General features: G+C 69.3%; 53 protein-coding genes and 6 tRNA genes (1 of these 59 only partly in view). 23 read left to right on the forward strand and 36 right to left on the reverse strand.

Annotated elements, in window-relative coordinates:
- Positions 1-12 precede the first annotated feature (12 nt).
- Both B9C99_RS12895 and B9C99_RS26280 read right to left on the reverse strand, forming a co-directional pair.
- Positions 13-447, reverse strand: a complete 435-nt coding sequence (locus B9C99_RS12895) for a DUF4383 domain-containing protein (RefSeq protein ID WP_016691629.1) — start codon at positions 445-447, stop codon at positions 13-15.
- A 268-nt stretch (positions 448-715) separates the two neighbouring features.
- Positions 716-838, reverse strand: a complete 123-nt coding sequence (locus tag B9C99_RS26280; RefSeq protein ID WP_016691628.1) for a hypothetical protein — start codon at positions 836-838, stop codon at positions 716-718.
- A gap of 429 nt (positions 839-1,267) precedes the next feature.
- Between B9C99_RS26280 and B9C99_RS12900 the strand changes: the two genes are divergently transcribed.
- Both B9C99_RS12900 and B9C99_RS12905 read left to right on the forward strand, forming a co-directional pair.
- Complete coding sequence (locus B9C99_RS12900; protein ID WP_088898151.1) at positions 1,268-2,635, forward strand: hemolysin family protein; 1,368 nt, start codon at positions 1,268-1,270, stop codon at positions 2,633-2,635.
- Positions 2,628-3,641, forward strand: a complete 1,014-nt coding sequence (locus tag B9C99_RS12905; RefSeq protein ID WP_172414943.1) for a hemolysin family protein — start codon at positions 2,628-2,630, stop codon at positions 3,639-3,641. The genes B9C99_RS12900 and B9C99_RS12905 overlap by 8 nt, the downstream gene beginning before the upstream one ends.
- Before the next feature lie 87 nt (positions 3,642-3,728).
- Here the strand turns inward: B9C99_RS12905 and B9C99_RS12910 are convergent, their stop codons facing one another.
- Positions 3,729-4,508: a pirin-like bicupin family protein gene (locus B9C99_RS12910; protein WP_088898153.1), complete on the reverse strand. Its 780-nt coding sequence runs from the start codon at positions 4,506-4,508 to the stop codon at positions 3,729-3,731.
- Entirely contained in the window at positions 4,505-5,530 is a 1,026-nt protein-coding gene (locus B9C99_RS12915; protein ID WP_088898154.1) for a pirin family protein, read from the reverse strand. The genes B9C99_RS12910 and B9C99_RS12915 overlap by 4 nt, the downstream gene beginning before the upstream one ends.
- Before the next feature lie 92 nt (positions 5,531-5,622).
- Between B9C99_RS12915 and B9C99_RS12920 the strand changes: the two genes are divergently transcribed.
- Together B9C99_RS12920 and B9C99_RS12925 are read left to right on the forward strand one after the other, a co-directional pair.
- Positions 5,623-6,087, forward strand: a complete 465-nt coding sequence (locus B9C99_RS12920) for a MarR family transcriptional regulator (protein ID WP_088898155.1) — start codon at positions 5,623-5,625, stop codon at positions 6,085-6,087.
- Between the two features lie 108 nt (positions 6,088-6,195).
- Positions 6,196-6,639, forward strand: coding sequence for a thioesterase family protein (locus B9C99_RS12925; RefSeq protein WP_088898156.1), 444 nt, complete (start codon positions 6,196-6,198; stop codon positions 6,637-6,639).
- A gap of 20 nt (positions 6,640-6,659) precedes the next feature.
- On the opposite strand, the gene B9C99_RS12930 is transcribed toward B9C99_RS12925, so the two are convergent.
- Positions 6,660-7,688, reverse strand: a complete 1,029-nt coding sequence (locus tag B9C99_RS12930; RefSeq protein ID WP_088898157.1) for an Rv2578c family radical SAM protein — start codon at positions 7,686-7,688, stop codon at positions 6,660-6,662.
- A 199-nt stretch (positions 7,689-7,887) separates the two neighbouring features.
- On the opposite strand from B9C99_RS12930, the gene B9C99_RS12935 reads away from it, so the two are divergent.
- Positions 7,888-8,223 (forward strand): type VII secretion target, encoded by a 336-nt coding sequence (locus B9C99_RS12935; protein WP_088898158.1) that lies wholly within the window; start codon positions 7,888-7,890, stop codon positions 8,221-8,223.
- The gene (locus tag B9C99_RS12940; protein WP_088898244.1) at positions 8,223-9,440 is read left to right on the forward strand and encodes a hypothetical protein; all 1,218 of its coding nucleotides are present in this window, start codon (positions 8,223-8,225) and stop codon (positions 9,438-9,440) included. Before B9C99_RS12935 ends, B9C99_RS12940 begins: the two co-directional genes overlap by 1 nt.
- Positions 9,441-9,465: 25 nt before the next feature.
- Here the strand turns inward: B9C99_RS12940 and B9C99_RS12945 are convergent, their stop codons facing one another.
- The 3 genes from B9C99_RS12945 to B9C99_RS12955 all read right to left on the reverse strand — a co-directional run bounded on the left by B9C99_RS12945 (position 9,466) and on the right by B9C99_RS12955 (position 12,160).
- On the reverse strand, positions 9,466-10,110 hold the full coding sequence (locus B9C99_RS12945; RefSeq protein WP_172414944.1) for a hypothetical protein: 645 nt from the start codon (positions 10,108-10,110) through the stop codon (positions 9,466-9,468).
- The gene (gene hisS / locus B9C99_RS12950; RefSeq protein WP_088898160.1) at positions 10,097-11,371 is read right to left on the reverse strand and encodes a histidine--tRNA ligase; all 1,275 of its coding nucleotides are present in this window, start codon (positions 11,369-11,371) and stop codon (positions 10,097-10,099) included. Before hisS ends, B9C99_RS12945 begins: the two co-directional genes overlap by 14 nt.
- Positions 11,372-11,476: 105 nt before the next feature.
- Positions 11,477-12,160, reverse strand: coding sequence for an MBL fold metallo-hydrolase (locus B9C99_RS12955; protein WP_186455154.1), 684 nt, complete (start codon positions 12,158-12,160; stop codon positions 11,477-11,479).
- Positions 12,161-12,309: 149 nt separating this feature from the next.
- Here B9C99_RS12955 and B9C99_RS12960 point away from each other — a divergent pair, with 149 nt between their 5' ends.
- From B9C99_RS12960 to B9C99_RS12970, 3 genes are all read left to right on the forward strand, one after another.
- The gene (locus tag B9C99_RS12960; protein ID WP_088898162.1) at positions 12,310-13,185 is read left to right on the forward strand and encodes a peptidylprolyl isomerase; all 876 of its coding nucleotides are present in this window, start codon (positions 12,310-12,312) and stop codon (positions 13,183-13,185) included.
- Positions 13,185-13,967: a peptidylprolyl isomerase gene (locus tag B9C99_RS12965; protein ID WP_088898163.1), complete on the forward strand. Its 783-nt coding sequence runs from the start codon at positions 13,185-13,187 to the stop codon at positions 13,965-13,967. Before B9C99_RS12960 ends, B9C99_RS12965 begins: the two co-directional genes overlap by 1 nt.
- Positions 13,968-14,179: 212 nt before the next feature.
- Complete coding sequence (locus B9C99_RS12970; RefSeq protein ID WP_088898164.1) at positions 14,180-14,977, forward strand: peptidylprolyl isomerase; 798 nt, start codon at positions 14,180-14,182, stop codon at positions 14,975-14,977.
- 22 nt (positions 14,978-14,999) lie between these two features.
- On the opposite strand, the gene B9C99_RS12975 is transcribed toward B9C99_RS12970, so the two are convergent.
- The 12 genes from B9C99_RS12975 to tesB form a co-directional block, all read right to left on the reverse strand.
- A complete protein-coding gene (locus B9C99_RS12975) occupies positions 15,000-17,312 on the reverse strand; it encodes a bifunctional (p)ppGpp synthetase/guanosine-3',5'-bis(diphosphate) 3'-pyrophosphohydrolase (RefSeq protein ID WP_016694930.1) in 2,313 nt (770 codons plus the stop codon).
- Positions 17,313-17,416: 104 nt separating this feature from the next.
- Positions 17,417-17,974 carry an adenine phosphoribosyltransferase gene (locus B9C99_RS12980; RefSeq protein ID WP_016694929.1) on the reverse strand — a complete coding sequence of 186 codons (558 nt, stop codon included), beginning with the start codon at positions 17,972-17,974 and terminating at the stop codon, positions 17,417-17,419.
- Positions 17,971-19,722 carry an ABC transporter substrate-binding protein gene (locus B9C99_RS12985; protein WP_088898165.1) on the reverse strand — a complete coding sequence of 584 codons (1,752 nt, stop codon included), beginning with the start codon at positions 19,720-19,722 and terminating at the stop codon, positions 17,971-17,973. The genes B9C99_RS12980 and B9C99_RS12985 overlap by 4 nt, the downstream gene beginning before the upstream one ends.
- 1 nt (position 19,723) lies before the next feature.
- Positions 19,724-20,926, reverse strand: a complete 1,203-nt coding sequence (gene secF, locus B9C99_RS12990; RefSeq protein WP_253250068.1) for a protein translocase subunit SecF — start codon at positions 20,924-20,926, stop codon at positions 19,724-19,726.
- A gap of 2 nt (positions 20,927-20,928) precedes the next feature.
- Positions 20,929-22,725, reverse strand: coding sequence for a protein translocase subunit SecD (gene secD / locus B9C99_RS12995; protein WP_088898167.1), 1,797 nt, complete (start codon positions 22,723-22,725; stop codon positions 20,929-20,931).
- A gap of 111 nt (positions 22,726-22,836) precedes the next feature.
- The gene (gene yajC, locus B9C99_RS13000; protein ID WP_088898168.1) at positions 22,837-23,166 is read right to left on the reverse strand and encodes a preprotein translocase subunit YajC; all 330 of its coding nucleotides are present in this window, start codon (positions 23,164-23,166) and stop codon (positions 22,837-22,839) included.
- A gap of 147 nt (positions 23,167-23,313) precedes the next feature.
- A complete protein-coding gene (gene ruvB / locus B9C99_RS13005) occupies positions 23,314-24,483 on the reverse strand; it encodes a Holliday junction branch migration DNA helicase RuvB (RefSeq protein ID WP_088898169.1) in 1,170 nt (389 codons plus the stop codon).
- Positions 24,480-25,076 (reverse strand): Holliday junction branch migration protein RuvA, encoded by a 597-nt coding sequence (gene ruvA, locus B9C99_RS13010; protein ID WP_088898170.1) that lies wholly within the window; start codon positions 25,074-25,076, stop codon positions 24,480-24,482. The genes ruvB and ruvA overlap by 4 nt, the downstream gene beginning before the upstream one ends.
- Positions 25,073-25,651: a crossover junction endodeoxyribonuclease RuvC gene (gene ruvC, locus B9C99_RS13015; RefSeq protein WP_026061730.1), complete on the reverse strand. Its 579-nt coding sequence runs from the start codon at positions 25,649-25,651 to the stop codon at positions 25,073-25,075. Before ruvC ends, ruvA begins: the two co-directional genes overlap by 4 nt.
- A 196-nt stretch (positions 25,652-25,847) precedes the next feature.
- A complete protein-coding gene (locus B9C99_RS13020) occupies positions 25,848-26,600 on the reverse strand; it encodes a YebC/PmpR family DNA-binding transcriptional regulator (protein ID WP_088898171.1) in 753 nt (250 codons plus the stop codon).
- Between the two features lie 138 nt (positions 26,601-26,738).
- Positions 26,739-27,350, reverse strand: coding sequence for a pyridoxal 5'-phosphate synthase glutaminase subunit PdxT (gene pdxT, locus B9C99_RS13025; RefSeq protein ID WP_088898172.1), 612 nt, complete (start codon positions 27,348-27,350; stop codon positions 26,739-26,741).
- A 76-nt stretch (positions 27,351-27,426) separates the two neighbouring features.
- The gene (gene tesB / locus B9C99_RS13030; protein ID WP_088898173.1) at positions 27,427-28,251 is read right to left on the reverse strand and encodes an acyl-CoA thioesterase II; all 825 of its coding nucleotides are present in this window, start codon (positions 28,249-28,251) and stop codon (positions 27,427-27,429) included.
- Between the two features lie 142 nt (positions 28,252-28,393).
- Between tesB and B9C99_RS13035 the strand changes: the two genes are divergently transcribed.
- Entirely contained in the window at positions 28,394-29,215 is an 822-nt protein-coding gene (locus tag B9C99_RS13035) for an alpha/beta hydrolase (RefSeq protein ID WP_088898174.1), read from the forward strand.
- Entirely contained in the window at positions 29,212-30,408 is a 1,197-nt protein-coding gene (locus B9C99_RS13040) for a SpoIIE family protein phosphatase (protein ID WP_088898175.1), read from the forward strand. The genes B9C99_RS13035 and B9C99_RS13040 overlap by 4 nt, the downstream gene beginning before the upstream one ends.
- Before the next feature lie 5 nt (positions 30,409-30,413).
- On the opposite strand, the gene pdxS is transcribed toward B9C99_RS13040, so the two are convergent.
- Positions 30,414-31,316 (reverse strand): pyridoxal 5'-phosphate synthase lyase subunit PdxS, encoded by a 903-nt coding sequence (gene pdxS, locus B9C99_RS13045; protein WP_059381317.1) that lies wholly within the window; start codon positions 31,314-31,316, stop codon positions 30,414-30,416.
- Positions 31,317-31,628: 312 nt separating this feature from the next.
- On the opposite strand from pdxS, the gene B9C99_RS13050 reads away from it, so the two are divergent.
- Together B9C99_RS13050 and B9C99_RS13055 are read left to right on the forward strand one after the other, a co-directional pair.
- Positions 31,629-33,461 carry an ABC transporter ATP-binding protein gene (locus B9C99_RS13050; RefSeq protein WP_160876017.1) on the forward strand — a complete coding sequence of 611 codons (1,833 nt, stop codon included), beginning with the start codon at positions 31,629-31,631 and terminating at the stop codon, positions 33,459-33,461.
- The gene (locus tag B9C99_RS13055; protein ID WP_088898177.1) at positions 33,458-35,290 is read left to right on the forward strand and encodes an ABC transporter ATP-binding protein; all 1,833 of its coding nucleotides are present in this window, start codon (positions 33,458-33,460) and stop codon (positions 35,288-35,290) included. The genes B9C99_RS13050 and B9C99_RS13055 overlap by 4 nt, the downstream gene beginning before the upstream one ends.
- Before the next feature lie 15 nt (positions 35,291-35,305).
- Here B9C99_RS13055 and B9C99_RS13060 read toward each other — a convergent pair whose 3' ends face one another.
- From B9C99_RS13060 to B9C99_RS13095, 8 genes are all read right to left on the reverse strand, one after another.
- Positions 35,306-36,406, reverse strand: a complete 1,101-nt coding sequence (locus tag B9C99_RS13060) for an NUDIX domain-containing protein (protein ID WP_088898178.1) — start codon at positions 36,404-36,406, stop codon at positions 35,306-35,308.
- Positions 36,403-37,530: a glycosyltransferase family 4 protein gene (locus B9C99_RS13065; protein WP_088898179.1), complete on the reverse strand. Its 1,128-nt coding sequence runs from the start codon at positions 37,528-37,530 to the stop codon at positions 36,403-36,405. Before B9C99_RS13065 ends, B9C99_RS13060 begins: the two co-directional genes overlap by 4 nt.
- Entirely contained in the window at positions 37,531-38,433 is a 903-nt protein-coding gene (locus B9C99_RS13070) for a phosphatidylinositol mannoside acyltransferase (RefSeq protein ID WP_088898180.1), read from the reverse strand.
- Positions 38,430-39,101, reverse strand: coding sequence for a phosphatidylinositol phosphate synthase (gene pgsA / locus B9C99_RS13075; RefSeq protein ID WP_026061728.1), 672 nt, complete (start codon positions 39,099-39,101; stop codon positions 38,430-38,432). Before pgsA ends, B9C99_RS13070 begins: the two co-directional genes overlap by 4 nt.
- Positions 39,102-39,252: 151 nt before the next feature.
- Complete coding sequence (locus tag B9C99_RS13080) at positions 39,253-39,774, reverse strand: HIT domain-containing protein (RefSeq protein ID WP_172414948.1); 522 nt, start codon at positions 39,772-39,774, stop codon at positions 39,253-39,255.
- A gap of 59 nt (positions 39,775-39,833) precedes the next feature.
- Positions 39,834-41,912 (reverse strand): threonine--tRNA ligase, encoded by a 2,079-nt coding sequence (gene thrS, locus B9C99_RS13085; RefSeq protein ID WP_088898182.1) that lies wholly within the window; start codon positions 41,910-41,912, stop codon positions 39,834-39,836.
- A gap of 139 nt (positions 41,913-42,051) precedes the next feature.
- Positions 42,052-42,702 carry a DUF742 domain-containing protein gene (locus B9C99_RS13090; RefSeq protein ID WP_088898183.1) on the reverse strand — a complete coding sequence of 217 codons (651 nt, stop codon included), beginning with the start codon at positions 42,700-42,702 and terminating at the stop codon, positions 42,052-42,054.
- A 239-nt stretch (positions 42,703-42,941) separates the two neighbouring features.
- A tRNA-Val gene (locus tag B9C99_RS13095) sits at positions 42,942-43,013 on the reverse strand.
- Positions 43,014-43,399: 386 nt separating this feature from the next.
- Between B9C99_RS13095 and B9C99_RS13100 the strand changes: the two genes are divergently transcribed.
- From B9C99_RS13100 to B9C99_RS13120, 5 genes are all read left to right on the forward strand, one after another.
- Positions 43,400-43,472: transfer RNA gene (locus B9C99_RS13100), tRNA-Gly, on the forward strand.
- Between the two features lie 25 nt (positions 43,473-43,497).
- Positions 43,498-43,568, forward strand: a tRNA-Cys gene (locus B9C99_RS13105).
- Between the two features lies 1 nt (position 43,569).
- A tRNA-Val gene (locus B9C99_RS13110) sits at positions 43,570-43,644 on the forward strand.
- Between the two features lie 50 nt (positions 43,645-43,694).
- Positions 43,695-43,770 (forward strand) — tRNA-Gly (locus tag B9C99_RS13115).
- 20 nt (positions 43,771-43,790) lie between these two features.
- Positions 43,791-43,862: transfer RNA gene (locus tag B9C99_RS13120), tRNA-Val, on the forward strand.
- A 158-nt stretch (positions 43,863-44,020) separates the two neighbouring features.
- On the opposite strand, the gene B9C99_RS13125 is transcribed toward B9C99_RS13120, so the two are convergent.
- Positions 44,021-44,515, reverse strand: coding sequence for a 2-isopropylmalate synthase (locus B9C99_RS13125; RefSeq protein WP_016694439.1), 495 nt, complete (start codon positions 44,513-44,515; stop codon positions 44,021-44,023).
- Positions 44,516-44,914: 399 nt separating this feature from the next.
- Between B9C99_RS13125 and B9C99_RS13130 the strand changes: the two genes are divergently transcribed.
- Positions 44,915-45,466 (forward strand): N-acetyltransferase, encoded by a 552-nt coding sequence (locus B9C99_RS13130; RefSeq protein ID WP_088898184.1) that lies wholly within the window; start codon positions 44,915-44,917, stop codon positions 45,464-45,466.
- 70 nt (positions 45,467-45,536) lie between these two features.
- Here B9C99_RS13130 and zapE read toward each other — a convergent pair whose 3' ends face one another.
- Complete coding sequence (gene zapE / locus B9C99_RS13135; RefSeq protein WP_016694441.1) at positions 45,537-46,550, reverse strand: cell division protein ZapE; 1,014 nt, start codon at positions 46,548-46,550, stop codon at positions 45,537-45,539.
- A gap of 165 nt (positions 46,551-46,715) precedes the next feature.
- Here zapE and B9C99_RS13140 point away from each other — a divergent pair, with 165 nt between their 5' ends.
- The 3 genes from B9C99_RS13140 (at position 46,716) to msrB (ending at position 50,061) form a co-directional block, all read left to right on the forward strand.
- Positions 46,716-48,275: an alpha/beta fold hydrolase gene (locus B9C99_RS13140; RefSeq protein ID WP_253250069.1), complete on the forward strand. Its 1,560-nt coding sequence runs from the start codon at positions 46,716-46,718 to the stop codon at positions 48,273-48,275.
- A 64-nt stretch (positions 48,276-48,339) separates the two neighbouring features.
- Entirely contained in the window at positions 48,340-49,575 is a 1,236-nt protein-coding gene (locus tag B9C99_RS13145) for a glycosyltransferase family 87 protein (protein ID WP_080968165.1), read from the forward strand.
- Positions 49,576-49,632: 57 nt separating this feature from the next.
- The gene (gene msrB / locus B9C99_RS13150) at positions 49,633-50,061 is read left to right on the forward strand and encodes a peptide-methionine (R)-S-oxide reductase MsrB (protein WP_059381498.1); all 429 of its coding nucleotides are present in this window, start codon (positions 49,633-49,635) and stop codon (positions 50,059-50,061) included.
- Here the strand turns inward: msrB and B9C99_RS13155 are convergent.
- Positions 50,024-50,749: an HAD family hydrolase gene (locus B9C99_RS13155; protein WP_016694444.1), complete on the reverse strand. Its 726-nt coding sequence runs from the start codon at positions 50,747-50,749 to the stop codon at positions 50,024-50,026. The two genes, msrB and B9C99_RS13155, sit on opposite strands and share 38 nt — an antisense overlap.
- Positions 50,750-50,925: 176 nt before the next feature.
- On the opposite strand from B9C99_RS13155, the gene B9C99_RS13160 reads away from it, so the two are divergent.
- Positions 50,926-51,894, forward strand: a complete 969-nt coding sequence (locus tag B9C99_RS13160; protein WP_088898185.1) for an L-lactate dehydrogenase — start codon at positions 50,926-50,928, stop codon at positions 51,892-51,894.
- Between the two features lie 4 nt (positions 51,895-51,898).
- On the opposite strand, the gene B9C99_RS13165 is transcribed toward B9C99_RS13160, so the two are convergent.
- The 4 genes in view from B9C99_RS13165 to hemE are tightly spaced (at most 55 nt apart) and all read right to left on the reverse strand, a layout consistent with a single transcriptional unit that may run on beyond the window.
- Positions 51,899-54,184: a molybdopterin-dependent oxidoreductase gene (locus B9C99_RS13165; protein WP_088898246.1), complete on the reverse strand. Its 2,286-nt coding sequence runs from the start codon at positions 54,182-54,184 to the stop codon at positions 51,899-51,901.
- A gap of 55 nt (positions 54,185-54,239) precedes the next feature.
- On the reverse strand, positions 54,240-54,935 hold the full coding sequence (gene hemQ, locus B9C99_RS13170) for a hydrogen peroxide-dependent heme synthase (RefSeq protein ID WP_006551366.1): 696 nt from the start codon (positions 54,933-54,935) through the stop codon (positions 54,240-54,242).
- 5 nt (positions 54,936-54,940) lie between these two features.
- On the reverse strand, positions 54,941-56,299 hold the full coding sequence (locus tag B9C99_RS13175; RefSeq protein WP_088898186.1) for a protoporphyrinogen oxidase: 1,359 nt from the start codon (positions 56,297-56,299) through the stop codon (positions 54,941-54,943).
- Positions 56,296-56,742 carry the 3' portion of a uroporphyrinogen decarboxylase gene (gene hemE, locus B9C99_RS13180; RefSeq protein WP_016694449.1) on the reverse strand. It continues 651 nt past the right edge of the window, so 447 of the gene's 1,098 nt are visible here — the last part of the coding sequence; its start codon lies off the right edge, out of view — the gene reads right to left on this strand; it ends in the stop codon at positions 56,296-56,298. The genes B9C99_RS13175 and hemE overlap by 4 nt, the downstream gene beginning before the upstream one ends.

A 56,742-nucleotide genomic window follows, 5' to 3' on the forward strand; every position in this document is an offset into this window, starting at 1 on the left:
GGCGGGCTCGGGTCAGGGGCGAGCCGTGCCCGGGGCCGTTCGCGTGCGTGTGAGAAGCACGCCGAGAGCGATCATGCCCAGGCCGAGGACGAAGTGCAGCCAGTCGTCCGCGGTGTTCAAGGGCACGAAGTTGGCGCTGCTGTCCTTGTCGATGATCAGACCGTAGATCCACAGCACCAGGTAGATCGCACCGCCGATGATGAGGAAACTGCGGGCCATGGCTGCATCCCGGGCTGCAGCGAGTCCCAGGACACCGAAGAGCAGGTGCACGATGTTGTGGAGGATGGAGACCTGGAAGATCCCCAACAGCAGAGCCTCGGAATGGTGGCCTGCACCCGAGAGCTGGTCGTAGTCCGACGTGACACCCGGGATGAAACCGAGGATGCCCACCAGGAGGAAGACCGCGCCCACCACGAGCGCCGCGGTCTGCACCGGCGTTGCCGTCATCGAGCCGCGGCCGGGGCTTGGTGTTCGAGATGTCATCTTTCGCGTCCTCTCACCGAACGTCCGTTTGGGTTGAGTGGTCCGAATTACACCCACCGGTTAGCCCTGGCGAAACGAACCCAAACGTCGGTTTTCTGTGGTCGGGACGGGATCGAGAACGGGGGTCGGAAACGGTGCGGCACTCCGCTCCCCCTGGCCGGACGGAGACGACCATCTCCGGACACGACGAAGGCCCGCGGGATCAACCCACGGGCCTTCGAGTCTGCGAGGCTCAGGCCTGGCTGCTGCCGAACGCATCGCCGGCCGCATCAGCGGAACCGGTGAAGAAGTTCAGCACGTCGAACAGGTCGGCGAGGTTACCGAAGAGGTCGACAAGGAACTCGAGTGCAGGCACGGGCTTCTCCCATCAATGGAACAACAACGAAGTTGTGACGACGCGCGTCGACACGCGATCCAATTGTTACCTGCATTCCACGTCCGCGCAGCACTTAGATTTGTAATCCGGGCCACAAAATGTCCCTACCAGCACAAACGTCGAAATATTCGAGAAAATCGGTCAGAAATGTCGTAATCGCTCGGAAATACCCGCGTCGGACAATCCGGTCCATTCGGATGATAATCCGGGGATTACAAGATCGCTTTGTGACCATACCTCCACCCGGATGGTGGAACTTCCACCCCCGTCCGTTCGTCCTATCCTGTGAATGCATCCGTCAGCCCGACCCGACCCAGAGGGAGTCATGAAACGCCCCAAGCGAAAACCTCGAAGACCCGTCCCGCCCAGATGTGACGCTCTGCTCGTCACCCGAGCCCGGTCCCCGAAGTGCTGACCGCCCTCGGAATCGCGGCCGGCATTCTTGTCGTTCTCGCCATCACTGCACTGACCGGCTACTTCGTCGCGCAGGAATTCGCGTACATGGCCGTCGACCGCTCCCGCCTGAAGGCCCGCGCCGAAGGCGGTGACTCGGCTGCGGCCCGCGCACTGGCGGTCACCCGCCGCACCTCGTTCATGCTCTCGGGCGCTCAGCTCGGCATCACCGTCACCGGCCTGCTCGTCGGTTACGTCGCGGAACCGCTGATCGGTAGCGGCCTCGGCGAACTGCTGGGCGGTGTGGGCATCCCCACCGCCGTGGGTGTCGCCGTCGGCACCGTGCTGGCCGTGCTCTTCTCGACGGTGGTCCAGATGGTCTTCGGTGAGCTGGTACCGAAGAACCTCGCCATCGCCCGTCCCGAACCGGTCGCACGCCGTCTCGCCCTGTCGACGAGCGCCTATCTCGCCGTCTTCGGATGGCTGATCAAACTGTTCGACGCGTCGTCGAATCTCCTGCTGCGCGCGCTGCGCATCGAGCCGGTGCACGACGTCGAGCACTCCGCGACACCGCGCGACCTCGAACACATCGTGGCCGCGTCCCGCGAGACCGGCGAACTTCCGCCGGAGCTGTCCACCCTCCTCGACCGGATCCTCGAGTTCCCGACCCGGACCGCCGAACACGCGATGATCCCGCGGTCGCGGGTCGACGTCGTCGAGCTGGACGAGCCGGTCGCCACGATTCTCGACAAGATGAGCGAGGGGCACACCCGCTACCCCGTGGTGGGCACCTCGTCCGACGATCTGCGCGGGGTCGTGCACCTGCACGACCTCCTCGGCCTCGACACCCCGACGGGCACGGCCGCGACGGTCTGCCGACCGCCCGTGATCGTGCCGGCCACGCTGGCACTACCGGAAGTTCTCACCGAACTGGCACGGGCCGACGACGAGATGGCACTGGTGATCGACGAGTACGGCGGTTTCGCCGGCGTCGTCACGCTCGAGGACATCGCGGAGGAACTGGTCGGCGAGATCGCCGACGAGCACGATCCCGCGATGGCCGTCGAGGTCATCCGTCCCGAGGGCGACGGCTGGATCGTCCGCGGCGACGCACACATCGACGAGGTGGCCCGCACCCTCGACCACGAACTGCCCGAGGGCGACTACGAGACGCTCGCCGGTCTGGTCATCACCGAGTTCGGCGGCCTGCCCGAGGTGGGCGACACCGTCCGGATCACGCTGGATCCGGAGCCCGCCGAACTGCTGAACGAGGACGGCCCGATCCACAGGACCCTGGTCGCCGAGGTACGCGACATCGACAAGCACGTGCCGTCGTCCGTGCGCGTGACCGTTCTGACGGACGAGGTGACCGGCAATGAGTAACCCTGTGGTCGTCGCGGTGGTGACGATCGGCCTGATCGCCGCCAGCGCGTTCTTCGTCGCGGTCGAGTTCGCGCTCATCGCGGCGCGACGACACCGGCTCGAGGACGCAGCGCCGTCGAGCCGGTCGGCGCGCGCCGCCCTGCGCAGCGCGTCCGAACTGTCGGTGCTGCTCGCAGGATCCCAGCTCGGTATCACGGTGTGCACGCTCGCACTCGGTGCGACGACGAAACCCGCAGTGCACCACTGGCTCACGCCCTTGTTCGAGAACTGGGGCGCGCCGCTGTGGCTCGCGGATGTCGCCGGCTTCGTCCTTGCGCTGATCATCGTGACGTTCCTGCACCTCGTCGTCGGCGAGATGGCACCGAAGTCGTGGGCGATCGCCCACCCGGAGAAGTCCGCCACGATGCTGGCGCTGCCGATGCGGGCGTTCATGTGGGTGACCCGGCCGTTGCTCGTCCGGTTGAACCACATGGCGAACTGGTGCCTGCGGAAGGTCGGCGTGGATCCCGTGGATCAGGTCGCCGAAGGTCAGGATCCCGATGCACTCCGCCATCTGGTCGAGCACTCGGCCACCGTCGGCACGCTCGACGAGCGCTATCACGGGCACCTGAGCAGCGCGCTGGAGCTCGAGACGCTCACGCTCGGCGAGATCGTCACGCCGCAGGCGGAGCCGAGCAGTGTGAAGCCGACCTCGACGGCCGACGAGATCCGTGAGACGGCTCATCGCACGGGGCATCTCCGGTTGCTCGTACGCGCCAACGGGCACGTGGACGGTGTCGTGCACGTGCGTGACAGTCTCCAGGCCGCACCCGGAACCACGGCGGCCGAACTGATGCGCCCCGCGCTGACGATCGACGCCGCGACGCCGGTCTACGAGGCGCTCACGACGATGCGGGAGACCAGGAACCATCTGGTCACCGTCACCGAGAACGGACGGATCGTCGGGTTGATCACCCTGTCGGACGTCCTGGCCCGGTTGCTGCCGATGAGCGGCGCCGCGAACTGACCCACGACGGCGACAGGCCCGTCCCGGATCTCCGGGGCGGGCCTGTCGCCGTTTCCGGTCCGCCGGACCGGTCGGGAGTGGCGGTGTTCAGGAATGTCCGAGTGCGGCGTGCATCTCCCAGACGATGACCTCGGCGCCGGTCGCCGTGGTGAGCGCTCGACCGCCACCTCCGGCGATCCGCACCGCGTCTCCTTCGGCGAGAGGTCCGGCTCCCTCGAGTGCGGCTTCGCCCCGGGCGACGAAGAGGTGCACGAAGGGTGCGTCCGGCAGCGTCACGGGGCGATCCGGACGCATCCGCGCGACGTGCATGGCGGCATATCTGTTGCGGATGCGGATGGCGGAATGGTCGGCGTAGGCGTCGATTCCGGATGCGACCGGCACGAGACCGCCGGAGAGCAGTTCGTCGTCGATCTCGAGTTGTTCGTATCCCGGCTCGATCCCGGCTTCGTCCGGCAGCACCCACATCTGCACGAACCGCACCGGTTCGTCGTGCTCGGCGGCATACGACGCGGTGGCGCCGGGATGACGCCACGAGTCGTTCTTCTCGGAGTGGAGGATGCCGGAGCCCGCGCTCATGCGCTGCGCGAGACCCGGGTAGATCACCCCGGAGTGTCCCGTCGAGTCCTGGTGCACGAGCGATCCGCGGAGCACCCAGGTGACGATTTCCATGTCGCGGTGCGGGTGGGTGTCGAAACCGCTTCCCGGACGGACGATGTCGTCGTTGTTGACCATCAGCATCCCGAAATGCGTGTTGTCGGGATCGTAGTGGTGGCCGAACGAGAAGGAGTGCCTCGAGTCGAGCCAGTCGATCTTCGTGTGGAGGCGGTCGTCCGCGCGGCGGACGTCGAGAATCGGTGCGGTGCTCATGCGGGGTCCTGTGTCGGGCAGTTCGGATCTGCGGTGGGCGGATTGCGGCGGGGGCGGATACGTGCCTGGGGCAGGGGTGGCGCCGGGAGACGCTCGACCCTGCCGGTGTAGCCGGAGACGCTGCCGAACCGATCGGAGCCGCGTTCCCAGGCGTTCCGGTAGGCGACGATCTCGTCGTGGTCGCGCCCGACGAAGTTCCACCACATCACGATCTCCTCGCCGAAGGGTGTTCCACCGAGGAGGACGATACGTGCGGGTTCGTCGGTGGTGTTGGTCAGTTCGAGAGCCGGCACGCCGGTTCCGGTGTAGCCGAGCGCGGCACGGGTGAGCACGGTGCCGAACAGTGCGACCGTACCGGTGTCGACGAGCACCCCGTGTTCGAACGACGGGTCGACGTCGAGGGTGATACTCGCTGCGGGGTCCAGGACGATCTCCGCGCCGAGCAGCGGGGTGTACGTCGTCACGGGCGACTCCTGGCCGGCGAGCGAACCGAGGAAGACCTTGACGTCGGCGCCGGGCACCCGGACGACCGGCGGCACGTGGTGCTGGAAGTCGCGGGGCGCATCGCGATGCGCGTCGGGCAGGGCCACCCACAGCTGGACACCGTGCAGCGTCGTGGTCGCGGCGGTGGAGACCTCGGAGTGGCAGATCCCGTGGCCTCCGGTCATGAGGTTCAACTCCCCCGGCCGGACCATCGCGTGCACGCCGTGACTGTCGCGGTGTTCGATCTCCCCGGTGAACAGCCACGACACCGTCTGGAGCCCGGTGTGGGGGTGCGGTGCGACGTCCATGCCGCCGGTGCGGGAGACGTCGTCGGGACCGTAGTGGTCGACGAAGCACCACGCACCGATCAGCGAACGTTGCCGTTGCGGGAGCGTGCGGCGGACGGGCATGGCCCGGGGGCCGCCGAGCGGGACCTCACGCGAGGTGATGATCTCCACGCGGGGGCGGAGCGGGTCGCGAATCGGGAGGTCCTCCGTCCGGCAGTGGATCTCCTCGGGACGGGTGTCGGTGTTGCTCATGCCGCTCGACTCCTCTCGGTGGTCCGTCGGTCGACGCTTCCAGTGTGTCACATTTGATTGCGCAGTCAACTAACACGGGTACACTGGAGGTCATGGGAGAAGCGAAGTGGCTCGGCGACGACGAACAGCGCCTGTGGCGCGCCTATCTCGATGCGACGCGTCTGCTGTTCCAGAATCTCGACAAGCAGCTGCTGCGGGACTCCGACATCTCCTTCGCCGACTTCGAGATCCTGGTCCTGCTGTCCGAGGCACCCGACCGCCGGATGCGCATGCGCGACCTCGCCGACGCGAGCACCACGACCCGCAGCGGCATCACCCGCGCCGTTTCCCGCATGGAGAATGCGGGGTGGGTGCGGCGCGTGGAGTGCGAATCCGACCGACGTGGCGCGTGGGCCGAATTGACGGACGTCGGCTACGCGAGACTCGCCGAGGCGGGTCCGGGCCACGTCGAGGCGGTCCGCGAGAACATGTTCGACCTGCTCTCACTCGACGACGTCACCTCCATGGCCGAGGCCTTCACCCGCATGCGCGATCGAATGATCGACGGTAGACGGTAGGCCGTCCACCCCGGGACGAACGCCTCCCGCACCTCCGGAGCGGGACGCCGGCCCGGTCACGGATATGTTGACCGGGTCACAGTCACCATCTCGAAGGCGGTACCTCCCATGCGGTACGACCCGCGACGCACCTCGCTCGACCTGTATCCGTTGCAGCGCACGATCACTCCCCTCTTCGGCGACACCGACGCGCTCGGGCACATCAACAACGTCTCGATCGCCCGCTACTTCGAACAGGCACGCGTCCTCGTCATGGAGGCCGTGTCGTCGACCCTGGGCGGCACCCACCCCTTCGAGCGTGCGGTACTCGCGAAGATCGAGATCAACTTCCTGGCCGAGGTGTTCTATCCGCACGACATCGTCATCGCCACCGGTGTCCATCACATCGGGACGTCGTCGGTCGTGATCGGCTCGGCCCTGTTCCAGCACGGCAGGTGCGTCGCGCTCGCCGATTCGGTGGACGTCGGCACCGCCGCCGAAGGCGGCTCACGGCCGGTCCCCGAAGCCTCGCGTGCGGCGTTCGAGAAGTTCCGGCTCGCATACGACGACTGACACGCCGCCCGCGAACCGCCTCAGAACAGGGTGAGCGCCGCCTCCGGTTCGGGGGCGCGTTCGTCGGTGCGCAGCGCCCCCTTCTCCTCGCGCCGAGCGGACGCCCGGGCCCCGAGGCGGTGACGGTCGAGCAGGGGCGCGACCCGCTCGTCCAACCACTGCGAGTACTCGGGAGCGACGTAGGCGCCCCGGCCGTAGAGGCGGCGATAGCGGCGCATGAGGGCAGGATGCTCCTGGGCGAGCCACGACAGGAACCACCCGCGGGTCGATCCGCGCAGGTGCAGCGGTATCACCGTGACCCCCGACGCGCCGGCTGCGGCGAGGGAGTCGAACAGCGTGTCGAGGTGCTGCCGCGAGTCGGTGAGGAAGGGCAGCACCGGAGCGACCATGACATGGCACGACAACCCGGCCTCGACGATCGCCTTCACGAGATCGAGACGGGCCTTCGGTGACGGCGTGCCCGGCTCGATGTGCGCGGCGAGCTCGGGATCGCCGATCGGGAGCGACACCGCGACCGACACGTCGACCTGACCGGCCGCCAGCGACAGCAGCGGGAGATCCCGGCGCAGCAGCGTGCCCTTCGTGAGAATGGAGAAGGGGGTGCCGGATTCGGCGAAGGCCCGGATGACTCCGGGCATCAGCCGGTAGCGCCCCTCCGCACGTTGGTAGGGATCGGTGTTGGTGCCGAGCGCCACGTGTTCCCGGGTCCAGGATCGTCGCGCGAGTTCGCGGCGCAGGACGGCGGCGACGTTGGTCTTGACGACCAGCTGCGAGTCGAAGTCGTGCCCGGCGTCGAGATCGAGGTACTCGTGCGTGGGCCGGGCGAAGCAGTACCGGCACGCGTGTGTGCAGCCGCGGAAGGTGTTGACGGTGTACCGGAACGGCAACCGGGAGGCCTCCGGCGTCCTGTTCAGCGCGCTCTTGCACAGCACCTCGTGGAAGGTGACGCCCTCGAACTCCGGCGTGCGGACACTACGGACGAGGCCGGCCCGTTCGAGACCCGGCAGAGCTCCGTCGTCCGCATCCACAGCCTGACCCGCCCACCGCATGCCCTCCAGTCGAACATGTGTGCTATTCGCTGTCAACAGATCGTTCGACATCGTGTTCGATCGGACGGAGCGCACTCGCTGTGCAACGAATACATCGGCATTCCCGCCGCTTCATCCACAGCCGGCCGAGGGCCCGGTGGCTCGCCCGGTTCGCTCGAGTTACAGTGCTCGCCACACTGATCTTCGATGGGGGGGTTCGATGAGCGGTCTGTTTCCCGGTGCCGGAATCCGGGTGGTGCCCGACGGAATTCGAGCGTTCGGGACCACGAATCTTCGTGCGGCCGAGCAGGTGGCGCAGGCGGGGACGTTCGATCTGCAGGCCAACATCTCCGCGCTGAGCCCGGCCATGGGACTCATCGGCGGAGAGTTCCTCGCAGTGTTCGCGGCGGCCCAGTCCGAGCACAGCCGCGCCGTCGCGCAACTGTCGTGGGCCTACGCGTCCAACGGCATCGCGGCACACGAGGCGGCCACCGGCTACGAAACGACCGACACCGGAACGGCTTCGGCGCTGGCCGATGCTGCGGGAGGACTGTGATGCAGGGATCGGTCGTCGACACCGCAACACCCGCCGCCTCACCGACCGTTCTCGACGCTCTCCGCGCGTCTCCGATCGGACCGGTCCTCGACGCACCGCTTCCGGTACTGCCGGAACCCGTGCTCCCCGAGCCGGGTCTGCCCGTCCTCGAGGCGAATTCGATCGTCGAACTGCTCGAATCGATCCCGGTACCGGTGCTACCCGATCTCGAGACGATCGTGCGGCCGCTCACCGACCTCTGCTCGATGTTCGGGACCGGCATCCTCGACTCACTCGACCCCTCGGCGATCCTGCAGCAGGGGTCGCGTCTGCTCGAGACCGCCACGATGCTCGGCCGCAGTGCGCTGCACGCACTTCCGGAGTCGTGGGAGGGGGTGACGGCCGACGAGGCCGCAGGGCACGGGGTGCGCGCACAACAGTCCGCCCTCGAACTGGCCGACCGCGGCGACCGGATCGGCGACGTCACCCGCGCCGCCACGGCGACCGTCGAACGCGGCAACATCGAATTGACCGGCATCGCACAGTCGTTCGTGGCCACGGCGATGGCGGCCGCGCCCGCTCTCGCGACGCCGCCGGGCCAGGCCGCCCTGTTGGCGTCCGCCGTGCAGCATCTCCAGGCGGCACTGGCCGTCGTCGCGCGCACCCGGGGCGAGCTGACGATCCATACCGCCGCGATGACGGCGCTGACCACACCGATTCCCGTGCCCGCGCCGGTCGCCGTGGCCGGGGTCCACGAGATGCGCACGGTCGCCACTGCCGCAACCGATGTCGCGTCGAGTGTCGCAGCGCCGTTCACGGCCGCCGCGCACGCCCCGACCATTCCCACCGCCCACGCGGCGACCGTGCCCACCGCACACGCGGCGGTTCCGACCGTCGGCGCGGCGGTCGCGGGATCGGCCGGAACGATGTCGGCCGGAGTGGCCGCCGGTCACGGCACCGCAGGGGCCGCGTTCGGAACTGCAGGTGCGCCTGCCGCCGCTCCGATTCCGACCGCGCCCGGTACGGGTGGGGGTTCGCCGACCACGAGCGGCTCGACCGCGATGGGAAGGGCACCCTCGACCGGCGGGATGGTCCCCGCGGGCTCGGCCCGCGGATCCGACGACGAGGAGCACCGCTCCCCCACCCGTCTGCTGAGTGCCGCCGCGGAGGGCACCGAGGTCGTCGGCGAACTGCCGTTGGTCGTTCCCGCGGTAATCGGTTCGTACGACGACCGGTGAGCGTCACTCGCCGATCGACGGGCCGTCAGTCCACGAGCGAGGCGACCTCGTGGTCGGTCAGCGTCGTCTGCGGCACCCGGCCGGCGCCGCGCGCGAGTTCGATCGCCCGGTAGAGCGGGCGTTCGCCGAGCGCGGCGTCGCGGGCCTCGGCCCGCAATTGTTCGACGAGCACCGACGAGATCGCCGCCGCCGGTGCGATCTCGCTGGTGGCGAGCGCATCCGCGAGCTTTCGCAGGGCCAGTACGTCGAGTTCGCGGCCGCCGCCGTTCGCGTACAGGGCGAGCGGGACCGACACGAGGTTGTGCTCGCCGTCGTTGACGCGCACGACGGCCTGCGATACCCCGCCCACCCGAACGATCAGTTCGACCCCGGCGAGTCGCGCGAGATCGACACTGCGCGACCGGAACGCCCCCGACAGGGTGACGACGGTGCCGCGCAGCAGCAGGTGCCGACGCGTGGCCAGGAACGCACCGACGGCCGGCGGCACGGCGAAGACGCCCCCGACGAGCAGCGCTACCCAGCCGGGCGCGACGATCCAGACGAGGAAGCCGAGGACGACGCCGACGGCGAGTGCGAGCAGCGCGATCCTGCGGGCGCGTGGCCGGAGCAGTTTGGACGGGATCAGATCGAGCGGGACGGCGGCACCGTCCCGGTCGTCATGCGCCGGCAACGACCTCACCCACACGGGCGACGACGTCCGTGAGTGCAACGCTGTGCTGCTCGCCGGTGCGCAGATCCTTGACGACGATCTCGCCCGCCTCGAGTTCGCGGTCGCCGAGCACGAGCGCGACGACGGCGCCGGACTTGTCGGCCGCCTTCATGGCGCCCTTGAGGCCGCGCCCACCGTAGGCGAGGTCGACGCGGACACCCGCAGCGCGCAGCCTGTGTGCGATGGGCACGAGCGCGGCCTTGGCGGCATCGCCCATCGGCACCCCGTACACCTCGCACCGCGCGGGGCTACCGGCGGTCTTGCCCTCGGCGGCGAGCGCGAGAACCGTGCGGTCTACGCCGATTCCGAAACCGATGCCCGAGAGGGGCTGGCCGCCGAGCTGTTCCATGAGCCCGTCGTAGCGGCCTCCACCACCGATGCCGGACTGGGCGCCGAGCCCGTCGTGGACGAACTCGAAGGTGGTCTTCGTGTAGTAGTCGAGGCCGCGCACCATGCGCGGATTGACGACGTACGGGACACCGATCGCGTCGAGGTGGGCGAGCACCTCGTCGAAGTGCGCGCGAGCGGTGTCCGAGAGGTGGTCGAGCATCAGCGGTGCGTCGGCGGTCATCTCGCGGACCTCCGGGCGCTTGTCGTCGAGCACCCGAAGCGGGTTGATCTCGGCGCGGCGGCGCGTCTCCTCGTCGAGCGGGAGCGCGAAGAGGAACTGCTGCAGCTTCTCCCGGTACTGCGGGCGGCAGGTCTCGTCGCCGAGGGACGTGATCTCGAGGCGGAAGCCGTCGAGTCCGAGCGACCGGAATCCTGCGTCGGCGACCGCGATGACCTCGGCGTCGAGCGCGGGATCGTCGATGCCGATCGCCTCGACGCCGACCTGCTGCAGCTGACGGTAGCGGCCCGCCTGGGGACGCTCGTAGCGGAAGAACGGTCCGGAATAGGACAGCTTCACGGGGAGCTGACCGCGATCGAGACCGTGCTCGATCACCGCGCGCATCACACCTGCGGTGCCCTCGGGACGCAGCGTGACCGAGCGTTCACCGCGATCCGCGAAGGTGTACATCTCCTTGGTGACGACGTCGGTGGACTCGCCGACGCCGCGAGCGAACAGGCCGGTGTCCTCGAAGATGGGCAGCTCGACGTGCCCGTACCCCGCCAGGCGTGCGGCACGGGTCAGACCGTCCCGTACCGCCACGAACTCCGCCGACTGCGGGGGAACGTAATCGGGCACACCCTTCGGCGCCGAAAACGTGGAGGCCTTGCTCACTGGTACTGCCTTCTCTCGGGATTCTCTCGGTTGGTCACCGGACGGATCGCGGTGTTCGTGCGTCGGTATCGATGCGCCGGCGTTCGTGCGTCGGTGTTCGTGCCGTCAGCGGGATTCTGCCAGGCCGGTGAGGAAGGGGTTCGACACCCGCTCCTGGCCGATCGTGCTCGCCCCACCGTGTCCGGGGAGGATGTTGGTGCCGTCGTCGAGCACGAGCAGCTTGCGCGCGATCGAGTCGAGCAGTTGCGCGTGGTCGCCGCCGGGCAGGTCGGTGCGGCCGATCGATCCCTGGAACAGGGTGTCGCCGGTCAGGGCGACGTTCAGGACGGCCCCGTCGGGCGTGGTGGTGCGGGTGCGCAGGACGACCGAGCCGCGGGTGTGTCCGGGCGTGTGGTCGACGACGAACCCGATTCCGGCGTGTTCGATCTCGTCCCCGTCGGCGAACTCCACGACCTGCTGCGGTTCGACGAACTCGACGCCGTCGAGGAAGGGCGCAAGGCTCGACCCCATGCCCTGCAGCGGATCGGTGAGCATCATCCGGTCGTCCGGGTGGATGTAGACCGGGATCCCGTACCGGTCGGCCACCGGCTGCGCCGACCACATGTGGTCGAGGTGACCGTGCGTGAGCAGCACCGCCCGGGGCGTGAGATCGGATCCGGTGAGGAACTCCACGAGCGGCTCGGCGGCGTCCTGGCCGGGATCGACGACGACGCACTCCTTCGCGTTGTCCTGCGCGAGGATGTAGCAGTTGGTCTGGAACATCCCTGCAGGGAATCCGGTCACGAGCACGAGCATCGCTCCTACGGGTGGAAGCCTTCGAGGTCTCCTACAGACTATGCGTTGCGCCCTGCCCGCGGGTTGCCGGTCCCGGGTGGCAGACTCGGGTCTGCTTCGAAGTCGGTTGGACCACATCGATCGTTCACGGGAGGACTACTGCAGTGCCGAGCAACGCACAACGGCGCCAGGCCGCGAAACGCAAACTCGAACGGCAGCTCGAGCGTCGAGCCGAACGCGAGCGCAAGCGGCGCCGCATGACGATCGCGCTGTCCGCGCTCGCAGTGATCGTGGTCGTCGGTGCGGGTGTTGCTCTGTGGGCGGTCGACCGGGGCGACGACACGGCCACCGAGGCGGCGTCGAACGACACCTCGGGTTCGGAAATGGAGTACGCCGCGCTCCCCGAGGGCCGGTCCGAGCCGTTGCCCGAGACGGTGAACTGCTCCTACCCCGCGGACGGCCGCGAACCGTCGAAGCCGGCGGAGCCGCCGCGCACCGAGGGCATCCGCACCACCGGCGAGGGCAACACGGACATCAGCGTCAGCGTGGAGACGAGCCAGGGGAACATCGGCCTGATCCTGCACAACGACGATTCGCCGTGCACCGTCAACAGCTTCCTGTCGCTCGCCTCGCAGAACTTCTTCGACGAGACGGCCTGCCATCGGCTCACCACCTCGCCGTCCCTGCAGGTCCTGCAGTGCGGCGACCCGTCGGGTAGCGGGTCGGGCGGGCCGGGTTACCAGTTCGCGAACGAGTTCCCGACCGACCAGTTCGCCGCCGACGATCCCGCGGCGCAGGAACCGATGACCTATCCGCGCGGCACGCTCGCGATGGCCAACGCCGGCCCGGACACCAACGGCAGCCAGTTCTTCCTGGTGTACGGCGATTCGGTGCTGCCGCCGCAGTACACCGTCTTCGGCACGATCGACGAGACCGGTCTCACGACCCTCGACAAGATCGCCGCGGCCGGTGTCGCAGGCGGAGCCGCCGACGGTGCCCCCGCGCTGGAGACCACCCTCACGTCGGTCAGGATGGACTGATGATCCGATTGCGCACCACCCTCGCCGCCGGCGCCGGGCTGGCACTCCTGCTCACGGGATGCTCCGACGACACGTCCACCGACAGCGCCGCGACCTCCTCGGCACCCGCGTCCGTCGCCGACCGGGAGTCCCCCGCCTACACGGGCGAACTGCCGGAGCGGCCCGCCGGTGGCGATTCCGTCTCGTGCACCTACAACGCCTCGGGTGACGCCGCGCGCGACGTGACCGCCCCGTCCGCGGACGACGTCTCCGCCTCCGGCACCACCGCCGCGCAGATCACCACCAGCGTCGGAGTGATCGGCGTGGAACTCGACCGGGCCGCGGCACCGTGCACGGTCAACAGTTTCGTGTCCCTCGCGGAGCAGGGCTACTTCGACGACACGCCCTGCCACCGGCTGGTGACCTCGCCGGGTCTGCAGGTGCTGCAGTGCGGCGATCCGACGGGCACCGGCACGGGCGGGCCGGGTTACGGCTTCGACACCGAGTACCCGGAGAACGTGTACGCGCCCGGCGACGCCCAGCTGCGGCAGCCGGTGATCTACCCGCGCGGTACGGTCGCGATGGCCAACACCGGCCGGCCCGGCAGCAACGGCAGCCAGTTCTTCCTGGTCTACGAGGATTCGCAGCTTCCCCCCACCTACACGGTCTTCGGGACGGTCGACGAGGCCGGACTCGCCGTGATCGAGGAGGTCGCGGCAGAGGGCGACGACGGATCGATGGCGGCCGGCGGCGGTGCCCCCAACCGCGCGGTGCAGATCGAGTCGGTGACCGTCGGGTCCTGACACCCGCTCGCACGCACAACGCATGAACGTCCCGCCCCGGATTTCGGGGTGGGACGTCGGCGTCTTCAGGACTCCGGAGGCGTGGATGCCGCCGTCCGGTACGAGATCCGCTGGACCACACCACCTCACGGGGTGATCTCGGGGGTGATTGTTCACCGATCCGCACTCGGCACCTATCGGTTCGTGCAGGGTTCCGATAGCGTCCCGATTCTGTGATTCACACCACTGAGCGGCCGTTCGCGTCCCGGCTCCGCACCGTTGTTCCGCTCTGTCTCGTCGCCGTCGCAGCGTTGCTCGGCGGCTGTGCGCAGGACGCCGGTTCCGCGACCACGAAGGTCACCGAGGTCGCCCAGCCACGGTCCGCTCCCCCACGCGATCTGTCCATCTACCGCGGGCTCCCCGAGGTCCCGGCCCAACCGGCACCGACGGTGACATGCGAGTACGTCGACAGGGGTGGCGCTCGTCCCCCGTCCATCGTATCGACCGTGGGCATCGTCGACCTGACGCTCGAGACGTCGATCGGCGCGATCCCGCTCGTGCTCGACCGGGCCCAGGCGCCGTGCACGGTCAACAGCTTCGTCGATCTCGCGCGTCGCGGGTTCTACGACGGCACCTCCTGTCACCGTCTCGCAACCGATCCGGGCGGTGAGCTCTACCAGTGCGGCGACCCCACAGGGACGGGATCCGGCGGTCCCGGTTACACCTTCGCGGACGAGTACCCGGTACCGCAGTTCGATGCGGAGGCGGCGACGTCCTATCTCCCGCCGGCGGTGCTGTATCCGCGCGGCACGGTCGCGATGGCCAACGCCGGAGTGGAGAACAGCAACGGCAGCCAGTTCTTCCTGCTGCTCGGAGATTCGCTGTTGCGCCCGGACTTCACGGCCTTCGGCCGCATCGCCGATGCCGGGATGCCGGTGCTCGACGCGGCCGCCGCGAACGGACACGACGGCTCCAGCCCGCTCGGGGGTGGCGTACCCGCGACGCCCGTCGTGATCAGAACCGTACGGTGACGGACCGATGTGAACGGGGCGATCAGGCTGCCGAGGTCACCCGGTAGACGTCGTAGACGCCCTCGACGTTGCGGACGACGTTGAGCACGTGTCCGAGATGCTTCGGATCGCCCATCTCGAAGGTGAACCGGCTCACCGCGACCCGGTCGCCCGTCGTCGTCACCGAGGCCGACAGGATGTTGACCTTCTCGTCGGCGAGCGCCTTCGTGACGTCCGACAGCAGGCGGTGCCGATCGAGGGCCTCGATCTGGATCGCGACGAGGAAGACCGACGACGGCGAGGGCGCCCACTGCACCTCGATGATGCGCTCCGACTGCTCCCGCAGCGACCCGGCGTTGGTGCAGTCGGTGCGGTGCACGCTAACCGCTCCGGTGCGGGTCACGAAGCCCATGATCTCGTCGCCGGGGACGGGCGTGCAGCACTTGGCGAGCTTCGAGACCGTGCCCGGTGCGCCCGGCACGAGGACACCGGAGTCGCCGCTGTGCCGCGAGCGAGTGGGGATGGTCGACGGGGTCGACCGCTCGGCCAGCTCCTCCTCGACACCGCCGACCCCGCCGAGCAGCGCGACCAGCCGTTGCACGACGTGGTGCGCCGAGACGTGGTGCTCACCGACCGCGGTGTACAGCGCCGAGACGTCGGCGTAGCGCAGTTCCTTGGCGACCGCGACCATCAGGTCGGCGTTCATCAGGCGCTGCAGCGGCAGACCGACGCGACGGACCTCCTTCGCGATGGCGTCCTTGCCGGATTCGAGGGCCTCCTCGCGACGCTCCTTGGCGAACCATTGCCGGATCTTCGCCTTGGCGCGGGGTGAGACGACGAACGACTGCCAGTCGCGGCTCGGACCGGCGTTGGGGTCCTTGGAGGTGAAGACCTCCACGACCTCGCCGTTCTCGAGCTTGCGTTCGAGGGCGACGAGGCGGCCGTTGACGCGGGCTCCGATGCAGCGGTGCCCGACCTCGGTGTGCACGGCGTACGCGAAGTCCACGGGCGTCGAGCCGGAGGGCAGGGTGATCACGTCGCCCTTGGGCGTGAAGACGAAGATCTCCTTGACCGCCAGGTCGTAGCGGAGCGATTCGAGGAACTCCCCCGGGTCTGCCGCTTCCCGCTGCCAGTCGAGGAGCTGCCGCATCCAGGCCATGTCGTCGAGCTCGGCGACATCACCCGAGTGGCGTCCCTTGGTCTCCTTGTACCGCCAGTGCGCGGCGATGCCGAACTCGGCGGTGCGGTGCATCTCGTGTGTGCGGATCTGCACCTCGAGCGGCTTGCCCTCGGGACCGATGACGGTGGTGTGCAGCGACTGGTAGACGCCGTAGCGGGGCTGGGCGATGTAGTCCTTGAACCGTCCCGCCATGGGCTGCCACAGCGAGTGCACGACACCGACGGCCGCGTAGCAGTCGCGGATCTCGTTGCACAGGATGCGCACGCCGACCAGGTCGTGGATGTCGTCGAAGTCGCGGCCCTTGACGATCATCTTCTGGTAGATCGACCAGTAGTGCTTGGGCCGGCCCTCGACGACCGCGTCGATCCGCGACGCCGCGAGTGTCCGCCCGATCTCGTCGCGGACGGTGGCCAGATAGGTATCGCGCGACGGCGCGCGGGTCGCGACGAGCCGGACGATCTCCTCGTACTTCTTCGGATGGAGGATCGCGAAGGCGAGGTCCTCGAGCTCCCACTTGACCGTCGCCATCCCGAGGCGGTGGGCCAGCGGGGCGATGACCTCGAGGGTCTCGCGTGCCTTGCGGGCCTGCTTCTCGGGAGGCAGGAAGCGCATGGTCCGCATGTTGTGCAGGCGGTCGGCGACCTTGATGACGAGCACCCGGGGGTCGCGCGCCATCGCGATGATCATCTTGCGGATGGTCTCGCCCTCGGCGGCCGAGCCGAGCACGACCTTGTCGAGTTTGGTGACGCCGTCGACGAGATGCGCGACCTCTTCACCGAACTCGGCGGTGAGCTGCTCGAGCGTGTACCCGGTGTCCTCGACGGTGTCGTGGAGCAGTGCCGCGACGAGGGTCGTGGTGTCCATGCCGAGTTCGGCGAGGATCGTGGCGACCGCCAGCGGGTGGGTGATGTACGGATCGCCGGACTTGCGCTTCTGGCTGGCGTGCCGTTCCTCGGCGACGTCGTACGCGCGCTGCAGCTGCGAGAGGTCGGCCTTCGGATACAGCTCGCGGTGGATGGTGACCAGCGGCTCGAGGACCGGCTTGAGGCTCGTGCCCCGCTGACCGGTGATACGTCGCGCCAGGCGGGCGCGTACCCGCCTCGACGCGGAGGTCGATGCCGGTGTGGGGGTCGGGTTCTGACCGGAATTGTGGGACCGATCGAGATTCTGGGTCATGCCTCCACCTCCCGTCGCGGCTGCGAACCCGGTTCGTCACCGATGCGCATGTCCGGACCGTACGGGCCCGGCGGGTTCACCGGCACCTGTGGCAACTCTATCTCTCAGATCCGCACGAGAGACGTGAGCGGGTACTTCTGCAGCCGCGCCCGACCACCGAGGGCTTCGATCTCGGTGACGACGGTGATCCCGACGACCTCGGCGCCGACGCGTTCGAGCAGTTCGACGGTCGCGGCGAGGGTTCCGCCGGTCGCGAGGACGTCGTCGACGACGAGCACCTTGCGGCCCTGGAGGGCCATCCAGTCGCCCGGGATCTCGATCGCGGCGGTGCCGTATTCGAGGCTGTATTCACAGGTCTGGACGGGCGGCGGGAGTTTGCCCGCCTTGCGGACGGCGAGCACACCCACCCCGAGGGTGCGGGCGATGCCGCCGCCGAGGAGGAAGCCGCGCGCATCGATACCGGCGACGAGTTCGGCGTCGGGCGCCGCGGAGGCCAGCGCCGCGATCACGGCCGAGAAGGACGGTCCGTCGGCGAAGACGGGCGTCAGGTCGGCGAAACGGACACCCGCGGTCGGGAAATCGTCGACCCATCGGGTGTGTTCGGCGACGGCCACGGCAGCTTCCTCGACGAGCCGCGGGTCGCCGATCCGTTGAGCGTTCATCCTCCGAGTATCCACCGGTCCATGTTCCAGCCCGCACCCGCGGTCGTCGGGTTGGGCACCCCGGCATGCATTCCCGCCGCGAACCCGATCGTGCGGGGCTGCGCGAACAGGGGCAGGGTGGGGACGTCGCCCCACAGGATGCGTTCGGCCTCGGTCGCGAGTCCCGCGATGGCCGCGTTGTCCTTCGCCACGAGCAGGCCCTCGAGCAGTTCGTCGACGCGGCCGATCGAATAACCGCCGACGTTGCTGCCGGCCCCGGAGTGCAGTGCGTCGCGGGCGTGCTCCATGTCGGCGGCGCCACCGGCACCGGCGGCCGTGGCCGTCCCGACGAGGATCGCGTCGACCTCCCCCGCCGTCAGCTGCGACGGCCTGAAGGTGTCGGAGCCGGCGTCGACGATCTCGATGCCCGCCTCGCGGCAGGACTCGCCGATCAGCTCGACGGTGCGCGCGCGGCGCTCGTCCGGTCCGAGATAGCCGATGCGGACCTGCATGCGGTCCTGACCGGAGGCCTCACGTTCGGAACGCGCGGCGTCGATGTCGACCTCGGCGTAGCGTTCGGCGGTCGGCACGGTCTGCGGGTACAACGGCGAGTCGGGCGCCAGGAGCCGCGAGGTGATCGGGCCCGTGACGCCGTTCGACTCGTCGGACGCGCCGAGTTCGTCGAACAGCTGTGTGCGAGGCGTGCACAGGGCGACGGCGCGGCGCGCCGCCGGGTCCTGGAAGACACCGCTCGTAGCGAACACCAGTTGTTCGAGGTTGCGTGAGACGACGGTGGAGACGTCGGCGCCGTCGCCGAGGTTGCTGTGGCCGACGGATCCCTCGGCCACGTCGACGACGTGGATGCGGCCGTCCTCCGCGGCCGCGGACGTGTCGGTGCCGCGCGGCCAGACGACGATGCGGTCGGTGCCCGGGGCGTTCCCCCACCACCGCTCGTTCGCGACGAGCGTCAGGCCGTCCTCGGCGGTGTACGACTCGATGCGGTACGGGCCCGCGGACGGGAACAGCGCCGGATCGATCTCACCCGGGGTTAGGCTCCAGCCGGTGTTCCAGAACTCCGCGATGCGCCGGACGGCTTCGGCGTCGTTCGCCGTGATCGCTCCGACCAGGTCGGACACACCCGACCGTCCTGCCGCCACGTGGGCCGGCATCAGCTCGGTGGCCCCGAACAGCGCCTTCCAGTTCGTGTCCTCGCGGCCGGGCCGGAAGACGACGGTGGCCTCCTTCGAGCCGGGCTGACAGTCGACCCGGTCGATGTCGGCGTAACCACCACGATGGGCGGCGTCGAACAGCGGGACCTGCTCGCCGGACTCGTCGGGAGCGGTGAAGCGTCCGCTCGACGCGGCCCAGGCCAGGACGAGGTCGTCACAGGACATGGGCACACCGTCGGAGTAGACCGCATTTGGCGACAGGCGGTACTGCACGGTGAGCCCCTCACCGGGCACGACCGAGGCAGTGCCGATGTCGGTGTCCGCGATCACCCGGCCCGACGGACCGACGTAGCCGAAGCCCGGCAGCACCCGGGCGAACGCCTGGCGCGCGCCCGAGGCCGCACCGTCGACGGTGTTCGCGTTGTAGGTCGTCACCGTGTTGTCGATCGCGTACCCGATCGAGTGCACCGGTTCCTCGTCCGTGCCGCACGCGACGGTGGAGAACGCGAGTGTCGAGGCCACCGCCGCGCACGCGAGGAGCGTGCCGCGGCGCCTCGGCGACCGCCTCGTCGTCGGGTCGTTCCGCTCGCTCACCGCCATGTCAGGACCTTCTCTTGCCGCGCTTTCCGGTGGGTCGTGCCCCGGGGGCGGGGCCGCGACGGACCGTCGCCCGGTCGGGCAGGGATCCGGCGCCCTGCACCGTCGGCACCACCTTCGCGTCGACCGCGTCGGCCGACTGCGATCCGGCCGTCGTCCCGGCCTTCGCTGCGCGGGCGGCGGCCTCCTCCCGCTTGGCGAGCACCTTGCGGGTGTGCTTCGCGACCGGACCACGCCATTCCTCGAGCGTAACCAGCAACGGGGTCGCGAAGAAGATCGACGAGAAGGTACCGACGACGATGCCGACCAACTGGACGAGGGCGAGGTCCTTGAGCGTGCCCACACCGAGGAGCCACACCGCGATGACCATCAGCGCCAGCACCGGCAACACCGAGATGATCGTGGTGTTGATCGAGCGCATGAGCGTCTGGTTGACGGCGAGGTTGGCCTGCTCGGCGTAGGTGCGGCGGTGCAGGTGCAGGATGCCGCGGGTGTTCTCCTCGACCTTGTCGAAGACCACGACCGTGTCGTAGAGCGAGAAACCGAGGATCGTGAGCAGACCGATGACGGTCGCAGGGCTGACCTCGAAGCCGACGAGGGCGTAGACACCCGCTGTCACGATGATGTCGAAGAACAGGGCGGCGATCGCTGCGATCGCCATGTTCCGCTGGTATCGGATCGTGATGTAGATGCTGACGATGACGAGGAAGACCACCAGCGCGATGAGCGCCTTGTTGGTGATCTGGCTTCCCCACGTCTCGCTGACGTCGGCGACGCTGATCGAGTTGCGGGACGGCTCACCGTCCGGCCCGGCGGGCCGGAACTCCTCGAACAGCGCGGTCTGCAGCTCCGCGACCTGATCGCCGTCGAGGGTCTCCGACCGGATCTGGACGGTCGCTCCGTCGCCGGCGCCGACGGTCTGCACCGCTTCGGGTTCGAAGCCGATGGTGTCGCTGAAGACGGTCTCGACGTCCTCGACGGAGACGCCCGGCACGGCCGGCATCTGGATGCGGGTGCCGCCCTCGAAGTCGATACCCCAGCTGAATCCGCGCAGCAGCATGCTGAGCAGGGCGATCAGCACGATCACCGCGGTGACGATGTACCACCGCTTGCGGCGTCCGACGATCTCGAAGGCGCCCGTGCCGGTGTACAGACGGGACAGCCGGCTGTGCTGCGGCGCGGCCGTCGTCGTGGTCGTGTCGGTCATCGTCACGCCTCCTTCGCAGCGGTCGCGGCGACGAGACGACGCTCGTCGGCCACCTGCTGGATTGCGCCCAGACCGTTCACGCTCGGCTTGGACCAGAACTTCGACTTCGAGGCCAGGAACACAAGCGGCCAGGTCACCAGGAACACCACGACGACGTCGAGGATCGTGGTGAGGCCGAGGGTGAACGCGAAGCCGCGGACCTGACCGACGGCCAGGACGTAGAGCACGGCGGCGGCGATGAAGCTGACCGCGTTACCGGACAGGATCGTCCGGCGGGCACGGGCCCAACCGCGCGGCACCGCGGAGCGGAAACTCCGCCCCTCACGGATCTCGTCCTTGATCCGTTCGAAGAACACGACGAACGAGTCGGCGGTCATGCCGATACCGATGATGAGACCGGCGACGCCGGCGAGGTCGAGCGTGAACCCGATGTATCTGCCGAGCAGCACCATGACCGCGTAGACCGCCAGGCCCGACAGGACGAGCGACAGTGCGGTGAGCAGTCCGAGCATCCGGTAGTAGGCGAGGCAGAAGAGCAGCACGAGGGCCAGGCCCACCGCACCGGCGATCAGGCCGGCCTCGAGCGAGGCCAGACCCAGTGTCGCGGAGACGGTCTCGGCTTCGGACGCCACGAACGACAGCGGCAGCGAGCCGTACTTGAGGGTGTTCGCGAGCTCGGCGGCCTGCGTGTTCGTGAATTGGCCGGTGATCGAGGTTGCACTGCCGGCGGGCGTGGCGCCCTGGATCACCGGGGCGCTGACGACCTTCGAGTCGAGCACGAAGGCGGCCTGCTGACCGATGTTCGCGGCCGTGAACTGCGCCCAGGTGTTGCTGCCCTCGCTGTCGAAGGTCAGGCTGACCTCGTAGCGCGACTGCTGCTGGTTGAAGCCGGAGGTCGCGTCGTCGATCTGCTGACCGTCGATGATGCTCGGGCCGAGCAGGTAGATCGCGGTGCCGTCCGTGGAGCACGCGACGAGCGGAAGTGCCGGGTCGTCGTTGCCCGCGAGCGGGTCGGCGGCGGAGCAGTCGAGCGCGAGAGCCGCGGCCTGCTGCACCGCGGGGTCCTCGCTCTGACGGGTGGCCTTGGCCGCGGCGATGTCGGCAGCCGCCTGTTCCTGCGGCGTGAGCGAGCCGTCGTTCTCGGGAGCCTCGGGTGCTCCGGTGGGCTCGGCCGGAGCCTGGGGCGCCTCGGCGGGGGCCTCGGGCGTCTCGGCCGGTGCCGGGGCATCGGTGGGCGCGGTGGGATCCTGCGCCGGGAACGGACGTCCCTGCGGTTCGGGTGCGTCGGCGGGCGGAGCCTGGTCGGCCGGCGCGGGTTCTCCGGGTGCCGGTTCGGCAGGGGCCGGTTCTGCGGGCAGCCCGCCCTCGGGGGTACCGGCGCCGGGCTGCTCGGCGAGATCCTCGGCGGTCATGTTCGCGTCGATCGGTCCCCCGATCACCGGCCTGATGTACAGCCGGGCGGTCTGGCCCAGCGTCCTGGCCTGGGCGCTGTCCTCACCCGGGACGGTGATCACGAGGTTGTCGCCCTCGACGATCACCTCCGAACCCGAGACACCGAGCCCGTTGACGCGGGTCTCGATGATCTGCTGGGCCTGGCGGAGGCTGTCCGGACTCGGGCTGCTCCCGTCGGGGGTTCGCGCGGTGAGGGTGACACGGGTGCCACCCTGCAGGTCGATGCCCAGCTTCGGGGTGGGCGACTTGTCCCCGGTGAAGAAGACCAGTGCATACAACGCGGCGAGAATCACCCCGAACAGGGCGAGAGCGCGCACGGGATGCACCGATCCGTTGGAAGGTGCCACGGTCTGTCAGTCTCCTCGATGCGAGTGAGTGGTGGTCGGGTGCAGTCGCGCGGCGCTCGGCACCGGCACCGGAGGACTCCGGTGCCGAAACCGTGCGTCGCGGATCGACTGTCAGTACTCGGTCGGACGTCCCTCCGGCGGGTTCGCATCGTCGTCCTTGCGGAGCAGATCCGGATCCTGCGGGGTCGCAGTCTCGACGCGCTCCCGGATGACCAGACGCGACCAGGTCGTCACGACACCCGGCGCGATCTCGAGAGCGACGGTGTCGTCGGCGAGCGCGGCCACCGTGGCGTGCAGACCCGCAGTGGTCATCACGCGGTCGCCGATGCGCAGGGAGTCCTGCAGCGCCGTCACCTTCTGCATCTCCTTCTTCTGACGCCGCACGCCCAGAAAGGTCGGGACGAGCAGTGCCAGGATCAGGAGAGGGAAGAGCAGTTCCATCGTTGAAGTCAGTCCTCGGTCGTTGTCGGTGGGTGGTGACGCGGGCGACACCAGCGGGTCGTGGTGGCGCATGCGGCACCACGACGTCGAGATCGGCCTCCACGGACCGACGCAGTAGACCAGTGTGCCATTCCCCGCGCGAGCGTCCTACCGCCGTACGTCCGGATCGTCCGGGTCGGACGGATCGACACCGTCGTCGAGGGTGCTCGCGGGGTCGTCCTCGAACAGCTCGAGCTGGGGTTCGCGCGCACGCACCTCGATGCCACCGGTGGCGGCCTCCGGCGGCGGGGTGAGGCCGAGCTGCAACCAGGCGGCCTGCGTCGCCACACGTCCGCGCGGGGTTCGGGCGACCATGCCGGCACGGACCAGGAACGGCTCGCACACCTCCTCGACGGTGGCGGGCTCCTCCCCCACGGCCACGGCGAGTGTCGACACGCCGACCGGGCCGCCACCGAAACTGCGGACGAGTGCGCCGAGGACGGCGCGGTCGAGACGATCGAGACCGATCGGATCGACGTCGTACACCTCGAGCGCGGCCTGTGCGACCGCCCGGGTCACGACACCGTCGGCGCGCACATCGGCGTAGTCGCGGACGCGGCGCAGCAACCGGTTGGCGATACGCGGCGTGCCGCGGGAACGACCGGCGATCTCCGCGGCCGCGTCGTCGCGCAGATCGATCCCGAGGATCGATGCGGAGCGGTGCAGGATGCGCTGCAGCTCGGGGGGCTCGTAGAAGTCCATGTGCGCAGTGAAACCGAACCGGTCGCGGAGCGGGCCGGTGAGGGCACCGGAACGGGTGGTCGCGCCGACGAGGGTGAAGGGTGCGACCTCGAGCGGGATGGACGTCGCGCCGGGCCCCTTGCCCACCACGACATCGACGCGGAAGTCCTCCATCGCCAGATACAGCATCTCCTCGGCCGGTCGGGCGATGCGGTGGATCTCGTCGATGAACAGCACGTCGCCCTCGGCGAGATTCGACAGCATCGCAGCGAGATCACCGGCGCGTTCGAGCGCGGGACCGGAGGTCAGTCTCAGCGACGTGCCGAGTTCGGCGGCGATGATCATCGCCATCGACGTCTTACCGAGACCGGGCGGACCGGACAGGAGGATGTGATCGGGAGTGCCGCCGCGCAGCTTCGCTCCTCGCAGGACGAGCTGCAGCTGCTCGCGGACCCGCGGTTGCCCGATGAAGTCGTCGAGACTGGTCGGGCGCAGGCTGGTCTCGATGTCGCTGTCGGAGGGCAGGTGCTCCGCCGTGACCGGCGACCGCTCGCGGTCGGCCGCTGCACCTTCGAATTCGCGGTACTCGTCGGTCACCGCGACCTACCCAGCAGCTTGAGCGCCGAGCGCAGTGCCGTCGAGACGTCGGCGCCCGGGTCCTCGGCGAGGACCTTGTCGGCGGCCGGTTCGGCCTGACGCGGCGTGAATCCGAGGCCGACCAGCGCCTCGACGATCTGGTCGCGCAGCGGCGAGGCACCGGCCGCGACGGGCGACGATCCGGTCGCGCCGAAGGCCGCGACCTTGTCGCGCAGTTCGACGATCATGCGTTCGGCGCCGCGCTTGCCGATCCCGGGTACCCGCGTCAGCGCTGCGGTGTTGCCGTCGGCGAGAGCCGCACGCAGCGCATCGGGTTCGAGGACGGCGAGCGTGGCCATGGCGAGCCGGGGGCCGACGCCGCTGACCGTCTGCAGCAGACCGAACAGCTCGCGCGCCTCGGCGTCCACGAAGCCGTACAGCGTCATGGAGTCCTCGCGGACGATCATCGCGGTGGCGAGTCGGGCCTGCTCGCCGCGCCGGAGACCGGCGAGGGTCGCGGGTGTGGTGTTGATCCGGTAGCCGATCCCACCCGCCTCGATCACCACGTGGTCGAGGGCTATGTCGAGTACCTCGCCGTGTACCGAGGCGATCACCGGCTACCTGCCTTCCGTGCGGCCGACTGTTCGCGCAGCCGCTCCTCGTAGCGTTTCTTCTGCTGGGCGGCCGCAGCTTCGGCGGCCGCGAGTCTGGCGATCAGCGGGGCCCGCCAACAGTGTGCGACGGCCAGCGCGAGCGCGTCGGCGGCGTCGGCCGGCTTCGGCGCGGCGTCGAGCTTGAGGATGCGGGTGATCATCGTGGTCACCTGCTTCTTGTCGGCCGTGCCACTGCCGGTGACCGCGGCCTTCACCTCGCTCGGCGTGTGGAACATGACCGGGATCGAGCGACGCGCCGCGGCCAGGGCCACGACACCGCCGGCCTGCGCGGTGCCCATCGCGGTGCGCACGTTGTGCTGGGAGAACACCCGCTCGATCGCGACGACGTCGGGCTCGTAGCGGTCCATCCACTCCTCGACCGAGTCGGACACCTTGAGGAGTCGGTGCTCGAGGTCGAGGTCGGGCGAGGTGCGGATGACCCCGACGGCGACGGGGATCACGTCGCGTCCACGTCCCGTGTCGACCATCCCCAGACCACAGCGGGTCAGACCGGGGTCGACACCCATCACGCGCACCCGACTCACCTCTCGACACCCGAATACGGCCGGTTTCCGACACATCCGACGGACCCGACCCCGCTCCGCACGATTGCGAACGCCTGTTCGAGAGCATAGCGGCCGGGGTCGGGTGCCGGGAGACCGACACGCGACCCCGGCCGCTGCGACAAGTACGACGAGCGTCGCTCGGGGACGAGTACGACGAGAGCGTCGCTCAGGCGTCGAGTTCGGCGAGCACGTCGTCGGAGATGTCGACGTTCGTGTAGACGTTCTGCACGTCGTCGCAGTCCTCGAGCGCGTCGACCAACTTCATGACCTTGCGCGCGCCCTCGGCGTCGACGGGCACCTCGACCGAGGCCCGGAAGTCGGGGTCGGCCGAGTCGTAGTCGATGCCGGCGTCGACGAGCGCCGTACGCACGGCGATCAGGTCGGACGCCTCGGAGACGATCTCGAAGGAGTCGCCGAGATCGTTGATCTCCTCGGCGCCCGCTTCGAGGACGACCTCGAGGATCTCGTCCTCGGAGCGGCCGTTCTTCTCGAGCACGACGACACCCTTGCGGGTGAAGAGGTAGGCGACCGAACCCGGATCGGCCATGTTGCCGCCGTTGCGGGTCATCGCCGTGCGGACCTCACCGGCGGCGCGGTTGCGGTTGTCGGTCAGGCACTCGATGAGCAGCGCGACACCGTTGGGGCCGTAGCCCTCGTACGTGATGTTCTGCCAGTCGGCACCGCCGGCTTCCTCACCGGCGCCGCGCTTGCGGGCACGCTCGATGTTGTCGTTCGGGACCGAGCTCTTCTTCGCCTTCTGGATGGCGTCGAACAGGGTCGGGTTACCTGCCGGGTCGCCACCGCCGGTCCGAGCCGCCACCTCGATGTTCTTGATGAGCTTCGCGAACATCTTGCCGCGCTTGGCGTCGATGACCGCCTTCTTGTGCTTGGTGGTGGCCCATTTGGAGTGGCCGCTCATTCGCTTCGAGCCCCTTCCGGCGAAGTGTGGTCGGCGTCAACCGACAGGTCGGAGCGTCGATTCTACTCGCTCCCGCTGTGGGCCACCGCACGGTGGCCGTGTCGTCATGTCGCCGAGGTCGTCGGGCGCACTCCGCGGTCAGGTGGCCGAGCGCACGGTCTCCACGAACAACCGGTGCACGCGATGGTCGCCGGTGATCTCGGGATGGAAGGAGGTCGCGATCACGGCACCCTGTCGCACCGCGACCACCCGGCCCGCCGCCGGCCCGTCCGGCACCGTGGCCAGGACCTCGACGTCGGGCCCGACCTCCTCCACCCAGGGCGCGCGGATGAACACCGCGCGCACCGGACCGTCGTCGAGGCCGGTCAGCGGCAGGTCGGTCTCGAACGAGTCGACCTGACGGCCGAACGCGTTGCGGCGCACCACGATATCGAGGGCGTCGAGGTGCTCGGCGTCCTCGGTGGTGTCGAGTACCCGGGAGGCGAGCAGGATCATGCCGGCGCACGAACCGTAGGCGGGCAGGCCCGCCTTCAACCGGCTCCGCAACGGCTCGAGCAGATCGAACACGCGTAACAGCCGGCTGACGGTCGTGGACTCGCCGCCGGGGAGGGCGATGCCGTCGACCTCGTCGAGTTCGCGCTCGCGCCGCACCGCGATCGTCCGCGCACCCGCCGCCTCGAGAGCACTGCGGTGTTCGCGGACGTCGCCCTGCAGTGCCAGGACGCCGATCGTGGGGGAAGAAGTGGTCACCGTTGCCTGCCTGTCCGTCCGGGGTCGCCGGTGTGCAGGCACTCCGTGAGGGCGTCCTCGTCGGGGACGCCCTCGTTCAGGACTCGCGCAGGTACCGCGTGAGTCCTTCCTGCACCACCGCCGCGACCATGTTGCCGTTGCGATCGAAGATCCGCCCCTGGGTCAGTGCGCGCCCCAGCCCGGCGGAGGGTGACGTCTGGTCGTAGAGCAGCCAGTCGTCGGCGCGGAACGGCCGCAGGAACCACATCGCGTGGTCCAGGGATGCGCCCTGCGTCCGTTCGTCGTCGTGGCCGACACTCCCCGAGCCGAGCAACGTCATGTCGCTCATGTACGCGAGCGTGCACACGTGGAAGACCGGGTCGTCGGGGAGGATCTCGCGGGACTTGAACCACAGCTGCTGCTGTGCGGCCATCCTGCTCGACGAGTCCATCCGGTCGCGGGGAACGAACCGGAAGTCCCACTCGGCCCATTCCTTCTTCGCCCACAGCAGGGTTGCGTCGTCGACCACGGTCTCCGGATCGGGCAGTTCCTCCGGAGCCGGCACGCGCGGCATCGTGTCCTGGTGCTCGATCCCCTCGTCGCGCACGTGGAACGACGCCGACATGGTGAAGATCGCCTTGCCGTCCTGGACGGCCGTCACGCGCCGGGTGCAGAAGGAGCGGCCGTCGCGGATCCGGTCGACGAGATAGACGATCTGCATCGTCGGGTTCCCCGGCCGGAGGAAGTAGCCGTGCAGCGAGTGGACCCCGAAGTCGGGATCGACGGTGCGGACCGCCGATACGAGCGCCTGACCGGCGACCTGACCACCGAACGTCCGCGGCAGCAACGTCTCCGTCGCGATACCCCGGAAGATGTCGTTCTCGATCTGTTCGAGCGCCAGGATCTGCTCGATCTTCGCCATGGGAACTCCTTCTGTGCACCGTACGCAAGAAGGCTAGCTGCACGGACGTGTACCGAACGCCGTGTCCCCGGGAAGTGGTGGGAGAACCGGGATCGCTATCGAGTTGCGAATATGACACCCTCGGGAGAACGGAGGGGGTGCAATGCGACAAGTCACCGATGTGGTGCGCAGGAACAGCGTGACGATCACGGGCAACCGAGAGGGCCCGGTGGTCGTCCTCGCGCACGGTTTCGGCTGTGACCAGCACCTGTGGCGCCTGGTGATCCCGCTGCTCGAACCCGACTTCACCGTGGTGCGGTTCGACCACGTCGGCTCCGGGCGTTCCGATGCGACCGCGTGGGATCCCCAGCGCTATTCGCGGATGGAGACCTACGCCGAGGACGTCGTGGACCTGTGCCGGAGCCTGGATCTCGGTCCGGTGCTCTTCGTCGGCCACTCGGTGAGCGCGTCGATCGGTGTCCTCGCGGCCGCCGCTGCCCCGGAAATCTTCTCCGGTCTCGTGCTGCTCGCACCGTCCCCGTGCTTCATCGACGATCCGGCCACCGGTTACCGCGGTGGGTTCAGCACCGACGACATCGACGAGTTGCTCGAATCCCTCGAGGCGAACTATCTGGGCTGGACCGAGTCGATGGCGCCGGTCATCATGGGCAACCCGGAACGGCCGGAGCTCGGCGACGAACTCGCCGAGATCTTCTGCCGCACAGATCCCGAGGTGGCGCGCGTCTTCGCCCGGGTGACCTTCCTGGCCGACAACCGCTCCGATCTGGCCGCGGTGTCGGTGCCCACGCTCGTCGCCCAGTGCGCCCACGATGCGATCGCTCCGCGCGAGGTCGGTGCCTTCGTTCACGAGCAGATCCCCGGGAGCGAACTCGTGACCCTGAACGCGACCGGCCACTGCCCGCAGCTCAGCGCACCCGAAGAGACAGCAGCCGCGATCGCGGCGTTCGCGCGCCGATCGGGGTGACGGCGACGACCGATCGGACCCTCGATCCCCGTATCCGACACGGCGACGCGCTCTACGACAACGCGCCGTGCGGATTCCTGACGACGCTCCCGGACGGCCGTATCACGGACGTGAACCGGACGTTGACGGACTGGCTCGGATTCCCGAGCGACGAGCTGGTCGGCAAGCGGTACTTCTCGGACCTGCTCAGCGTGGGCGGCCGCATCTACCACGAGACCCACTACGCGCCGCTCCTCGTCATGCACGGGCAGATCAACGGGATCGCCCTCGAACTCGTCCGGGCCGACCGGACGCGGCTGCCGGTCCTGGCGGCCTCGGTGGTCGAACCGGACGCCGAGGGCAGGCCCGCGCTGATCCGCACGATGCTGTTCGACGCTCGTGAGCGCCGCGCCTACGAGACCGAACTGCTCCGTGCCCGTCGCGAGGCCGAACTCGAGCGCGAGCGGCTCCGCAAGATCAACGCCACGCTCCAGGCGACCCTCCTTCCGCCGAGCCTGCCCGCGGTACCGGGACTCGAGGTCGACGCGTACTACCACATCGCGTCCCCCGACGAGGTCGGCGGCGACTTCTACGACCTGTTCCCCGCGCGTACCGGCACGTGGGGGCTGTTCCTCGGCGACGTGTGCGGAAAAGGCGCTCGCGCAGCGGCGGTGACGTCGATCGTCCGCTACACGCTGCGCGCCGCGGCGGTCTACGAGACGTTCCCGTCCGCGGCGCTCAGGACGCTCAACACCACCCTGCTCGACGAACGCGACAGCGAGACGCGAGCCCCCTTCTGCACGCTCACCTTCGGTACGGTCGCTCCCGACCCGGATACGGGACGGGTCGACATCCGTCTCGCCTCGGGTGGGCATCCGCCGCCGCTCCTCGTGCGCGCCAACGGCAACGTCGACTATCTCCCCACGATCGGCGGACAGCTGATCGGGATGCTGCCCACGCCGCGGCTCGTCGAGCACACCTTCGCGCTGCGCCCCGGCGACACACTGCTGCTGTACACCGACGGGGTGACCGAGGCGCTCGTCTCCGGTGAGACCCGCGAACGTTTCGGAGAGGATCGGCTCCTCGACCATGTCCGCGCGTCGAAGCCGACGAGCGCGGCGGAAGCGGTCGGGGCCGTCCGCGAGGCGCTCGCGACGCTCGGAGCGGGCGTGCAGGACGACGTCGCCCTGCTCGCCCTGCACGCACCCCGGTAGAGCGGTCACCAGCCGCGTTCGGCGAGCCGGTGCGGCTGCGGGATCTCGTCGACGTTGATACCGACCATCGCCTCGCCGAGACCCCGCGAGACCTTCGCGAGCACGTCGGGATCGTCGTGGAAGGTGGTGGCCTTGACGATCGCGGCCGCACGCTGGGCAGGGTTACCCGACTTGAAGATTCCGGATCCGACGAACACGCCCTCGGCCCCGAGCTGCATCATCATCGCGGCGTCGGCGGGGGTGGCGATGCCACCGGCGGTGAAGAGGGTGACGGGCAGCTTGCCGGCGCGGGCGACCTCGACGACGAGGTCGTAGGGGGCCTGCAATTCCTTGGCGGCGACGTAGAGCTCGTCCTCGGGAAGCGAGGTCAGGCGCCGGATCTCCTGGCGGATCCGGCGCATGTGGGTCGTGGCGTTCGAGACGTCGCCGGTGCCGGCCTCGCCCTTCGAGCGAATCATCGCCGCACCCTCGTTGATACGGCGCAGTGCCTCACCGAGATTCGTGGCGCCGCACACGAACGGCACGGTGAACGCGAACTTGTCGATGTGGTTCTCGTAGTCGGCGGGGGTGAGCACCTCCGACTCGTCGATGTAGTCGACCCCGAGAGCCTGCAGGATCTGCGCCTCGACGAAGTGGCCGATGCGCGCCTTGGCCATGACGGGGATCGAGACGGCCTCGATGATGCCGTCGATCATGTCGGGATCGCTCATGCGCGACACGCCGCCCTGCGCGCGGATGTCGGCGGGCACGCGTTCGAGGGCCATGACCGCCACCGCGCCGGCGTCCTCGGCGATCTTCGCCTGCTCGGGGGTCACCACGTCCATGATCACCCCGCCCTTGAGCATCTCGGCCATGCCGCGCTTGACGCGGGCGGTGCCGGTGACGGGGGCGGTATCGGGGCTGGTCACGATGGGGATTCCTCCTCGGTGGACGGATCGGCGAATACTGCCGGCGCACGGGCGACGGGCAGCGGACCCCAGCCTAGGACCGTATCCGAGCCACCCCCATAGCCAGTTGACAACAACTGGACTGCACGCTGCCGGTCCACTCCCCCGACCGGGCTCCGGAGGTTTTCGATCACGCCGACTCGAACCGTCGCCCGGATCGTTGCCGATGCTCATGATGGGAGGGATGTGCGCCCACGGCCGTGGGCGCACTCCGCCGTTTCACCTCGAGGGTTCACGCGGATGTCCGGGAACCGACGAAAGGCTGGGATGCCCGTGGCACCGAACCGCCCTGTTGCTCGTGAACCGCTCCGCGGAGCCACCTTCCGGGCAGGGATCGCGATGATGGTCGAGGACTGTCGCCGATTCCCCGTCCCCGCGGCGGCCGCGATCGGCGCGAGCATCGCCAACGGCCTGTGCACGGTGCTGTTCGCCGACGTGATCGGCTCGGCCACCGACGATCTCGTCCTCGGGAGTTTCGAACGCGGCGAGCTGTCCACCGGCATCGCTGTGGCAACGGCTCTCGCGTTGATCGGCGTCGCTCTGTTGCGCGTCCTGAGCATCGTGACCCGCACGTTCGCGGGAGGCACCGTCCAGTTCCGCGGACTGGCCCGCACGCGCACGCGCCTGGCCGATCACTATCTCGATTCCGGATCGCGCTGGCACCGAGGTCATCCCACCGGTCGTCTGCTCGCCCATGCCGTCTCCGACGCCGACTCCGCCCACGCCCCGATGCAGCACTTCCCGTTCGCGGTCGGCATGACCGGCATGCTCCTGGCGGTGCTCGTCCAGGTCTTCCGCACGGACACCCGGCTCGGTGTGATCGCGGCCGTGCTCATCCCCGCGCTCATCGCGACGAACGTGGTCTACCAACGGGTCCTGTCGCCGCGCGCCCGGCAGGTGCAGTCGCGCCGCGCCGAGGTCGCCGCGCTCGCGCACGAGGCGATCGCCGGCGCCCAGGTCATCCGCACGCTCGGAGCGACCGACGACGAGACGCGGCGATTCGCCGGCGCCGCACACGAACTCGCGAGGGCCAATCGGTCCGCGGGTCGTGTCGGGGCGATCTTCGACCCGCTCATCGAACTGACCCCGTCGTTCGCGGTCCTCGTGGTCCTGCTCGTGGGCGTGGTGCGGATCGAGGCCGGTGCGGTGACCATCGGCGCCCTGGTCTCGGTCGTCTACCTGCTGCTCACCATGGCGATGCCGCTCGGTGTCATCGGCCGCTTCCTCGCCGTCCTGCCGGCCGGTGTCGTCGGTCGCCGCCGCGTCGAGACGGTACTGGCCGAGGCCGAACCGGAGCCGTCCGGCTCGGCCTCCGTCCCCCACTCGGCGGCTCCGGCCCGTCTGCGCGCCGATGCCGTCTCCTACCGCTTCGCCGACGCCGACCGTCCCGCCGTCGACTCGGTCGACCTGGATCTGCGCCCGGGACGCATCGTGGCGCTCGTCGGGCGCAACGGTTCCGGCAAGTCCACCCTCGTCGCGCTGCTCACTCGTCTGTTCCCGCCCACCTCGGGCACCGTGACCCTCGACGACGTCGACCTGGCCACGACACCACCCGATCACACGGCACGACACGTCGCTCTCGTCACCCAGACCCCGTTCGTCTTCGCCGGATCCGTGCGCGACAACCTCACCCTGTGGGACGACGGGATCGACGAGGCAGCGGTCCGTCGCGCGCTCGCGCTCGCCGAGGCCGGCTTCGTCGACGAACTGCCGGACGGTCTCGACACCGTGATCGGCGACGGTCACGCGCGGTTGTCCGGCGGCCAGCGTCAGCGCATCGCCCTCGCTCGGGCACTCGTGCGGCGACCCCGTGTGCTCGTCCTCGACGACGCCACGTCCGCGCTCGATCCCGCCGTGGAGCGTGCCGTCGTCGACAACCTGCGGGCGGAGTTCTCGCAGGGACGATCGGAGACCACGATCCTCGTCGTCGCACACCGTCCGGCGATGATCTCACTCGCCGACGAGGTGGTCTTCGTCGATCAGGGCCGGGTGGTCGCGACCGGCACTCACGCCGGTCTCGCGGCATCGGTGCCCGCCTACCGCGATCTGGTGACGGCCTACGACGACAATGCACGCACGGCCGAACTCGAGGGGGCGACCCGATGACCGTGTCCCCCACCGCATCCCCACAACCGGACGCCGAAAGGACCGACACCGAACGACTCGGCACCGTCGCGTTGCTCCGCCGCGTCGCCCGGCTCGTCCCGTCGGTGCGGACCGGCCTGGCCGCCACCCTGGCGTTCGCCGCGCTCGCGGCGGTGGGACGCATCGTCGTTCCCGTCGTGGTGCAGTACACGATCGATCACGGTCTGCTCACCGCAGTCACCTCCGAGGAGCGCACCCGGATCGTCGTCTGGTGCGCGCTCCTGGGAATGGCAGCCGTGCTGGTCGCAGGCGTCGGCTCGTCGCTGATGAACCGTCGTCTGATCTCGACCGTCGAGGACGTCGTGTCCGCCCTGCGGATCCGGGTGCTCGACCACACCCTGCGGCTGCCTCCCACCCGTCTGGAATCCGGCGCGCAGGGCAGCTTCGTCGCCCGGAGCACCGACGACCTCGATGCGGTGACGGTGTTCGCCCAGGGTGGCGGCATGACCCTCGTCCAGAACCTGACCCAGATGACGATCGCGTTCATCGTCATGGCGGTGTACTCGTGGCCGCTGGCGATCCTGGCGGCGCTGGTCGCGTGCGTCGTGCCGCTCGTCGGCCGCTACGTGCAGCGGATCATCGCGGGCCGGTTCGACGTGGTGCGCTCGCGGATCGGGCAGCTGTACGCGGCGTTCGCGGAGACCCTCACCGGGATCGACACGATCCGGGCCGCCGGCGCCGTCGAGCGGGTCCGGACCCGGGTGCATTCGCGGATCGATGCGACGGCGGACGCACAGGTCCGCACGCTGCTGCCGATGAGCGCCTCGTTCTCCGTCGGCCAGAGCATCGACACGCTCATCACGATCGCGGTGATGTGCGGCGGGGTCGCGCTCGGCCTCGGCACCTCCGGTGTGGGTTCGTCGATCACCGTGGGGACGGTGGTCGCCTTCGTCTTCCTCGTGACGTTCTTCGTCCGGCCTCTGCAGTTCGCCGTCAACACACTGGCCGACGCCAAGAACTCGGAGGCGGGACTGCGCCGGGTGCTCGCGATCCTCGACCTGGAGACCGACGCGGTCGCACAGGAGATCGCGACGCCGCTGCGACCCGGGATGTTCGACGTCGACATCGACGCCGTCGAGGTGGGCTACGTCCCCGGACGCCCGGTCCTGAGCGGGTTAAACCTGCGGATCGGTGCCGGGCAGCAGGTCGCGGTGGTGGGCGAGACCGGTTCGGGCAAGAGCACCTTCGCCAAGCTGCTCACCCGGCAGCTGCACCCCACGACCGGCACCGTCCGCTTTGCCGGTGTCGACGTCGCGAGCATCGACGACGGGTCGCTCGCCCGGCGTGTCGCCGTGGTCCCCCAGGATCCCTTCCTGTTCGATCGCAGCGTCCTCGAGAACATCGCCGTCGCCCGTCCGGGAGCCGACCGGCACGACGTCGAAGCGATCCTTGCCGAGCTGGGGCTCGACGACTGGGCCCGCGACCTACCGCACGGACTCGACACCCGCACCGGCCAGCGGGGTGAGGCGCTGTCGGTCGGCGAACGCCAGCTCGTCGCGCTGGCACGCACCGCGCTCGTCGACCCCGACCTGCTGGTCCTCGACGAGGTCACCAGCGGTGTCGATGCAGGAACCGACGTGCGCCTGCAGCGGGCGCTGACATCGATCGGACGGGGACGCACCACGGTGACGATCGCCCACCGCCTGCACAGTGCGCGGGTCGCCGATCGAATCCTGGTGTTCGACCGGGGCCGGATCGTCGAGGACGGCACGCACGACGAGCTGGTCGCCACGGGCGGGCTCTACGCCCGGCTGCAGGACGCCTGGTCGTTCCGGTCGACGCTCGTGTGAGGGGGAGCCTCGGGCTCAGTGGATCGCGCGGATCTCCGGCTCGAGCCGCCGCATCGCGACCTGCCGCGCCTCGTCGAGCAGCTCGGGCAGATCGTGCGGGTAGACCGGGTTCCCGGACTGCACGAGCGTCTGCAGTTCGTCGTCGCCGAACCAGCGGTGTTCGAGGCGCATGCTCCGCTCGAGATCGGTGAAGCCGTCCGCTGCGGGTTCGAAGGACGGCACCCGCACCGCGAAGAACAGCTCCTCCGAGTGCAGGACCTCGCCGTTGAACGGGAAGACGGCCACGCGCCGCCACATCGGCCCGCACAGGATGTCGCGCTCGACCCGCAGGCCGGTCTCCTCGGCGAGCTCGCGGAGCGCGGCCGACGCGAGGTCCTCGCCGGGTTCGACGGCGCCGCCGATCGTGAACCAGAAGTGCCGCTCGGGCACCGCCGGGTCGTGTCCGCGCAGCAGCAGGACCCGGCCGTCCTCGTCGAGCAGCACGACGCGGGCCGACGTGCGTGCCCGATCCGGCACGGGGGTGGTGCGCGCAGCGGGAGCAGTGGCAGTGCCGGAGGCAGGGGTCGCGCTCGGAGAAGGAGCCGTGCCGGGAACGGCCGGAGACGCGGTGGCGACCGCACCCGCCCGCTCGGCGATCTCGAAGTAGGTGGGCAGCGGCGCGGTTCCCCCGAGGTGCAGCCAGCGGACCGGTCGTCGGGTGCGCAGCGCCAGGGTGTCGCGTACCGCGTCGTTGTGGAAGCGGCGGGCGATGAGCACGCGTGCCTCCGCGTCGGCGAGTTCGGCCACGAGCTGGGGGCGCAGCCGGCCGGTCTCGAGGCGTGCCAGGGCAGCCGACAACGCGTTCTCGGCCTCCTCGCGCCGGTCGCGGTCGGCCCGCTCGGCGGTGTCGGCGAGCTGGGCGAGTGCGCGTCCCTCCGGGACAGGGATCGACGCGGCGATGCTCCGCACGACCACCGCGCGGCGCGCCAGGGCCGCATCGAGTGCCTGCCAGGACAGATCCGAGCGCACGTGGAGACGGTCGAGCCGGTTGGCGGTGGAATAGGCCCACACACCGATCGCCACGACCACGGCGGCGACCAGCGACAGGACGAGGATCGTCACCGCACTGACCGTCACGACCGGACCTCCCGCACCGGGCCGGCACCGACGGTGACGGTCTCGTAGACCCGCAGGATCTGATCAGCGACCACCGGCCAGTCGTACGCCTCGACCACCGTGGATCCGAAGTCGACCAGCGCCTGCCGGCGGTCGTCGTCGTCGAGGACCTCGAGGATGCCGCGTGCGAGCGCGTCGGCGTCGCCGACCGGGACGAGGACACCGGCCTGTCCGTCGCGCAACACACGGCGGAAGGCGTCGAGCTGGGAGGCGACGACCGCCGTCCCCGCCGCCATGGCCTCGACGAGCACGATGCCGAAACTCTCACCACCGAGGTTCGGCGCGCAGTACACGTCGGCGCTGCGCATCGCGGACGCCTTCTCGTCGTCGTCGACCTGCCCGAGCAGGCGCAGGTGCCGGAAGTAGCGCCCCGCCTCCTTCCGCAACCGCTCCTCGTCGCCGCGCCCCACCACGAGGATCTCGATGTCGGGATGCCGGGCGACGAGAGCCGGCAACGCTCCGAGCAGGACATCCATGCCCTTGCGGGATTCGTCGTACCGGCCGAGGAACAGCACCGTGCGGCCCGGTCGCGGGTAGCCCGGCAGCAGCGGGGCGTGCCGGAAGAACGGCACGTCGACACCGTTGGGGATCTCGACCGCGTCGGCGCCGAGAGAGGTGACCTGCCAGCGCCGGGCCAGCTCGGACACCGCGATCCGGCCGCTGATCTTCTCGAGATAGGGCTGCAGGACACCTTGGAAGGTGCTGAGCACCAGCGATTTCGTCGTCGACGTGTGGAAGGTCGCCACGATCGGCCCTTCCGCCACCTTGAGCGCGAGCATCGACAGGCTCGGCGCGTTCGGTTCGTGGATGTGGAGGACGTCGAAGTCGTTGTCGTTGATCCAGCGGCGGACCCGCGCGTAGGAGACGGGACCGAAACTCAGGCGCGCGACCGATCCGTTGTACGGAATGGCGACGGCGCGACCGGCGGAGACGACGAAGTCCGGCAGGGGCGTCGTCTCCGACGCGGGAGCGAGCACGCTCACCTCGTGCCCGCGGCCGATGAGGACCTCCGCGAGATCCACGACGTGTGCCTGTACTCCACCGGGAACGTCGAAGGAGTACGGGCAGACCACCCCGATCCTCACCTACGCCTCCATCCGGGCGCGGCGGGCCTCCGACAGGTCGTCGAGCCACAACGGTTGCAGCATGTGCCAGTCCTCGGGGTGGGCGGCGATGTTGGCGGCGAACCGGTCGGCGAGGGCCTGTGTGGCAGCGTCGATCCCGACGCTCACGTCGAGCTCCGGATCCACACGGAACCCCCAGCCGTCCTCGGTGAACCAGCAGTGCACCGGCAACAGTGCCGCACCGGTGTCGATGGCCAGTTTCGCCGGTCCGGCGGGCATGCGGGTCGGTTCGCCGAAGAAGGTGACCGGGACTCCCTTGCGAGCGAGGTCGCGTTCGCCGAGCAGGCACACGATCCGGTTGTCGCGCAACCGCACGGCCAGCTCCCCGAACGGAGGCGTCTCCCCGCCGCTCGAGGGGAAGATCTCGAAACCGAGACCCTCGCGGTAGTCCACGAAACGGCGGTAGAGGGACTCGGGACGCAGGCGCTCGGCGACCGTGGTCAATCCGCCGAAGTAGCGGACGCACCACACGCCGGCGAGATCCCAGTTCCCACTGTGGGGCAGCGCCAGGATCGCGCCGCGACCGGCGGCGAGCGCCACCTCGATGTGCTCACGGCCCTCGATGGACGAATCGATCGACTTCGCGGTCGCGTCGAGATCCATCGACGGCAGGCGGAACGCCTCGCGCCAGTAGCGCGCGTAGGACCGGACCGACCGGCGGATCAGATCGTCGGGCACCTCGTGCGGCTGCACCCCGAGCACCCGCGCGAGGTTGCGGCGCAGTTGCTGCGGTCCGCCGCCACGGCGCGCCGCATAGTCGGCGCCGGCGTCGAACAACCGTCGCGCGACGCCGTCGGGCAGTGCCCGGACCAGGCGCCAGCCACCCGCGTACGCGAGATCGGACGCCTTCTCGCCGACACTCACTGCGCTCCCCCGTCGTCCCGGGTCTCCGTCGTCCCGCCGGCCGGGGGCGTGATGGGAAGCAGTTCGCGCGCACCCGCGGAGTTGCGGACGGCGAGAACCCGCTGGAAGACCGTGATCACCGATCCGACGACGAGCAGCCACATCGCGATGTGGATCGCCCAGTCGAGCCCGAGGCCGGTGAGACCGGCGCCCACGAGCACGATCACGAGCCGGTCGGGCCGCTCGATCAGGCCGCCGTCGGCGGACAGACCGCTCGCCTCGGCCCGCGCCTTCGCATACGAGATGACCTGCGAGGTCACGAGGCAGACGAGGGTGGCGACGAACAACGGGCGGCTCTGCTCGTGGTAGACGGCCCACCACGCGAGACCACCGAAGATCGCACCGTCGGCGACCCGGTCGCAGGTCGCGTCGAGTACCGCTCCGAAGCGTGTTCCGCCCCCGCGGGCCCGGGCCATGGCGCCGTCGAGCATGTCGAACATGACGAACAGCCAGATGACCATCGTTCCCCAGAACAGGTGTCCCATGGGGAACAGGGTCACGGCAGCGGCGATCGTGGCGACGGTGCCGATGAGCGTGACGGCGTCCGGAGTCAGGCCGGTACGGATCAGCGCCTTGCCGAGCGGCGCGGTGACCTTCGACACCGACGCACGCCCGAAGAAGCTCAGCATCCCGCGACCCCTGTCTTCCTGTCCGACCGTTGTGTCCGGAATCCGATCCTGCCACGAGTGGAGCCGGAAATGCGCGGTCGTCCCGCGGTGGATCGGCACGCGAACGGCACCACGGCCGTGCGCTGCGATCGCGACGACTCGGGGAGGGCTGTCACTCGTCCCATGCCGAGGCGAGCAGTGCACGGGTGTCGCGCAGCAGCTGCACCATCACCTTCGACCCACCGAGGACGGTGATGAAGTTGGCGTCGCCGCCCCAGCGCGGGACGACGTGCAGGTGGAGATGCTCGGCCAGCGAGCCTCCCGCCGCGGCACCGAGGTTGAGGCCGACGTTGAAGCCGTGCGGCCGCGAGACGCGCTTGATGACGCGGAGCGCGCGCTGCGCGAACTGCATGAGCTCCGCGCTCTCCTCGGGCGTCAGATCCTCGAGGTTCGCCACCCGGCGATACGGCACGATCATCAGATGTCCCGGGTTGTACGGGTACAGGTTGAGCACCGCGTACACCAGTACGCCGCGTGCGACGACCAGGCCCTCCTCGTCGGACATCTTCGGGATGTCGGTGAAGGGCTCGTACGGCTCGTCGCGACCCCGCGGGGACTCGGTGATGTACGACATCCGGTGGGGCGACCACAGGCGCTGCAGGTGGTCGGACTCTCCCACGCCGCGATCGACCATCGAGGCGGGACTGTCCTCGGTCGCTGGGATGTCGGCGGGCCCCGGGGTGCGGTCGCCCGTCACGACGGGCTGCCTTCCCCACCGGAGCCGACGAGTTCGGCGGTGGGCGAGGCGTTCTCGCGGCGGCGGACCCATTCGGCGACGATCCGCACGGCCTCGTCGACGGGCACGCCGTTGACCTGCGTGCCGTCGCGGAAGCGGAAGCTGACCGCGCCGGCCGCGACGTCGCGCTCGCCGGCGAGGAGCATGAACGGCACCTTCTGCGTGGTGTGGGTGCGGATCTTCTTCTGCATGCGGTCGTCGGAGACGTCGACCTCGGCGCGGATCCCCTGCGCCTTCAGCTTGCCGACGACGTCGAACAGGTGACCCTCGAAGTCGGCGGCCACGGGGATGCCCACGACCTGAACGGGCGAGAGCCACGCGGGGAAGGCACCGGCGTAGTGCTCGGTGAGCACACCGAAGAACCGTTCGATGGAACCGAACAGTGCGCGGTGGATCATGACGGGGCGGTGCTTGGCACCGTCGGCGCCGGTGTACTCGAGCTCGAAGCGTTCGGGCAGGTTGAAGTCGAGCTGGATCGTCGACATCTGCCAGCTGCGGCCGAGCGCGTCCTTGACCTGCACGGAGATCTTCGGGCCGTAGAAGGCGGCTCCGCCCGGGTCGGGCACGAGGTTCAGGCCGGAGGCCTCACCGACCTCGCGCAGCGTCTCGGTCGCGACGTCCCACAGTTCGTCGCTGCCGACGAACTTCTTGGGGTTCTTCGTCGACAGTTCGAGGTAGTAGTCGTCGAGCCCGTAATCCTTGAGCAGGTCGAGGATGAAGTTCAGGACGCTGGTGAGCTCGTCGCGCATCTGCTCCGGAGTGCAGAAGATGTGTGCGTCGTCCTGCGTCATGCCGCGCACGCGGGTCAGGCCGTGGACGACACCGGACTTCTCGTAGCGGTAGACCGACCCGAACTCGAACATGCGCAGCGGCAGTTCGCGGTAGGAGCGCCCGCGCGACCGGAAGATCAGGTCGTGCATCGGGCAGTTCATGGGCTTGAGGTAGTAGTCCTGGCCCGGCTTGCGGACGGTGCCGTCCTCGTTGAGCTCCTCGTCGATGTGCATCGCGGGGAACATGCCGTCGCGGTACCAGTCGAGGTGACCGGAGACCTCGTACAGCTGACCCTTGGTGATGTGCGGCGAGTACACGAACTCGTAGCCGGCCTCGACGTGCCGCTGGCGCGAGTAGTTCTCCATCTCCTGGCGGATGATGCCGCCCTTGGGATGGAAGACGGGCAGACCCGAACCGAGCTCGTCGGGGAACGAGAACAGGTCGAGCTCGTTGCCGAGCTTGCGGTGGTCGCGGCGTTCGGCCTCGGCGAGGAGTTCGAGGTGCGCGTCGAGCGCCTCCGTGGACTCCCAGGCCGTGCCGTAGATGCGCTGCAGGCCGGCGTTGTCCTGGTCGCCGCGCCAGTAGGCCGCGGAGCTGCGCGTGAGCTTGAAGGCCGGGATGAACTTGGTGGTGGGCACGTGCGGACCGCGGCACAGGTCCTTCCAGACGAGCTCACCCGTGCGCGGGTTGAGGTTGTCGTAGATGGTCAGTTCCTTGCCACCGACCTCCATCACCTCGGGGTCCGGCTCGAAGTCACTGCTTCCTGCCTTGTCGTCGATGAGTTCGAGCTTGAACGGCTCGTCCTTCAGTTCCTCGCGGGCGTCCTCGAGGCTGTCGACGACGCGACGCGAGAAGCGCTGGGCGTCCTTGACGATCTTCTTCATCCGCTTCTCGAGCTTCGCGAGATCCTCGGGCGTGAAGGGACGCTCGACCTGGAAGTCGTAGTAGAAGCCGTCGCGGATCGGCGGGCCGATGCCGAGCTTGGCCTCCGGGAACTCCTGCTGCACGGCCTGCGCGAGCACGTGGGCGGCCGAGTGGCGGATGACGCTGCGGCCGTCGTCGGTGTCGGCGCCGACGGCCTCGACCTCGACGTCCGCTTCGGGCGTCCAGGACAGGTCGCGCAGCGCGCCTTCGGAGTCGCGGACGACCACGATCGTCTCGGATCCCTTGGTGGGCAGACCCGCGTCACGGACCGCCGCGCCCGCAGTGGTCCCCGCGGGCACCCGGACGATCGTGGCTGGTTTCGCGGATGCGGGCGTGGTCACTGTGACGGACTCCTCGGCTCGATGCCTGATACGTGGTCGTCGCCGGGCACGTGCTGCGGTCGACGACCGCGAGCACACGGCAACTTCCTCATGCTATCGACATCCGCGCGGACCGCGAACACAGGGAGCCGTGAAGTCCTCAGAGGTGGTTGAGACCCGTCAGTACCCGTTCGAGCAGTTCGACGTTCGGTCCCACCTTGTCTGCGGTGCGGTGCACGGTGATCTCGCCGGTCGCCGCGAGATCGCCGACGAGCACGCGGGCGACACCGAGCGGGATCTGCGCGAGGGCCGCGATCTCCATGATCGATCTCGGCTGGGCGCACAACGCCAGCACGAGGCGATGCTCGTCCATCGCCGGACCGGACTCACTGCCCATCGCGGAGGGGACGGCCGACACGAGCACTTCGAGAGGCAACTCCACCTCGGCTCGGGTGCGTCCCCCGCTCCGTACGAACGGGCGCACGAACGACGACGTCTCTGGCTGGTTCATGTCCTCGATTCCCACACTGGTCCCGGTGCCCGCATTCCGGCCGGCCGCCTGCGCTGCTCCGACCGACTGCGCTCTGTCGACCGATCGCGCTCTGTCGACCGGTTGCGCTGTGTCGACCGGTTGCGCTGCGGGCCGGTACACCTCGGCTGCCGTGACCTCGTCCACGACGGGGCCCGGCTCGCGGTGATTCCGTACCGGCACGGCGTGATCCGCCGGCCGCCGACGTCGACGGGACCGACCGGATCCGAATCTCGCTCCGGTCGCCCCCACGACCGGCCATTCGCTGTCCGCAACGCTCATCCGGACGTGTCCTCCTCGACGACCACGATCCTGCCATCACTATGCGCACTTCGGCCACAAGCACCACAGCTGTGCCCACACGACACGCGTGGTCGAGCCCGATGGGGCCGTTGCGGTTCGAAGGAAACAAGCGCTCGCGGGCGACCCGCCCGACCGGGCGCCACGCACGCTCAACGATTTCATCAAGGTACGAAAAAAGGCACCCCTGCGGGGGTGCCTTTCGTCACTGTCGATCTCGGTGGTCCCGGCTGGGATCGAACCAGCGACCTCCCCGGTGTGAACGGGACGCTCTTCCACTGAGCCACGGGACCGGGCCGCTTCGCAGCGGCTCGAACGAGATGGAACACTAACACGCTCCCGCCACGAACACGAATCGCCTGGTCGCAGCGTTTCGATGCGATGTTCCGTGCAGCGCGTCCGGGCGCTGCACGCGCGCGCACGCGGGCGGGCAGGAGTCGGCACCCGGAGCGGCACGCCCCTCCGCCCGGGAGGCCCCGGAGGGCGCGACCGCCGGCAGGATCGGCCCCGAAGCCGAATTCGGAAGCCCGATTCGGCACCTCCCATGGGTCCATCGAGCCGTCATGTTCGCGAAATCTGCCGGTTTTCCGCCGTTGACCTGCGGATTTGTGTGTTTCGTAGATGCTCGGCTACTGTTTTGAACCGCACCACGGAGAGCAAGACGCCGAACGGTGCGAATGCGGATGTAGCGCAGCTGGTAGCGCATCACCTTGCCAAGGTGAGGGTCGCGGGTTCGAATCCCGTCATCCGCTCGAGAGGTTGGACTCGACCTTTTACGGTGGAGTGGCCGAGTGGTGAGGCAACGGCCTGCAAAGCCGTGCACACGGGTTCGATTCCCGTCTCCACCTCGCGCGATTAGCTCAGCGGGAGAGCGCTTCCCTGACACGGAAGAGGTCACTGGTTCAATCCCAGTATCGCGCACCAGGTTCGACCAGCACGTGGGTCGAACCGGTTCACCGAAACAACGTGCACATGCGGATGTAGCGCAGCTGGTAGCGCATCACCTTGCCAAGGTGAGGGTCGCGGGTTCGAATCCCGTCATCCGCTCCACTCCGGCGATCACCATGCCGGCGCGATTAGCTCAGCGGGAGAGCGCTTCCCTGACACGGAAGAGGTCACTGGTTCAATCCCAGTATCGCGCACAGAAGATGAAGGCCCCCTTCGCATTTCGAAGGGGGCCTTCATTCGTTCGTGGAGACGCATTCGTTCGTGGAGCCGGCCGATCGTCCGGGTCACCCCGGTGAGAGATCCGACTGCGGGTGGTCCGGTGCGAAGTACTCCCCCGCACCGGACCGGCGCGTCACGCGCCGAGCTTGTTGATCCCCGCGATCATCGCCCGCAGCGACGACTCGTTGCCGGTCCCGCCCGTGCCCATCACCCAGGTCGTGCGCTCGCCGGAACGGCACAACAGGAAGGTCGCGGACATCCCACCGAGGTCGTGGCGGTGGAACGACAAGATCTCGATGTTCAGCCCGAGGTCGTACAGCATCGCAGTCATTGCGGCGATCGGCCCGCAGGTCGTGGCGGATGCCGTGTGGATCGTGTCGCCGATCGCGATCGTCGCCTCGAAGGCGCTGCGCCCCGCACCCAGGGCCGTCGCGGTCCAGCCACCGAGGCGGACCGGGCCGTGCTGGGCACCGTAGGTGGATTCGAACTCCGTCCAGCTCATGCCGGAGGCTTCCTCGCGCAGTCCGCGAGGAAGGGCACGCCCGTAGCGAGCGAAGAACGGATCGGCATCAGGGGTGCCGAAAGGGAACATCGGAGCAAAACCGGAGAAGGAGGTGAAGGCGTTCATCGTTCGTAGTGGTCTTCCACGAGAAGGGAGGACCGACGCGTAGCTCAACGACCCGCAGCGAGGGGTCGGTCCGAATCAGACCCCGCTACGGCGGTGAACTACGAGTACGCGCTTCATAGCCGCGACGGTACAACGCACCGACATTTCGTGCAAGTCGTATGCACGGGACCGTGTGACGGAACCGTGACCAGTGCGGCTGGAACCTGAGGTATCCCTCATGTAGCGTGGATGTTGCCATCCCCCCGATGGTGTCGAACCCCAGCCATGACCCCCCATCCAAGGCTGGGGTTCAGCCATATCCGGACCCTTTTCCGCCTCACGTCCGGCTCGTGTCTCCGTCTCGCATCGACACGCGGGGCACCTGCCGGATCGTCCCGTCCGAGTGCTTCACTGGTGTGCATGTCCATGCCACCACTCGAAGAAGCGGTCTCCGTCGACGAGGCAGGCATCTGGGATGCCGAGGCGATCGCCCAGGTCGCTGCCGCGACCTTCCCGCTCGCCTGCCCTCCGGACGCCGCCGAGGACGACATCGCCGACTTCATCGAGCGCACCCTCAGCGCGGAGAAGTTCGCCGAGTACCTGTCCTCCCCCGAACGCATCGTTCTCGAGGCGCGCGCCGGTGAGGAGATCGTCGGCTATCTGATGGCAGTGGACGCCGCTCCCGAGGATCCGGCGATCGATGCGATGCTCACGGCACGGCCGGCGATCGAGATCAGCAAGCTGTACGTGATGCCGGGTCACCACGGTTCCGGAGTGTCCGCGGCGCTCATGGACGCGATCGTCGCGCGGGGCCGCACGCTCGGGCGGGCGGGCCTGTGGCTCGGCGTCAACCAGGAGAACACCCGCGCCCGGCGTTTCTACGAGAAGCAGGGCTTCGAGGTGGTGGGCACGCGCACGTTCGTCGTGGGCGCGCAGACGCACGACGATTTCGTCATGCAGCGCACCCTCTGAACGAAACTTCCGGCAGTGAGCCGGTGATGGGGTGAGGACGACCCGGCGCGCACGAGCGCCGGGTATCCGATCAGCCCGCGGCGACCTCGAAGCGGGACAGCGCCAGGAGACGGGACGTCGCGCGCAGGTACTTCTTGCGGTAACCGCCGGCGAGCATCTCGGGCGTGAAGATCTCGTCGAGCTTGGCGCCGGAGACCGTCACGGGGATGCTCGCGTCGTACATGCGGTCGGCGAGGACCACCAGACGCAGGGCCACAGACTGGTCCTTCGCCGGGTGCACGCCCTCGAGGAAGACCGCGGGGACACCCTCGACGAGCTTGCCGTAACGCGAGGGGTGCAGCGTGCTCAAGTGCGCGCACAGCTCGTCGAAGTCGTCGAGCGTGGCGCCCGGGATCGCTTCGGCGCGCTCGGCGAGCTCGGCCGAGTCGACCGGATCGGGTGCGGGCGGCAGGTCGCGGTGACGGTAATCGGGGCCGTCGACGCGGATGGTCTCGAAGATCGACGCGAGCTTCTTGATCTCGCGCAGGAAGTCCTGTGCCGCGAACCGTCCCTCACCCAGCTGGCCGGGGAGCGTGTTGGAGGTCGCGACGATCGAGACGCCACGGGCCGACAGTTCGGTCAGAAGACGCGAGACGAGCATGGTGTCGCCCGGATCGTCGAGTTCGAACTCGTCGATGCACAGCACGCTGTGGCTCGACAGCTCCTCGACGGCCTTGTTGAACCCGAGGGCGCCGACGACGTGGGTGAGCTCGACGAACGTGCCGAAGGCCTTGGGGGCGGGTGCGCTGTGGAAGATCGAGGCGAGCAGGTGGGTCTTGCCCACACCGAAGCCGCCGTCGAGGTAGAGGCCGGCACCCTGCGGCTGGGAGCGGCGGCCGAACAGGCCGCGCTTGCCGCCGCGGATCTTCCCGATCTTGCCGACGAACTCTGCCGCGGTCTTCACCGCAGCCGCCTGACTCGGCTCGTTCGGATCCGGGATGTACGACTCGAAGCTCACCTCGTCGAACATCGCGGGGGGCACCATCTGCGCCACCAACTGGTCTGCAGGCACCACCGGATTGCGGTCGACGAGACGTTCGTGCATTAGCCCAGGGTACGACCGCACCATGCTCGGATCCTCACTCGAATCCGGATTGCGACCTACTTCACACGGCGTTCACCTCGGCGTCATGCACCGGGAGGACACTTCGGATCGGCCGCTCCACCACCGGTTGCACGCGTCCGCCGGTGAACCTGGCAGGCTGTGCGCATGCGCAGATCGGGAGTGATCGCCGCGATGTTGATCACGGTTGCCGCGGCGTCGACCGCGTGCGGAGCAGGACCGTCGATACGTCCCGACGTCGCCGTGGTGCGCGACGATCCCGGTGTCGCCGTCGACAGGACCCCGCAGGACGAGACCGAGGTGCCCGACCTTCCGGTGCCGTCGGCCGAACCGGCGTGGCGGAACTGCACCGACGAGACACTCTCCTCGTTCGACGCACCGCCCGGCCCCCAGGGCCTCGTTCTCGAGTGCGCGGAGGTCGTCGCCCCGATCGATGCGGCCGGCACCGTGACGGGCACCTTCCCGCTGGCGGTCATGCGGGCACGACTGCCCGATACCCCCACCGACGTGGCGCCGCTGGTTCTCACGACCGGCGCCGACATCGCGTCCTCGCGTGCACTCACCGGCATGGCGACCGGTCCGATGTCCGGTGCACTGGCGATGCGCCCGATCGTCGCGGTGGATCGGCGCGGAATCGGCAACTCGCTCGCGATCGACTGCATCTTCCCCGCGGACCGTCGTGGTCTCGGCGATCTCGGGCAATTCGGCCGCACTGGCGATGCACCCGAACGTGTCGCCGATCTGGGCCGACAGGCGACCGTCTCGTGCACCGACTACCTGCAGCCCCAGCAGCTGATGTTCGGCGCATCGCACGCCGCCGACGACATCGAACGCCTCCGCCAGGCGTGGGGCGTGGACCGGATCGGCCTCCTCGGCGTGGGGAACGGTGCGACGGTCGCGCTCGCCTACGCCGCCGCCTATCCGGGCGCGGTCGGCCGCCTGGTCCTCGACTCCCCCGCCGCGGCCACCGCCGACGCCGAGCTCATGGCCGAGTCGCAGGCCCGCGGGGCAGAGGCCGCCGTCGATGCCTTCACGCGGCAGTGCATCGCCCTCGACTGCGCCCTGGGCGACGATCCCCGCGCGGCGATCGAGGATCTGCACGAGCAGGCCACCGAGGGTGACCTCGCGCCGGTCTCGGCCAACTCGTTCCTCACGGCGCTGACGGGTGTCCTCGGCACGCCGCGCGGCGATCTGCAGGGCCGCGTCCGTGAGGTGGCGGACGTCCTCGCGGCGGCACGGGACGGCGATGTCATGCCGCTCATCGAACTGGTCGGCGCGGCCGAGGAGAGGCTCTCGACGGACGGTCAGTTCGTCGCCCGGTGCAGCGACGGACAGCGGTGGCCGACCCCGACCCATGCGGGCGATCTCGCCCGGAGCTGGTCGACCCTGTATCCGCTCTACGGCGCGGACCTGGCGACGGGCCTGACGGCATGTGCGGCGTGGCCGAGCCTGCCGCCCCCGCCGCTGCCGGCGGCACTCGACGTGCCCGTGCTCGTCTCCTCGGGTGCCGCGGACCCCGTCGTGGGCAATGCCGGCGTGGAGTCGGTGACAGGTGTGCTCACCGCGGGCGGTATCGCCTGGGCGTCGCTGTCGTGGCAGGGCGCCGGTTACTCGGCGGTCCTGCACTCGGGTTGCGTGCAGGCCCGGGTGGAGGCCTATCTGTCCGACGGGGAACTTCCACCCAACGGGAGCCTGTGCCCCGCGTGACGTTCCCCGGCCGGCGGTCAGGGCGTGTGCACGGGCCCGCAGGCCCGCGGTGTACCGTGCCGTAGTGTTCCTCAGAAGTCTCGAACCCCGGACCGCACGTACGACCGCCGAGGTGGTCAAGGCTGTGGTGTGGCCCCTTGCCGTACTGACGGTTCTGCACCGGGTCGTGATCAAAGCGGTCAACGGGTTCCGGACGGACGACTTCACCCCGGTCTACAACGCGGCGCTGGCCTTCCTCAACCGCCGGCCGGTGTACACGGCCGAGTTCCAGTGGGTCGATCCCCACTATCTCTACCCACCTTCCGGCACGCTGCTGATCGCCCCGATCGCGGTGATCGACCCCGAACGGTCGCGGTGGTTGTTCATCCTCGCCAATGCGATCGCGATCCTCGTCGCGCTCTACCTGTTGCTGCGCATGTTCGGTCTGCGACTCGATTCGCCGATCGCGCCGGTGCTGGTCTTCGCCGCGTTCGCGTCCGAGACGGTGACGAACACGCTCGTCTTCACGAACATCAATGGTCTCGTCCTGCTCGGCGAGATCGCGTTCCTGACGCTGCTGCTCAAACGACGTGATCTGTGGGCGGGGGCTGCGCTCGGCCTGACCTTCGCCGTCAAACCGATCCTTGCTCCCCTGCTGTTCCTGCCACTCGTGCGCGGACAGTGGAAGGTCTTCATCACCGCCGCGGGCGTCCCGATCGCGCTGACGATCATCGCGTGGCCCCTGTCGGTCGACGCGTGGCAGTTCGTCGAACACACCGTGCCGTACCTGCTCGAGTCCCGCGACTACTTCAACAGCGCAATCGTCGGCAACGGCATGTACTACGGGCTCCCGGCCTGGCTGGTCTTCGGCCTGCGGGCGGTGCTCGCGGTGATGGTCGCGGTCTCGGTGTGGCTGCTCTACCGTTACTGCCGCCACGACGAGGTGTTCTTCGTGTGCACCGCCGGCGGTGTGTTGCTCGCGGCCTCGTTCCTGCTCGGATCGCTCGGCCAGATGTACTACTCGATGATGCTGTTCCCGCTGCTGATGACGGTGCTGCTGCCGAATTCCGTGATGCGGAACTGGCCCGCCTGGCTCGCCGTCTACGGCTTCCTGAGCTACGACTCGTGGCTGTCGAGCCGGTGGGTGGAGGCCGGTCGCGCGGCGGAGTACATGAAGACCACCTTCGGCTGGTCGCTGCTGCTCATCGTCGTCTTCGCCGTCCTGCTCGACCGCTACCTCGCCGCGAAGCGGGAGGGACGCCTGGCGGACGGAATCGAGCCGTCGCACCTGCTCGAGGAGAAGCAGCCGGCACGGACGTGACCCGCTGCTTCCGGTGCAGACGTGACGCGTGCGCCGACCGCGGTTAGCGTGGAGATCATGACGTCTGCTCCTCGATCCGAACCCGCACCCAAGGTCGTCCACACCGACGAGGAATGGCGTGCGAAGCTCACTCCCGCCGAATTCGCCGTGTTGCGGCAGGCCGGCACCGAGCGCCCCTTCGTCGGCGAGTACACCGACACCGAGACCGAGGGCATCTACGAATGCCGCGCGTGCGGTGCCGAACTGTTCCGCAGCACCGAGAAGTTCCACTCCCACTGCGGGTGGCCGTCGTTCTTCGACCCCGCCGACTCCGACGCCGTGATCCTGCGCGAGGACAACTCGCTCGGCATGCGGCGCATCGAGGTGGTGTGCGCGACGTGCCACAGCCATCTCGGGCACGTCTTCGAGGGCGAGGGTTACCCGACGCCCACCGACCAGCGGTACTGCATCAACTCGATCTCCCTGCGCCTGGTTCCGTCGGAGTGATCCCGGCCGCGGCCAGCGCGGTCCACAGCGCGTCGTGCCGTTCGGCGGTCGGTGCCGGTTCGACGAGTTCGAAGGCGCATCCGATCGACCGGGCGGCACCGTCCGCTTTCTCGCTGTCGCCGATCATCAACGTGCGCTGCGGGTCGACGCCCAGTGCGTCGACTGCGTAGCGGAAGATCTCCGGCTCGGGCTTGACGGCGCCCACCTCGAAGGAGAGCGCGAACACCGACACCAGGTCGTCGATACCGAGGCGCGCGAAGGCCGGCCGCAGATCGAAGGCGATGTTGCTCACCACGCCGACCGCGATGCCGTCGCCGGCGAGTGCCTCGACGACGGGGACGGTGTCCGGATAGACGGTCCAGCAGTCGGGGTCGGTCACCTTCTCGTAGAGCGCCTGTGCCTGCTCGGGATCGGCCACGCCGGACTTGCGCAGCACCGTCAGGTAGGCCTCACGGTGCCAGCGCGGCTCTCGGTCGCGGTTGGTCCACGCGTGGTGCTCGTCGGCGTCCATCTCGACGGGCTGCCCGACGGGTTGCGTCAGCCGCCGCATGAGTTCGGCCTGCCGGTGCACGTCGAAGGGTCTGCCCTCGTGGTCGGTGACGTCCGCGAGCCAGCTCTCGTCCTCCTCGAGCCGGAAGAGGGTGCCGGAGAAGTCGAACAGGACGGCATCGAAGGGGGTCTCGGCCATGTCCCGAGGCTAACGGCTGCGGGACAGTGGCAGGTCGGCTCGGGTAGATCTCCTCGAGCAGTCGCATCGCCGCCCTCGCGGCGGGCCGGCCGCCCGCAGGGAATGCCCTGATACGGACCGAATCATGTGGCCCGAGGTCACCGACCGAGCGGCCGGTATACGCCACAATTCCTCGCATGAGCGAGACGGGTACGAGAATCCGGCGACACACGAAACTGTCCGTCGTCGGTGCCGGAAGCGTCGGCACCGCGGTGGCGTACGCATGTCTGCTCCGGGGGTCGGCAGACGCGATCGCGCTGTACGACACGAATACCGCGAAGGTGCGCGCGGAGGTCCTCGACCTGAACCACGGCACCCAGTTCGCGCCGTCGTGCCGGATCGAGGGCAGCGACGACATCGCCGTCACCGCCGGTTCCGATCTGATCGTCGTGACCGCGGGGGCCAAGCAGCATCCCGGCCAGTCGCGCCTGGATCTCGCGGCCGCGAACGTCGCCCTGGCACGGGACCTGACTCCCGGTCTGCTGTCCGTCTCCCCCGAGGCGGTGATCGTCTTCGTCAGCAATCCGGTCGACATCGTCACCCGCGCCGCGATCGCGGCGACCGGCATCGCGGACGGCCGGATCTTCGGGTCGGGCACGGTGCTCGATTCCGGCCGGCTGCGGTACCTGCTCGCCCACCGCGCCGACGTCGCGGTCGAGAACGTCCACGCGTTCGTCGTCGGGGAACACGGCGACTCGGAGGTCGCCCTGTGGTCGAGTGCGACGATCGGCGGTGTGCCGGTGGAGTCCTTCGCCGTCGACGGACGCCCGGTCTTCGGTCCGGACACCCGCGCCGAACTCTTCGAGGAGGTCGTGCGCAGCGCCTACGAGATCATCCGCGGCAAGGGCGCCACGAATCTCGCGATCGGACTGTCGAGTGCCCGCATCGTGGAGGCCGTGCTGCGGAACCAGCGCCGGGTACTCGCGGTGTCGACGCTGCAGACCGGGCGGCAGGGCCTGCAGGACGTCTGCCTCTCGCTTCCCACCGTCGTCGACGCGCGCGGCGCGCACACCGTGCTCGACGTGCCGCTGTCGCCGGAGGAGGAAGCGGGGCTGGCCGCCTCCGCAGCCACCCTGCGTGAGGTCCAGTCGTCACTCGGCCTGTGACCGCTCAGCGCTGCCGGACGACCGGCGGATCGTAGGCCCGGATGGGCGGCAGCTCGCCGTCGAACCGCTCGACGTCGACGAGCACGTGCTGCCCCGTACAGCCGTGGGACAGCGACGACGTGCCGACGTCGGGGGTGAGCACGTTCGCGTTCCCGTGCACGCACATCGATCCGGGATCGGACGGATCCAGCGGGTCGTACCACGCTCCCGTCGCGAGCTGGACGACGTTCGGCAACAGGCCGTCGTCGAGGACCACCCCGGCGAGGCACGAACCACGATCGTTGAAGACGCGGACGATGTCGCCGGCCTCCAGACCTCGCGCGGCCGCGTCGTCGGGACGCATCCGGATCGGTTCGCGGCCACGGATCTTCGACGCCTGGCTCACCGAACCGTGATCGAGCTGCCCGTGCAGGCGGGTGGCCGGCTGGTTGGCGATCAGGTGCAGCGGGAACTGCTCGACCCGCGAGGAGCCGAGCCATTCGTCGGGTTCGTACCAGGTGGGATGCCCGGCGCAGTCGTCGTATCCGAACGAGTCGATGTCGGCGGAGAAGATCTCGAGCCGTCCGCTGGGGGTCCGCAGCGGATTCGCCTCGGGGTCGGACCGGAAGTCCTCGAACAGCGTCAGATCGTCCTCGGTCCGCATCCGGACCGGTCCGCCGAACCAGAAGTCGTCGAAGGGCGGTGGGTCCTCGATCCGGCGGTCGTCGGCGAGGACGAACCCGCGCCACTGCTCGTAGAGGTGCTCGAGCCACTGTCGCGAGGTCCGGCCGTCGGTGAACTTCTCGCCGAAACCGAGACGGTGGGCGAGATCGGTGAAGGTGTCGTAGTCGTCGCGGGCGTCGGCGAACCGCGGGACGGCGGCCTGCATCGCGACGAGCAGCGGATCGTTGCGCGTGCACGTCAGATCGTCGCGTTCGAGCGCCGTCGTCGACGGCACGACGATGTCGGCATGCTTGGCCATCGGCGTCCAGTACGGGTCGTGGACGACGATCGTGTCGGGTCGCTGCAGGGCACGCCGCAGCCGGCCGATGTCCTGGTGGTGGTGGAAGGGGTTGCCGCCCGCCCAGTACACGAGCCGGATGTCGGGGAAGGTCAGGCGTTGTCCGTCGTAGTCGAACTGCTCCCCCGGCCGCAGCAGCAGGTCGGAGATCGCGGCGACGGGGATGAAGTCCTCGACGTCGTTGTTGCCCTGGAAGAGGGTGGGCAGCGGATACGGGACGGGCGCGAGGCCGGGTTCGTTCATCGAACCGTAGCCGTGGCCGAAACCGCCTCCGGGAACGCCGAGTTGGCCGAGCATCGCGGCGAGGGTCACGCCTGCCCAGGGCGCCTGCTCGCCGTGCCGCACGCGTTGCAGCGACCACGTGACCGACACCAGGGTGCGGCCTCGGGCCATGCGCCGCGCGAGGTCGACGAGGGTACCGGCCGGGATGCCCGACAGTCCGGCGGCCCACTCGGGGGTCTTGGGGACGCCGTCGGTGCGGCCGAGCAGATACTCCTCGAAGCGGTCGTAGCCGGTGCAGTAGCGGTCGAGGAACTCGCGGTCGGCGAGGCCTTCGGTGGCCAGGACGTAGCCGAGGGCGAGCATGATCGCGACGTCGGTGCCCGGCCGGGGCGCGAGCCACTCGTGCTCACCGTGCACGTCGCTGCGGATCGGGCTGAACGAGACGATCCGTCCGCCGCGGGCCCGCATCCGGTCGAGGGCGTCGCGGGTGGGGTGATCGCTCGTGCCGCCGTCGTTGACGGCGGTGTTCTTGAGCGGGATCCCGCCGAAGCACACCATCAGATCGGTCTCGCGGGCGATGACCTCCCAGGAGGTCGAGCGCGCGAACAGTTTCCAGTGGGTGCCCACCACATGCGGCATGATCACGCCGGTTGCGCCGAGCGAGTAGGAGTGCACCGAGCGGGTGTAGCCGCCGAACATCTTCAGGAAGCGGTGCACCTGGCTCTGGGCGTGGTGGAACCGGCCGGGTGCGGACCAGCCGTAGGAGCCACCGAAGATCGCCCGGTTGCCGTGCCGGTCCTTCACACGCTGCAGTTCGCCCGCGAGGATCTCGGTGAGTTCGTCCCACGAGACGGCGACGAACTCGTCGTCGCCGCGTCGTGAGCTCGGTCCCGGTCCGTTCTCGAGCCAGCCGCGGCGCACGGCCGGGCCGGCGATGCGAGCACGGTGCCGCACCGATCCGGGGATGTTCCCCAGGATCGGTGAGGGGTCGCGGTCCCCGGCGTAGGGGCGCACGGCGACGACCTCGCCGTCGCGTGCCTGCGCCGAGAACATCCCCCAGTGCGCCATCTGGGAGAACAGACGACCTTCTCCCTCGGGTGGCACCGCGCTCGTCGAGGTCACGTCAGGGCAGCGACGCGACGAGGGCTTCGACGTCGACCCGCGGTCCGGTGAAGAACGGGGTCTCCTCGCGGACGTGCAGGCGCGCGTCGGTGGCCCGCAGGTCGCGCATGAGGTCGACGATGCGGTGCAGCTCCGGCGCCTCGAAGGCGAGGATCCACTCGTAGTCGCCGAGCGCGAAGGCCGGAACGGTGTTGGCGCGGACGTCGGGGTAGCCGCGGGCCGCCATACCGTGGTCGGCGAGCATCTTGCGACGCTGCTCGTCGGGCAGCAGGTACCACTCGTAGGACCGCACGAAGGGGTACACGCAGACGTAGTTGCCCGGTTCCTCCCCCGCGATGAAGGCGGGCAGGTGGCTCTTGTTGAACTCCGCGGGCCGGTGCAGTGCGGTGTTCGACCAGACCGGGGTGCTCGCGCGGCCGAGGATCGTGGTGCGCCGGAAGTCGGCGTACAACTTCTGCAGATCCTCGATGTGCTCGGCGTGCGTCCAGATCATGAAGTCGGCGTCGGCGCGGGTGCCGGCCACGTCGTAGATACCGCGCACGATCACGTCGGTGTCGTCGAAGCGGGCGAAGAACGCCTTCGCGTCCTCGATCGCCGCGGTGCGGTCGTCGCCGAGGACGCCGGGCCGGACCTGGAAGACCGACCACATCGCGTAACGGAGTGTGGAATTGAGCTTGTCGTAGTCGAGACGTGCCATGACGTTCATCCTTCCATTCGTGCAGCCAGGCGTGCGGCCGCGGCCGTGCCTGTTGCGACACATGCGGGTACGCCCACACCGTGCAGCATCGCGCCGGCGACCTCGAGTCCGTCGATCCCTGCGATCTCGGCCTCGAAGGCGGCGACGATCTCGTCGTGGTGTTCGCGGTACTGCGGCAGCCCGCCGTGCCACCGCTGCACGAAGGCGGCCACCGGTTCGGCGTCGACTCCGGTGACGGTCGCGAGATCCGCGCGGGCCAGCGCGATCAGATCGGCCTCGGACGCGTCGACGAGCGCGTCGTCGCCGAACCGTCCGAACGACGCGCGGGCGAGCGCGACGGGTCGTTCGGCGAGGTGGGGCCATTTGCGGCTCGACAGCGTGAAGGCCTTCGCCGACAGGTCCTCCCCCGTCGCGACGAGGATTCCGGAGTTCTGCGGCAGGCCGGCGTCGTGCGGCAACGCGAGCGCGACCACCACCGACGAGGCGAGCGGGATCTGCGCGGCGCACTGCGCGGCGGATCTCACGCTGTCGGCGAGCAGCCGGGCGGCGTCCGGGGCGGGCACGGCGAGCACCACACCGTCGACCTCGCCGAGCGGGTCGACCGACCACCGGCCGGCGCTGCGCTTCAGTCCGGATGCCGCCGTGCCGTAGAGGAACTCGGCGTCGGCCTCGCGGACGAGGGCCTCGATCAGCACGCCGTAGCCCTCGCGCAGCGTCCCGAAGACCGGGGCGTCCGTCTTCGGGGGCAGGGCGCGGGCGACGGCCTCGCTCAGGCTCGTCGCGCCGGCGTCGAGCGCCGCCGCGAGCGTCGGGACGGTGGCGCGGACACCCGCGGTGTCGGACAGCCCCGAGTACACCCCGCCGAGCAGCGGGTCGACGCTGCGCCGCACCACCTGCTCACCGAAGCGTGCTCGGACGAGATCCGCGACGGAGACGTCGGAGTCCCGGTCCCAGTGGAACGGCACGGTGGGTTCGGCGGCGATGCGTGCCAGGGTCTCGTCGTCGACGAGTCCTTCGACGGACTGCGCGGATGCGGGGATGCCCATCAGCGTGCCCGCCGGCAGCGGATGCAGTCGCGCGTCGGCGTACAGGAGGGGACGGGCCGCCGAGGGGTGGACGACGTGGTCGCTCAGGCCGAGTTCCTCGACGAGCGCGAGCACCTCGGGTCGGCGTGCGATGAACGCCTCGGCACCGACGTCGACCGGGTCGCCCGCGAGCGGGACCGTGCGCAGCTTGCCGCCGAGCCGCGTCGACCGTTCGAGCACGACGATCCGCGCGGCGGCGCCGAGCGAACGACGCAGCCGGTACGCGGCGACGAGCCCGCTGATCCCACCGCCGACGACCGCGACCGTCGGCGGGGTCACAGCGAATGCACCAGCTCGACCACTCGGGTGATGACGTCGGGATCGGTGTCGGGCAGGACACCGTGACCGAGGTTGAAGATGTGTCCGACAGCGCCGGCCTCGAGAGCACGGTCGGCCTCGGCGACGATGCGGCGCACCTCGCGTTCGACGACCTCCCGGCCCGCGAACAGGATCGCGGGGTCGAGGTTGCCCTGCAGGGCCTTGCCCGGGCCGACGCGGGTCGCGGCGACGTCGAGCGGGATGCGCCAGTCGACGCCCACCACGTCGGCGCCCGCCTCACCCATGGCGCCGAGGAGCTCACCGGTGCCGACACCGAAGTGGATGCGCGGCACCCCTGCACCGGCGATCTCGGCGAAGACACGCTCGGAGTGCGGCAGGACGTACTCGCGGTAGTCCGCGAGAGAGAGGGCACCGGCCCACGAGTCGAAGAGCTGGACGGCGTC

This window comes from Rhodococcus sp. BUPNP1, from assembly GCF_002215235.1.
Classification (GTDB): domain Bacteria; phylum Actinomycetota; class Actinomycetes; order Mycobacteriales; family Mycobacteriaceae; genus Rhodococcus.

Excerpts from the sequence above, each read along its gene's own strand:
- B9C99_RS13035 (WP_088898174.1), top strand. The coding sequence starts at position 28,394 with ATGCGACAAGTCACCGATGTGGTGCGCAGGAACAGCGTGACGATCACG.
- msrB (WP_059381498.1), top strand. The coding sequence starts at position 49,633 with ATGACGTCTGCTCCTCGATCCGAACCCGCACCCAAGGTCGTCCACACC.
- B9C99_RS13140 (WP_253250069.1), top strand. The coding sequence starts at position 46,716 with ATGCGCAGATCGGGAGTGATCGCCGCGATGTTGATCACGGTTGCCGCG.
- B9C99_RS13020 (WP_088898171.1), bottom strand. The coding sequence starts at position 26,600 with ATGAGCGGCCACTCCAAATGGGCCACCACCAAGCACAAGAAGGCGGTC.
- B9C99_RS12910 (WP_088898153.1), bottom strand. The coding sequence starts at position 4,508 with ATGAGCACCGCACCGATTCTCGACGTCCGCCGCGCGGACGACCGCCTC.
- B9C99_RS12905 (WP_172414943.1), top strand. The coding sequence starts at position 2,628 with ATGAGTAACCCTGTGGTCGTCGCGGTGGTGACGATCGGCCTGATCGCC.
- B9C99_RS13055 (WP_088898177.1), top strand. The coding sequence starts at position 33,458 with ATGACCGTGTCCCCCACCGCATCCCCACAACCGGACGCCGAAAGGACC.
- B9C99_RS13080 (WP_172414948.1), bottom strand. The coding sequence starts at position 39,774 with ATGGTCGATCGCGGCGTGGGAGAGTCCGACCACCTGCAGCGCCTGTGG.
- B9C99_RS13155 (WP_016694444.1), bottom strand. The coding sequence starts at position 50,749 with ATGGCCGAGACCCCCTTCGATGCCGTCCTGTTCGACTTCTCCGGCACC.
- zapE (WP_016694441.1), bottom strand. The coding sequence starts at position 46,550 with ATGCACGAACGTCTCGTCGACCGCAATCCGGTGGTGCCTGCAGACCAG.
- B9C99_RS13130 (WP_088898184.1), top strand. The coding sequence starts at position 44,915 with ATGTCCATGCCACCACTCGAAGAAGCGGTCTCCGTCGACGAGGCAGGC.
- B9C99_RS12940 (WP_088898244.1), top strand. The coding sequence starts at position 8,223 with ATGCAGGGATCGGTCGTCGACACCGCAACACCCGCCGCCTCACCGACC.
- B9C99_RS12980 (WP_016694929.1), bottom strand. The coding sequence starts at position 17,974 with ATGAACGCTCAACGGATCGGCGACCCGCGGCTCGTCGAGGAAGCTGCC.
- hemQ (WP_006551366.1), bottom strand. The coding sequence starts at position 54,935 with ATGGCACGTCTCGACTACGACAAGCTCAATTCCACACTCCGTTACGCG.
- pgsA (WP_026061728.1), bottom strand. The coding sequence starts at position 39,101 with ATGCTGAGCTTCTTCGGGCGTGCGTCGGTGTCGAAGGTCACCGCGCCG.
- tesB (WP_088898173.1), bottom strand. The coding sequence starts at position 28,251 with ATGGCGAAGATCGAGCAGATCCTGGCGCTCGAACAGATCGAGAACGAC.
- B9C99_RS12920 (WP_088898155.1), top strand. The coding sequence starts at position 5,623 with ATGGGAGAAGCGAAGTGGCTCGGCGACGACGAACAGCGCCTGTGGCGC.
- B9C99_RS12930 (WP_088898157.1), bottom strand. The coding sequence starts at position 7,688 with ATGCGGTGGGCGGGTCAGGCTGTGGATGCGGACGACGGAGCTCTGCCG.
- B9C99_RS13125 (WP_016694439.1), bottom strand. The coding sequence starts at position 44,515 with ATGAACGCCTTCACCTCCTTCTCCGGTTTTGCTCCGATGTTCCCTTTC.
- B9C99_RS13090 (WP_088898183.1), bottom strand. The coding sequence starts at position 42,702 with ATGAGCGTTGCGGACAGCGAATGGCCGGTCGTGGGGGCGACCGGAGCG.
- B9C99_RS12965 (WP_088898163.1), top strand. The coding sequence starts at position 13,185 with ATGATCCGATTGCGCACCACCCTCGCCGCCGGCGCCGGGCTGGCACTC.
- B9C99_RS12925 (WP_088898156.1), top strand. The coding sequence starts at position 6,196 with ATGCGGTACGACCCGCGACGCACCTCGCTCGACCTGTATCCGTTGCAG.
- B9C99_RS13165 (WP_088898246.1), bottom strand. The coding sequence starts at position 54,184 with ATGGCGCACTGGGGGATGTTCTCGGCGCAGGCACGCGACGGCGAGGTC.
- yajC (WP_088898168.1), bottom strand. The coding sequence starts at position 23,166 with ATGGAACTGCTCTTCCCTCTCCTGATCCTGGCACTGCTCGTCCCGACC.
- secF (WP_253250068.1), bottom strand. The coding sequence starts at position 20,926 with ATGACCGACACGACCACGACGACGGCCGCGCCGCAGCACAGCCGGCTG.
- B9C99_RS12935 (WP_088898158.1), top strand. The coding sequence starts at position 7,888 with ATGAGCGGTCTGTTTCCCGGTGCCGGAATCCGGGTGGTGCCCGACGGA.
- B9C99_RS12915 (WP_088898154.1), bottom strand. The coding sequence starts at position 5,530 with ATGAGCAACACCGACACCCGTCCCGAGGAGATCCACTGCCGGACGGAG.
- B9C99_RS13160 (WP_088898185.1), top strand. The coding sequence starts at position 50,926 with ATGAGCGAGACGGGTACGAGAATCCGGCGACACACGAAACTGTCCGTC.
- B9C99_RS12985 (WP_088898165.1), bottom strand. The coding sequence starts at position 19,722 with ATGGCGGTGAGCGAGCGGAACGACCCGACGACGAGGCGGTCGCCGAGG.
- B9C99_RS12895 (WP_016691629.1), bottom strand. The coding sequence starts at position 447 with ATGACGGCAACGCCGGTGCAGACCGCGGCGCTCGTGGTGGGCGCGGTC.
- B9C99_RS12975 (WP_016694930.1), bottom strand. The coding sequence starts at position 17,312 with ATGACCCAGAATCTCGATCGGTCCCACAATTCCGGTCAGAACCCGACC.